The sequence below is a fragment of the Pseudomonas sp. Pseusp97 genome (assembly GCF_047304025.1).
Lineage (GTDB): Bacteria > Pseudomonadota > Gammaproteobacteria > Pseudomonadales > Pseudomonadaceae > Pseudomonas.
The window spans coordinates 1-55380 of sequence record NZ_JBGLYK010000003.1 but is presented as its reverse complement, the minus strand read 5'-3'; the positions used below and the strand labels follow the sequence as shown (position 1 = coordinate 55380).

58 protein-coding genes and 1 other RNA gene (1 of these 59 only partly in view) are annotated in these 55380 nt (G+C 64.6%); 22 read left to right on the top strand and 37 right to left on the bottom strand.

Features of this window, described 5'->3' with window-relative positions; all coding sequences use genetic code 11:
• From ACCC94_RS01425 to rsmI, 6 genes are all read right to left on the bottom strand, one after another.
• Positions 1–1323, bottom strand: the 5' portion of a protein-coding gene (locus tag ACCC94_RS01425) for a peptidoglycan D,D-transpeptidase FtsI family protein (protein WP_413347699.1). The gene continues 429 nt to the left of window position 1, outside the view; only the first 1323 of its 1752 coding nucleotides appear in the window; it begins with the start codon at positions 1321–1323; its stop codon lies off the left edge, out of view.
• A complete protein-coding gene (gene ftsL, locus ACCC94_RS01420; protein WP_259759399.1) occupies positions 1320–1613 on the bottom strand; it encodes a cell division protein FtsL in 294 nt (97 codons plus the stop codon). The genes ACCC94_RS01425 and ftsL overlap by 4 nt, the downstream gene beginning before the upstream one ends.
• Entirely contained in the window at positions 1610–2551 is a 942-nt protein-coding gene (gene rsmH / locus ACCC94_RS01415) for a 16S rRNA (cytosine(1402)-N(4))-methyltransferase RsmH (protein WP_413347698.1), read from the bottom strand. The genes ftsL and rsmH overlap by 4 nt, the downstream gene beginning before the upstream one ends.
• An 8-nt stretch (positions 2552–2559) precedes the next feature.
• A complete protein-coding gene (gene mraZ, locus ACCC94_RS01410) occupies positions 2560–3015 on the bottom strand; it encodes a division/cell wall cluster transcriptional repressor MraZ (RefSeq protein WP_026078936.1) in 456 nt (151 codons plus the stop codon).
• 307 nt (positions 3016–3322) lie between these two features.
• Positions 3323–3679, bottom strand: an RNA gene (rnpB, locus tag ACCC94_RS01405) — RNase P RNA component class A.
• A gap of 40 nt (positions 3680–3719) precedes the next feature.
• The gene (rsmI, locus tag ACCC94_RS01400; protein ID WP_413347697.1) at positions 3720–4568 is read right to left on the bottom strand and encodes a 16S rRNA (cytidine(1402)-2'-O)-methyltransferase; all 849 of its coding nucleotides are present in this window, start codon (positions 4566–4568) and stop codon (positions 3720–3722) included.
• A 126-nt stretch (positions 4569–4694) separates the two neighbouring features.
• On the opposite strand from rsmI, the gene ACCC94_RS01395 reads away from it, so the two are divergent.
• Genes ACCC94_RS01395 through ACCC94_RS01380 form a run of 4 tightly spaced genes read left to right on the top strand, consistent with a single transcriptional unit; the run spans position 4695 to position 8080 of the window.
• Positions 4695–6509 carry a penicillin-binding protein activator gene (locus ACCC94_RS01395; RefSeq protein WP_413347696.1) on the top strand — a complete coding sequence of 605 codons (1815 nt, stop codon included), beginning with the start codon at positions 4695–4697 and terminating at the stop codon, positions 6507–6509.
• Positions 6506–6883 (top strand): YraN family protein, encoded by a 378-nt coding sequence (locus ACCC94_RS01390; protein WP_413347695.1) that lies wholly within the window; start codon positions 6506–6508, stop codon positions 6881–6883. The genes ACCC94_RS01395 and ACCC94_RS01390 overlap by 4 nt, the downstream gene beginning before the upstream one ends.
• A 28-nt stretch (positions 6884–6911) precedes the next feature.
• A complete protein-coding gene (locus ACCC94_RS01385; RefSeq protein WP_017518113.1) occupies positions 6912–7505 on the top strand; it encodes a phosphoheptose isomerase in 594 nt (197 codons plus the stop codon).
• Complete coding sequence (locus tag ACCC94_RS01380; protein WP_024764053.1) at positions 7502–8080, top strand: BON domain-containing protein; 579 nt, start codon at positions 7502–7504, stop codon at positions 8078–8080. The genes ACCC94_RS01385 and ACCC94_RS01380 overlap by 4 nt, the downstream gene beginning before the upstream one ends.
• Positions 8081–8129: 49 nt before the next feature.
• Here the strand turns inward: ACCC94_RS01380 and ACCC94_RS01375 are convergent, their stop codons facing one another.
• From ACCC94_RS01375 to rplM, 7 genes are all read right to left on the bottom strand, one after another.
• The gene (locus ACCC94_RS01375) at positions 8130–8534 is read right to left on the bottom strand and encodes a ClpXP protease specificity-enhancing factor (protein WP_413347694.1); all 405 of its coding nucleotides are present in this window, start codon (positions 8532–8534) and stop codon (positions 8130–8132) included.
• A gap of 11 nt (positions 8535–8545) precedes the next feature.
• A complete protein-coding gene (locus ACCC94_RS01370) occupies positions 8546–9163 on the bottom strand; it encodes a glutathione S-transferase N-terminal domain-containing protein (RefSeq protein ID WP_413347693.1) in 618 nt (205 codons plus the stop codon).
• Positions 9164–9255: 92 nt separating this feature from the next.
• Positions 9256–10038, bottom strand: coding sequence for a cytochrome c1 (locus ACCC94_RS01365; protein ID WP_413347692.1), 783 nt, complete (start codon positions 10036–10038; stop codon positions 9256–9258).
• Positions 10038–11249, bottom strand: coding sequence for a cytochrome b (locus ACCC94_RS01360; RefSeq protein WP_045209611.1), 1212 nt, complete (start codon positions 11247–11249; stop codon positions 10038–10040). Before ACCC94_RS01360 ends, ACCC94_RS01365 begins: the two co-directional genes overlap by 1 nt.
• Positions 11249–11839, bottom strand: a complete 591-nt coding sequence (petA, locus tag ACCC94_RS01355) for a ubiquinol-cytochrome c reductase iron-sulfur subunit (RefSeq protein WP_081517479.1) — start codon at positions 11837–11839, stop codon at positions 11249–11251. The genes ACCC94_RS01360 and petA overlap by 1 nt, the downstream gene beginning before the upstream one ends.
• 249 nt (positions 11840–12088) lie before the next feature.
• Positions 12089–12481: a 30S ribosomal protein S9 gene (rpsI, locus tag ACCC94_RS01350; RefSeq protein ID WP_017518120.1), complete on the bottom strand. Its 393-nt coding sequence runs from the start codon at positions 12479–12481 to the stop codon at positions 12089–12091.
• A gap of 14 nt (positions 12482–12495) precedes the next feature.
• Positions 12496–12924: a 50S ribosomal protein L13 gene (rplM, locus tag ACCC94_RS01345; protein WP_015475857.1), complete on the bottom strand. Its 429-nt coding sequence runs from the start codon at positions 12922–12924 to the stop codon at positions 12496–12498.
• A gap of 245 nt (positions 12925–13169) precedes the next feature.
• Between rplM and ACCC94_RS01340 the strand changes: the two genes are divergently transcribed.
• Entirely contained in the window at positions 13170–14207 is a 1038-nt protein-coding gene (locus ACCC94_RS01340) for an NADP(H)-dependent aldo-keto reductase (protein ID WP_413347691.1), read from the top strand.
• A 102-nt stretch (positions 14208–14309) separates the two neighbouring features.
• Here the strand turns inward: ACCC94_RS01340 and ACCC94_RS01335 are convergent, their stop codons facing one another.
• Positions 14310–15455, bottom strand: a complete 1146-nt coding sequence (locus ACCC94_RS01335) for an acyl-CoA dehydrogenase family protein (RefSeq protein ID WP_413347690.1) — start codon at positions 15453–15455, stop codon at positions 14310–14312.
• Positions 15456–15707: 252 nt separating this feature from the next.
• On the opposite strand from ACCC94_RS01335, the gene ACCC94_RS01330 reads away from it, so the two are divergent.
• The gene (locus tag ACCC94_RS01330) at positions 15708–16607 is read left to right on the top strand and encodes a GlxA family transcriptional regulator (RefSeq protein ID WP_413347729.1); all 900 of its coding nucleotides are present in this window, start codon (positions 15708–15710) and stop codon (positions 16605–16607) included.
• A gap of 103 nt (positions 16608–16710) precedes the next feature.
• Positions 16711–17676, top strand: coding sequence for a hypothetical protein (locus ACCC94_RS01325; protein ID WP_413347689.1), 966 nt, complete (start codon positions 16711–16713; stop codon positions 17674–17676).
• Positions 17677–17837: 161 nt separating this feature from the next.
• Here ACCC94_RS01325 and zapE read toward each other — a convergent pair whose 3' ends face one another.
• From zapE to ACCC94_RS01310, 3 genes are all read right to left on the bottom strand, one after another.
• A complete protein-coding gene (gene zapE, locus ACCC94_RS01320; protein ID WP_413347688.1) occupies positions 17838–18932 on the bottom strand; it encodes a cell division protein ZapE in 1095 nt (364 codons plus the stop codon).
• A 94-nt stretch (positions 18933–19026) separates the two neighbouring features.
• Positions 19027–20367, bottom strand: a complete 1341-nt coding sequence (locus ACCC94_RS01315; protein WP_413347687.1) for a tryptophan--tRNA ligase — start codon at positions 20365–20367, stop codon at positions 19027–19029.
• Positions 20368–20427: 60 nt separating this feature from the next.
• Positions 20428–21054, bottom strand: coding sequence for an alpha/beta hydrolase (locus ACCC94_RS01310; protein WP_413347686.1), 627 nt, complete (start codon positions 21052–21054; stop codon positions 20428–20430).
• A gap of 139 nt (positions 21055–21193) precedes the next feature.
• Here ACCC94_RS01310 and ACCC94_RS01305 point away from each other — a divergent pair, with 139 nt between their 5' ends.
• Together ACCC94_RS01305 and ACCC94_RS01300 are read left to right on the top strand one after the other, a co-directional pair.
• Positions 21194–21634, top strand: coding sequence for a YhcB family protein (locus ACCC94_RS01305; RefSeq protein ID WP_413347685.1), 441 nt, complete (start codon positions 21194–21196; stop codon positions 21632–21634).
• 148 nt (positions 21635–21782) lie between these two features.
• Positions 21783–22259: an REP-associated tyrosine transposase gene (locus tag ACCC94_RS01300; RefSeq protein WP_413347684.1), complete on the top strand. Its 477-nt coding sequence runs from the start codon at positions 21783–21785 to the stop codon at positions 22257–22259.
• Positions 22260–22354: 95 nt separating this feature from the next.
• Here ACCC94_RS01300 and cysN read toward each other — a convergent pair whose 3' ends face one another.
• Positions 22355–24256, bottom strand: a complete 1902-nt coding sequence (gene cysN / locus ACCC94_RS01295; protein WP_413347683.1) for a sulfate adenylyltransferase subunit CysN — start codon at positions 24254–24256, stop codon at positions 22355–22357.
• Between the two features lie 12 nt (positions 24257–24268).
• On the bottom strand, positions 24269–25186 hold the full coding sequence (gene cysD / locus ACCC94_RS01290) for a sulfate adenylyltransferase subunit CysD (RefSeq protein WP_413347682.1): 918 nt from the start codon (positions 25184–25186) through the stop codon (positions 24269–24271).
• Positions 25187–25522: 336 nt separating this feature from the next.
• On the opposite strand from cysD, the gene mltB reads away from it, so the two are divergent.
• Positions 25523–26620: a lytic murein transglycosylase B gene (gene mltB / locus ACCC94_RS01285; RefSeq protein WP_413347681.1), complete on the top strand. Its 1098-nt coding sequence runs from the start codon at positions 25523–25525 to the stop codon at positions 26618–26620.
• Positions 26621–26786: 166 nt separating this feature from the next.
• Here mltB and ACCC94_RS01280 read toward each other — a convergent pair whose 3' ends face one another.
• Positions 26787–27545, bottom strand: a complete 759-nt coding sequence (locus ACCC94_RS01280) for a Nif3-like dinuclear metal center hexameric protein (RefSeq protein WP_413347680.1) — start codon at positions 27543–27545, stop codon at positions 26787–26789.
• A 113-nt stretch (positions 27546–27658) separates the two neighbouring features.
• On the opposite strand from ACCC94_RS01280, the gene algW reads away from it, so the two are divergent.
• Positions 27659–28807, top strand: coding sequence for a Do family serine endopeptidase AlgW (algW, locus tag ACCC94_RS01275; protein WP_017518134.1), 1149 nt, complete (start codon positions 27659–27661; stop codon positions 28805–28807).
• Between the two features lie 69 nt (positions 28808–28876).
• On the opposite strand, the gene hisC is transcribed toward algW, so the two are convergent.
• The 10 genes from hisC to ACCC94_RS01225 all read right to left on the bottom strand — a co-directional run bounded on the left by hisC (position 28877) and on the right by ACCC94_RS01225 (position 36763).
• The gene (hisC, locus tag ACCC94_RS01270; protein WP_413347679.1) at positions 28877–29932 is read right to left on the bottom strand and encodes a histidinol-phosphate transaminase; all 1056 of its coding nucleotides are present in this window, start codon (positions 29930–29932) and stop codon (positions 28877–28879) included.
• Between the two features lie 3 nt (positions 29933–29935).
• Positions 29936–31258, bottom strand: a complete 1323-nt coding sequence (gene hisD / locus ACCC94_RS01265) for a histidinol dehydrogenase (protein ID WP_413347678.1) — start codon at positions 31256–31258, stop codon at positions 29936–29938.
• 174 nt (positions 31259–31432) lie between these two features.
• A complete protein-coding gene (gene hisG / locus ACCC94_RS01260) occupies positions 31433–32068 on the bottom strand; it encodes an ATP phosphoribosyltransferase (protein ID WP_045209594.1) in 636 nt (211 codons plus the stop codon).
• Positions 32069–32082: 14 nt separating this feature from the next.
• Entirely contained in the window at positions 32083–33351 is a 1269-nt protein-coding gene (gene murA / locus ACCC94_RS01255) for a UDP-N-acetylglucosamine 1-carboxyvinyltransferase (protein WP_413347677.1), read from the bottom strand.
• A 19-nt stretch (positions 33352–33370) separates the two neighbouring features.
• On the bottom strand, positions 33371–33610 hold the full coding sequence (locus tag ACCC94_RS01250; protein ID WP_301533175.1) for a BolA family protein: 240 nt from the start codon (positions 33608–33610) through the stop codon (positions 33371–33373).
• A gap of 109 nt (positions 33611–33719) precedes the next feature.
• On the bottom strand, positions 33720–34028 hold the full coding sequence (locus ACCC94_RS01245) for a lipid asymmetry maintenance protein MlaB (protein WP_413347676.1): 309 nt from the start codon (positions 34026–34028) through the stop codon (positions 33720–33722).
• Positions 34025–34672 carry an ABC transporter substrate-binding protein gene (locus ACCC94_RS01240; protein WP_413347675.1) on the bottom strand — a complete coding sequence of 216 codons (648 nt, stop codon included), beginning with the start codon at positions 34670–34672 and terminating at the stop codon, positions 34025–34027. The genes ACCC94_RS01245 and ACCC94_RS01240 overlap by 4 nt, the downstream gene beginning before the upstream one ends.
• A gap of 11 nt (positions 34673–34683) precedes the next feature.
• A complete protein-coding gene (gene mlaD / locus ACCC94_RS01235) occupies positions 34684–35157 on the bottom strand; it encodes an outer membrane lipid asymmetry maintenance protein MlaD (RefSeq protein WP_017518142.1) in 474 nt (157 codons plus the stop codon).
• The gene (mlaE, locus tag ACCC94_RS01230; protein WP_017518143.1) at positions 35157–35954 is read right to left on the bottom strand and encodes a lipid asymmetry maintenance ABC transporter permease subunit MlaE; all 798 of its coding nucleotides are present in this window, start codon (positions 35952–35954) and stop codon (positions 35157–35159) included. Before mlaE ends, mlaD begins: the two co-directional genes overlap by 1 nt.
• The gene (locus ACCC94_RS01225; protein WP_017518144.1) at positions 35954–36763 is read right to left on the bottom strand and encodes an ATP-binding cassette domain-containing protein; all 810 of its coding nucleotides are present in this window, start codon (positions 36761–36763) and stop codon (positions 35954–35956) included. The genes mlaE and ACCC94_RS01225 overlap by 1 nt, the downstream gene beginning before the upstream one ends.
• A 238-nt stretch (positions 36764–37001) precedes the next feature.
• Here ACCC94_RS01225 and ACCC94_RS01220 point away from each other — a divergent pair, with 238 nt between their 5' ends.
• The 10 genes from ACCC94_RS01220 to ACCC94_RS01175 all read left to right on the top strand — a co-directional run bounded on the left by ACCC94_RS01220 (position 37002) and on the right by ACCC94_RS01175 (position 44107).
• Positions 37002–37976: a KpsF/GutQ family sugar-phosphate isomerase gene (locus tag ACCC94_RS01220; protein ID WP_413347674.1), complete on the top strand. Its 975-nt coding sequence runs from the start codon at positions 37002–37004 to the stop codon at positions 37974–37976.
• Positions 37977–38501, top strand: coding sequence for a KdsC family phosphatase (locus ACCC94_RS01215; RefSeq protein WP_413347673.1), 525 nt, complete (start codon positions 37977–37979; stop codon positions 38499–38501). It begins immediately after the preceding gene.
• 8 nt (positions 38502–38509) lie between these two features.
• A complete protein-coding gene (gene lptC, locus ACCC94_RS01210) occupies positions 38510–39082 on the top strand; it encodes an LPS export ABC transporter periplasmic protein LptC (protein ID WP_413347672.1) in 573 nt (190 codons plus the stop codon).
• A complete protein-coding gene (gene lptA, locus ACCC94_RS01205; RefSeq protein WP_017518148.1) occupies positions 39069–39605 on the top strand; it encodes a lipopolysaccharide transport periplasmic protein LptA in 537 nt (178 codons plus the stop codon). Before lptC ends, lptA begins: the two co-directional genes overlap by 14 nt.
• The gene (lptB, locus tag ACCC94_RS01200) at positions 39605–40330 is read left to right on the top strand and encodes an LPS export ABC transporter ATP-binding protein (RefSeq protein ID WP_236174410.1); all 726 of its coding nucleotides are present in this window, start codon (positions 39605–39607) and stop codon (positions 40328–40330) included. Before lptA ends, lptB begins: the two co-directional genes overlap by 1 nt.
• 244 nt (positions 40331–40574) lie before the next feature.
• Entirely contained in the window at positions 40575–42077 is a 1503-nt protein-coding gene (locus ACCC94_RS01195) for an RNA polymerase factor sigma-54 (protein WP_413347671.1), read from the top strand.
• 78 nt (positions 42078–42155) lie between these two features.
• Positions 42156–42464, top strand: coding sequence for a ribosome hibernation-promoting factor, HPF/YfiA family (gene hpf, locus ACCC94_RS01190; RefSeq protein WP_017518151.1), 309 nt, complete (start codon positions 42156–42158; stop codon positions 42462–42464).
• Between the two features lie 9 nt (positions 42465–42473).
• A complete protein-coding gene (ptsN, locus tag ACCC94_RS01185; RefSeq protein WP_413347670.1) occupies positions 42474–42941 on the top strand; it encodes a PTS IIA-like nitrogen regulatory protein PtsN in 468 nt (155 codons plus the stop codon).
• Between the two features lies 1 nt (position 42942).
• Positions 42943–43800, top strand: coding sequence for an RNase adapter RapZ (gene rapZ / locus ACCC94_RS01180; RefSeq protein WP_413347669.1), 858 nt, complete (start codon positions 42943–42945; stop codon positions 43798–43800).
• Positions 43801–43834: 34 nt separating this feature from the next.
• Positions 43835–44107, top strand: a complete 273-nt coding sequence (locus tag ACCC94_RS01175; protein WP_413347668.1) for an HPr family phosphocarrier protein — start codon at positions 43835–43837, stop codon at positions 44105–44107.
• A 207-nt stretch (positions 44108–44314) separates the two neighbouring features.
• Here the strand turns inward: ACCC94_RS01175 and pmbA are convergent, their stop codons facing one another.
• Positions 44315–45664 (bottom strand): metalloprotease PmbA, encoded by a 1350-nt coding sequence (gene pmbA / locus ACCC94_RS01170; RefSeq protein WP_413347667.1) that lies wholly within the window; start codon positions 45662–45664, stop codon positions 44315–44317.
• A gap of 116 nt (positions 45665–45780) precedes the next feature.
• On the opposite strand from pmbA, the gene yjgA reads away from it, so the two are divergent.
• The gene (gene yjgA / locus ACCC94_RS01165; protein WP_024766553.1) at positions 45781–46305 is read left to right on the top strand and encodes a ribosome biogenesis factor YjgA; all 525 of its coding nucleotides are present in this window, start codon (positions 45781–45783) and stop codon (positions 46303–46305) included.
• 40 nt (positions 46306–46345) lie between these two features.
• On the opposite strand, the gene tldD is transcribed toward yjgA, so the two are convergent.
• The 6 genes from tldD to mreD all read right to left on the bottom strand — a co-directional run bounded on the left by tldD (position 46346) and on the right by mreD (position 55309).
• Positions 46346–47788: a metalloprotease TldD gene (gene tldD / locus ACCC94_RS01160; protein WP_413347666.1), complete on the bottom strand. Its 1443-nt coding sequence runs from the start codon at positions 47786–47788 to the stop codon at positions 46346–46348.
• Between the two features lie 2 nt (positions 47789–47790).
• The gene (locus ACCC94_RS01155; protein WP_413347665.1) at positions 47791–48639 is read right to left on the bottom strand and encodes a carbon-nitrogen hydrolase family protein; all 849 of its coding nucleotides are present in this window, start codon (positions 48637–48639) and stop codon (positions 47791–47793) included.
• Positions 48640–48693: 54 nt separating this feature from the next.
• Positions 48694–52512, bottom strand: coding sequence for a YhdP family protein (locus tag ACCC94_RS01150; protein WP_413347664.1), 3819 nt, complete (start codon positions 52510–52512; stop codon positions 48694–48696).
• Positions 52513–52670: 158 nt separating this feature from the next.
• Complete coding sequence (gene rng, locus ACCC94_RS01145; protein ID WP_088421210.1) at positions 52671–54128, bottom strand: ribonuclease G; 1458 nt, start codon at positions 54126–54128, stop codon at positions 52671–52673.
• A gap of 47 nt (positions 54129–54175) precedes the next feature.
• Entirely contained in the window at positions 54176–54760 is a 585-nt protein-coding gene (locus ACCC94_RS01140) for a Maf family protein (RefSeq protein ID WP_413347663.1), read from the bottom strand.
• A gap of 60 nt (positions 54761–54820) precedes the next feature.
• The gene (gene mreD, locus ACCC94_RS01135; protein WP_024766558.1) at positions 54821–55309 is read right to left on the bottom strand and encodes a rod shape-determining protein MreD; all 489 of its coding nucleotides are present in this window, start codon (positions 55307–55309) and stop codon (positions 54821–54823) included.
• Between the last annotated feature and the right edge of the window lie 71 nt (positions 55310–55380).

Here is a 55380-nt window from a genome sequence, read left to right as displayed (position 1 = left end):
ACGAACCATGGTCAGCGGCACGCTGCGGCCATTGTTGGCCAGCGCTGCGTAGGCGTGGGCGAGCTGGATGGCGGTGACCGACAGGCCGTAGCCATAGGACAGGGTAGCCGTCTCGGCCTTGCGCCATTCCCGGTAGTTGGGCAGGTTGCCGACGCGCTCGCCGGGGAAGCCCAAGCCGGTGTCCTGGCCGAGGCCGACCTTCTGCATCAGGCTGTAGATGGCCTCGCCGCCGATATCGAAGGCAACCTTGCTCATGCCCACGTTACTGGAGCGGATCAGGATGCCGGTCAGGTCCAGCACCGGACCTTCGGTGCGGGATACGTCGCGAATGGTGTAGCGGCCGATCTGCAGGGTGCCGGGGTAGACCTCGACCTTGTCGGTGGGCTTCCAGCGGCCGGTTTCCAGCGCCGCGCTCATGGAGAACGGCTTCATGGTCGAGCCCGGCTCGAACACGTCGATCATGGCGCGGTTGCGCATCATCGCCGGCTGCAGGTTGCGGCGGTTGTTCGGGTTGTAGGTCGGCTGGTTGGCCATCGCCAGCACTTCGCCGGTCTTCACGTCGAGGATCACCAGACTGCCGGCCTTGGCGCCGTTCTCCACCAGCGCGTTGCGCAGCTCGCGGTTGGCGAGGTACTGCAGGCGCAGGTCGATGGACAGGGCCAGGGTCTTGCCGGCCTTGGCGTTGCGGGTGACCTGGACGTCGCGGATCAGGTGACCGCGGCGATCCTTGAGCACCTGACGCTTGCCCGGCACGCCGGCCAGCCAACTGTCGAAGGCCAGCTCCACGCCTTCACGGCCGCGGTCGTCGACGTCGGTAAAGCCCACCACCTGCGCGGCGACTTCGCCGGACGGGTAGAAGCGGCGGAATTCCTCGACGGAATAAACGCCGGGGATGCGATGGGTCTTCACCTGGGCCATCACGGCCTCGCCCTGCTCCGGGGTCAGCCCCCGAACCAGGTAGATGAATTCCTTGTCGGCGTTCGCTTCCAGGCGCTCGGACAGCGCCGCCTTGGGCTGACCCAGGGCATCGGCGAGGAAGCCCCACTTCTCGCGTTCGAGCACCAGCTCCTTCGGGTTGGCCCAAAGGGTAGCGACCGGGGTACTGACAGCCAGCGGCTCGCCGTTGCGGTCAGTGATCAGGCCACGGTGCGCGGGAATGGTGATGTGCCGCACGCTGCGGGCATCGCCCTGGCCCTTGAGGAAATCGTGATCGATGACGTGCAGGTCGACGATCCGCCAGGCGATCGCCGCCACCATCGCCAGCAGCAGGGCGATGACGACGCGGAAGCGCCAGGGATAACGAGCGCCGGCCAGGTCTTTCATGGCGCCACCATGATGATTTCGGTCGGATCGGGCACGCGCATCTTCAGCTGGTCGGTCGCCAGGGCCTCGATGCGGCTGTGGGCCGTCCAGGTGCTCTGCTCGAGGATCAGGCGGCCGTATTCGGCCTGCGCCTTGTCACGCACGTTGAGCTCGGTGTACAGCGAGTTGAGCAACTGGCGGTTCCAGTAGGCGCTGTAGGACACCGATATGGCCGACAGCAGCACGCCGATGAACAGCAGCAGCATGAAGAAGCTACCGGTGGGCAGGCGCTTGGAGAAGAGACGGCTCATCTGAGCTTCTCCGCGATGCGCATGACCGCGCTGCGCGAGCGCGGGTTGGCCTTGAGTTCGGCCTCGGAGGCGTAGACCGGCTTGCCGATCAGCTTCAGGCGCGGCTCGAAGGGCTTGACCCGGATCGGCAGGTTGCGCGGCAGGTTGTCCGCCTCGCCCTTCACCTGCTTGCGCATGAATTGCTTGACGATGCGGTCTTCCAGCGAGTGGAAGCTGATCACCACCAGGCGCCCGCCCACGGCGAGCCCCTCAAGGGCAGCTTCGAGGCCGCGCTCCAGGTCGCCCAGCTCGTTGTTGATGAAGATGCGCAGTCCCTGGAAGGCACGGGTAGCCGGGTTCTTGCCCTTCTCCCAGGCCGGATTGGCCTCGGTGATCACGGCGGCCAGGTCGGCGGTACGCTCGAATGGCTTTTCCGCACGGCGCTGCACGATGGCGCGAGCCATGCGCTTGGCGAAACGTTCTTCGCCGTAATCCTTGAACACGCGGGCAATCTCGTCTTCCGCTGCCGTGGCGATCCACTGCGCGGCGCTGACGCCCTGGTCCGGGTTCATGCGCATGTCCAGCGGGCCGTCGTTGAGGAAGCTGAAGCCGCGCTCGGGGTCATCCAGCTGCGGCGAGGACACGCCCAGATCCAGCAGAATGCCGTTCACGCCGCCCTGCAGGCCGCGGGCGGAGAACTCCTCGCCCATCTCGGCGAAGGACCTTTGCACAATGACGAAGCGGCCGTCTTCGGCCGCCAGTGTTTTTCCCGTCGCGATGGCTTGCGGGTCCTTGTCGAACCCGAGCAGTTGACCGCCCGGGCCGAGCTTGCCGAGCAAGGCCCGGCTGTGCCCTCCCCTGCCGAAGGTTCCGTCCACATAGCGGCCGCCCTCCAGGGGGGCCAGCGCTTCGACGGCCTCCTCGAGCAGAACGGTGATGTGTTGGAAGGTACTGGTCACAGGCAGGCTCACAGAATAAGGTCGCGCAATTCATCCGGCAGTCCGCCGGGTTCTTTGATGGCTGCGAGGTCGGCCTCGGCAAGCGCATTCCACTTGTCTTCGTCCCACAACTGGAACTTGTTCAGCTGGCCGACCAGCATCGCTTTCTTGTCCAGGCCGGCGTATTCGCGCAGGCGCGGCGGAACGAGAAAACGCCCGGCGCTATCGAGCTCCAGGTCAACGGCATTGCCAATCAGCAAACGCTGCAGGCGCCGCGTCTCTTCACGCAGCGAGGGCAGCTCGCGCAGCTTGGCTTCGATGAGTTCCCATTCAGGGAGGGGGTAGACAGTGAGGCAGGTGTCGACGGCATCGATGGTGACGATGAGCTGGCCGTTGCAACGCGAAACGAGCTCGTCACGATACCGACTCGGCATCGCGAGGCGCCCTTTGGCGTCGAGACTTACGGCGTTAGCTCCGCGAAACACGTCAGCGCTTCCCCTGTGGTTGGCTATCCATGCCTGTTGATCCCACTTTTACCCACTTCGTACCACTTCCGCACACTATAGAAATCCGCGCTCCCCACCGTCAAGGCGAGCCAGAGAGGAAAAATCCTTACAGGACCGAGATTTAGCGTGCTTTTGCGAGGTACAGGGAGGGAATTTGACGCGCCAGAAAAGAGAAAAGCCCAGTGTTTTCAAAACACTGGGCTTTCATACTTAAAGTGATTTCTTAAGTTTGTAACTTCTTCCGGTCAGCGACAAATGGTCATGTGGGAAGAAGTGGAGGAAAAGTGCTGAGAGTCGATCTGTAAGCCGGGTTCTGTCGAGGACAGCCATTCCTCTGGGACATGCATCACTGCATGCCTCAAGCGATCTACCCGAACCCAACGCGGGCCGCGCCAATGGGTTCCTATTTGATCTTGCTCCGAGTGGGGTTTACCTAGCCACGAACTGTTGCCAGCCGTGCGGTGCGCTCTTACCGCACCTTTTCACCCTTACCGGCGCTTGCGCGCTTAGGCGGTTATTTTCTGTGGCACTTTCCGTAGGCTCGCGCCTCCCAGGCGTTACCTGGCACTCTGCCCTGTGGAGCCCGGACTTTCCTCCATCCCATGGTGGAACACCACGGAACAGCGACTGTCCAATCGACTCTCAGTCCGCAAGATTAGCGGCTGACGGCGCTCAGGACAAGCTCAAGCCTTGCCCTGGCGCTCCAGCGCGAGCTGATAAAGCTGGTTCTTGCGCGCCCCGGTGATCTCCGCGGCGAGCGCGGCGGCGCGCTTGACCGGCAACTCCGCCAGCAGCAGATCGAGCACCCGCAGGGTCTGCGCATCCACCGCCTCATCGCCTTCCGGCGCCGGCTTGCCCGCCACCAGCAGTACACACTCACCCCGCTGCTGGTTGCTGTCGGACGCCACGAATTCGCGCAGCTCGCCCAATGGCAGGCCTTTCAGAGTCTCGAAGGTCTTGGTCAGCTCGCGCGCCAGCAGCGCCGGCCGCTCGTCGCCGAAGATTGCCGCCATGTCCTCGATGCACTCCAGCACCCGGTGCGGCGCCTCGTAGAAGATCAGGGTGCGCGGCTCGTCCAGCAAAGCCTCCAGACGCCCACGGCGGCCGGCGGCCTTGGCCGGCAGGAAACCCTCGAAGACGAAACGGTCCGACGGCAGGCCAGCAGCGGAAAGCGCGGCAATCAGGGCGCAGGCGCCCGGCACCGGCACCACCGGGATCCCCGCAGCGCGCGCCTGGCGCACCAGGTGGTAGCCCGGATCGGAAATCAGCGGCGTGCCCGCGTCGGAAATCAGCGCAACGTCCTCGCCGGCCTGCAGCTTGGTGAGGAAACGCCCGCCCTGCTCCCGCTCGTTATGTTCGTGACAAGCCGCCAGCGGCGTCTGAATACCGAAGTGCTGCAACAGGCGCACGGAGTGGCGGGTGTCTTCCGCCGCGATGAGCGCCACGTCGGCCAGCACCTTCAGCGCCCGCGCGCTGATGTCGTCCAGGTTGCCGATGGGTGTGGCCACCACATAGAGAGTGCCAAGGGTCACGCGCTAACCTCGCCGGAAGCATCTGAAAAAGCCGCATTGTATCCCGATTCCGGCAGCCGCCATCGCGTCGCCCTGCCCGCTTGGGTACAATCGGCAGCTCTTTGAATGCGTCACGAGAAGCCCGATATGATCGCTCGCCTGCGTCCGCTATCCGCTCTGTTCCTGGCCGGCATGCTCGCCGCCTGTGCGTCCTCCCCGTCGTCCAACCTCGGCGAGCTGCCGCGCACCCCGGACGCCAGCATCGAACAGCTGCTGCAGCAGGCCTCCACCGCCAAGCCGGATGAAGCTGCCGTGCTGCGCCTGTCCGCGGCAGACCTCGCCTACAAGCAGAAGGATTTCGGCCGCTCCACGCAGATCCTCGACCAGATCCCGATGGACAGCCTGAAGCCCGCCCAGCAGGTCTTCGCCAGCACGCTGCGCGCCCAGCTGGAACTGGCCCGCAACAAGGCCAAGGCGGCGCTGAAGGCATTCGACAACCCCAGCTTCCAGCGCCTGGGCGAAATGCCGGTGGATCTGCAGGCGCGCGCCGGCATGGTCAAGTCCCTGGCCCTGGCGGCCGACGGGCAGGCCCTGAGCGCCGCCCGCGAGCGCGTGTTCATCGATCCACTGCTCAACGCCGAAGCGAGCAAGGCCAACCATGAGGAAATCTGGAAACTGGTCTCCAGCCTTCCCCTGGAGCAGATGCAGGCCAGCAACAATGAGGGCGACCTGAACGGCTGGCTCGAACTGGCGCGGATCACCAAGTCTTCCTCGACCCTGAAGGAACAGCAGTCGAACATCGACAACTGGGTTGCGCAGAACCCCGATCACCCGGCCGCCAAGCAGCTTCCGGACGCCCTGACCAAGCTGAAGTCCCTGGCCGCCCAGCCGCTGAACAAGATCGGCCTGCTGCTTCCGCAACAGGGCCAGCTCGCCTCCGTTGCCCGCGCCCTGCAGGACGGTTTCCTCGCCGCTCACTACCAGGCCCAGCAGAGCGGCCAGGCCCAGCCGGCGATCAAGCTCTACGACAGTAGCCAGGTGCGCTCGCTGGACGAGTTCTACCGCCAGGCCCAGGCCGACGGCGTGCAACTGGTCGTAGGCCCGCTGGAGAAGAATCTGGTGAAGCAGATGAGCAGCCAACCGCAGCTGCCGATCACCACCCTGGCGCTGAACTATGCCGACGGCGCCCAGGAAGGCCCCGCCCAACTGTTCCAGTTCGGCCTGTCCGCCGAGGACGAAGCCCGCGAAGTGGCCAACCGCGCCTGGAACGACGGCATGCGTCGCGCCGTGGCCCTGGTGCCGCGTGGTGAGTGGGGCGACCGCGTACTGGCGTCCTTCAGCCGCAACTGGCAGGCTGCCGGCGGCACGCTGATCGCCGCCGAGCACGTCGACCAGCCGGTGGAGCTGGCCCGCCAGATCGCCGACCTGCTGCAACTGCGCCAGAGCGAAGGCCGCGCCAAGCGCCTGCAGGGCGTGCTCGACAGCAGCGTCGATACCCAGCCGTCGCGCCGCCAGGACATCGACTTCATCTTCCTCGCCGCCACCCCGCAGCAGGCCCGCCAGATCAAGCCGACCCTGGCCTTCCAGTACGCCGGCGACCTGCCGGTCTATGCCACCTCCAACCTGTACACCGGGGTGAACAATCCGGCGCAGGACCAGGACCTGAACGGCATCCGCTTCTGCGAGACGCCTTGGCTGCTGAACCCGAACAACGCCCTGCGCCAGCAGGTCGCCGCTCAATGGCCGGCCGCCAACGGCAGCCTCGGCCGCCTGTACGCCATGGGCGCCGACGCCTATCAGCTGGCCCCGCGCCTGCCGGAACTCAAGGCCGTGCCGAGCATGCAGGTCGATGGCCTGACCGGCACCCTGAGCGTCAGCGCCGGGCAGCGCGTCGAGCGCCGCCTGCCCTGGGCAGAGTTCAAGAATGGCCAGGTCCAGCCGTTGGAGAACAGCGGTATTTGATCGGCAACAGCCCTACCCAGAAGGCCGGGCGGCAGGCCGAAGCCGCCGCCCTGGCCCATCTGCAACAGCATGGATTGCGCCTCCTGGCGCAGAACTGGAACTGCCGCCGCGGCGAGCTTGATCTGGTCATGCTGGACGGCGATACAGTAGTATTCGTCGAAGTTCGCTCCCGCCGGCATTCCGCCTGGGGAGGAGCGCTGGAGAGCGTGGATTGGCGCAAGCGTGAGCGCCTGGCCATCTCCGCCGAACTCTTCCTGCAACAGAACGCCTGCTGGAGCAGTCACCCCTGCCGGTTCGACATCGTCGCCATCGACGCGCGCGGCCCAGGCTCCGCAGGGCATTTGAACTGGATTCCCAACGCCTTTGACACCTGATCAGACGCCCGACGAAAGGTCACACCTGATGGACATGCAATCCCGTATCCGCCAGCTCTTCCATGCCAGCATCGAGACCAAGCAACAGGCTACCGAGGTGCTCATCCCGCATATCGAGCAGGCCAGCATGGTCATGGTCAATGCCCTGCTGAACGAGGGCAAGATCCTCTCCTGCGGCAATGGCGGCTCCGCCGGCGATGCACAGCATTTCTCCTCCGAACTGCTGAACCGCTTCGAACGCGAGCGCCCGAGCCTGCCGGCGGTGGCCCTGACCACCGATAGCTCGACCATCACCTCGATCGCCAACGACTACAGCTACAACGAGGTCTTCTCCAAGCAGATCCGCGCCCTGGGCCAACCGGGTGACGTGCTGCTGGCGATCTCCACCAGCGGCAACTCGGCGAACGTCATTCAGGCGATCCAGGCCGCACATGATCGCGAAATGGTTGTCGTAGCTCTGACCGGCCGCGACGGTGGCAACATGGCATCGTTGCTGCTGCCCGAAGACGTGGAGATCCGCGTCCCGGCCAAGGTCACCGCACGCATCCAGGAAGTCCACCTGCTGGTCATCCATTGCCTGTGCGACCTCATCGACCGTCAACTGTTCGGGAGTGAAGAATGACCCGTACCCCTCTGATCGCAGCCGCACTGGCCGTGACCATGGCACTGGGTGGCTGCAGCAGCTTCGTCAGCGCCACCCGCGACAAGCCGATCGACGATGACAAGGGCACCCGCACCCTTGGCAGCAAGATCGACGACTCGCTGATCGAAACCAAGGTGGCAGTGAACGTCGCCAAGGCCGATCCGGACCTCGACCGCAACTCCCACGTCGTGGTGATCAGCTACAACGGCGTGGTACTGCTGGCCGGCCAGACCCCGCGTGCCGACCTGAAGAACAAGGCCGAGCAGGCCGCCAAGGAGGTGCAGAAGGTCAAGACCGTGCACAACGAGCTGCAGATCCTGCAGCCCTCCTCCCTGGCCGCCCGCAGCAACGACACCTGGCTGACGACCAAGATCAAGAGCCAGATGCTCGCTGATGCGAATGTCCCGTCAACCCGCATCAAGGTCCTGACCGAGAACGGCATCGTCTACATGCTCGGCCTGGTTACCCGCAAGGAAGGCGACCTGGCTACCCAGGTGGTCCAGGGCGTGGACGGCGTGCAGAAGATCGTCCGCCTGTTCGAGTACATCGACTGAGCACTCGATCGCAGGCATGAAAAAGGCGACCCTCGGGTCGCCTTTTTTATTACTTCACCACCTTGAGACTCGGTCGGCCACTGGGGCGCGGCGGCTCGTCGGAGGGGCCGTCATCCGGTAATTCCTCGTCGTCGGTGGGTACTGGCGGTTCCAGGTCGAAGACCATGCCCTGGCCGTTCTCCCGCGCATAGATGGCCATCACGGCCTGGGACGGGATGTACAGGCTCTGGGCAACGCCACCGAAACGTCCTTCGAAGCTGACCGCCTCGTTATCCATCTGCAGGTGACGCACCGCGGTCGGCGAGACGTTGAGCACGATCTGGCCGTCGCTGGCATAACCCGGCGGCACCCGCACACCCGGGTACTCGGAATTCACCAGGATATGCGGGGTGCAGCCGTTGTCGACGATCCACTCATAGAGGGCTCGCACGAGGTAGGGACGACTGGAGTTCATCAGCAGGCTCCTTAGCGCATATCACGTTCGATAGAGGACAGGCTCGCACGGAAAGTTTCCCGTGCAAACTGTCGCTCCATGTAATCCAGCAGAGGCTTCGCCGGCCGCGGCAGCTCGATACCCAGGATCGGCAGGCGCCAGAGGATCGGCAGCAGGCAGCAATCCACCAGGCTCAGCTCGTCGCTGAGGAAGAACGCCTTGTCAGCGAACAGCGGCGACACGCCGGTCAGGCTCTCACGCAACTCCTTGCGCGCCAAGGCTCGTTCGGCGTCCTTGCGGCGGGTATCGAGGATGCGATCCACCAGGCTGCACCAGTCGCGCTGGATACGGTGCATCAGCAGCCGGCTGTTGGCCCGGGCTACCGGATAGACCGGAAGCAGCGGCGGGTGCGGATAACGCTCGTCGAGGTACTCCATGACCACTGTCGACTCGTAGAGCGCGAGATCGCGATCCACCAGGGTCGGCAGGCTGCCATAGGGATTCACTTCGGCGAGTTTGGCCGGGATGTTGCCGGCGGGTACGTCGATGATGTCGGCAACGACGCTCTTCTCGGCCAGCACCAGGCGCACGCGATGGCTGTAGTGGCAGGCAGGGTCGGAGAAGCAGGTGAGCTTGTTGATTGCGGCCATGCCGCGCGCCTCCTCGCAGGATTTCTTGTGGGAGGTAGAAAAACGCACGCGCGCCCCGTAGGGCGCGCGCTTGTTACTACGACTGGTGGTGCTTAGTGCACGTCCTTCCAGTATTCACGCTTGAGCAGGTAGGCGAATACGAAGAAGAAGGCCAGGAACAGCAGGACGTAGGTGCCGATGCGGTGAGAGTCCAGCTTGTTCGGGTCAGCCGAATAAGCCAGGAAGGTCACCAGGTTCTTCACCTTCTCGTCGAACTGGGCTTCGGTCAGCTGGCCGGATTTCGGCACGATGGTCAGCTGGTCGCAGGCCTCGTGGGTCAGCGGGGTACCGGTCAGAGGATCGTACTGCTTCTTGCCATCCTCGACGACCTGAACCTGCTTGCAACCGATGACCTGGCGACCTTGCAGGCTGACCAGCACGTTCGGCATGCCGACGTTCGGGAAGACCTTGTTGTTCACGCCCCACGGACGTTTGGGATCTTCGTAGAACGAACGCAGGTAAGTGTACAGCCAGTCGGCGCCACGGACACGGGCTACCAGGGTCAGATCCGGCGGCGCGGCGCCGAACCAGACCTTGGCGTCGGCCGGCTTCATGCCGATGTCCATGTGGTCACCGATCTTCGCGCCGGTGAACACCAGATGGCTCATCATCAGCTCTTCCGGAATGCCCAGATCACGACCGACACGCTCATAACGCTGGAACTTGGCGCTGTGGCAGCCCATGCAGTAGTTGGCGAAGGTACGCGCGCCATCCTGCATGGCGGCCTTGTCGGTCAGGTCGATATCGACGCGATCCAGAGCCGGGCCATGGCCTTCGGCGGCGAAGCCGAAGACAGGCAGCAGAGCCAGAACAAATGCAGCGAATTGCTTTTTCATCAGCCAGTCACCCTTTCCGGAACCGGTTTGGTTTTCTCCATCCGGGTGTAGAACGGCATCAGGATGAAGAAGGCGAAATACAGAATGGTGCACAGGCGGGACAGCGTGGTGCCCAGCGGCGACGGCGCTTGCGAGCCGTAGTAGCCGAGGATCACGAAGGAAACCGCGAAGATCACCAGCCAGATCTTGCTCAGCCAGCCCTTGTAGCGGATCGAGCGAACCGGGCTACGGTCCAGCCACGGCAGCACGAACAGCACGGCGATAGCAGCGCCCATTGCGATGACGCCCATCAGCTTGTCCGGAACGGCGCGCAGGATCGCGTAGAACGGGGTGAAGTACCAGACCGGAGCGATGTGCTCGGGAGTCTTGAACTGGTTCGCCATCTCGAAGTTGGGCTTCTCGAGGAAGAACCCGCCCATTTCCGGGAAGAAGAAGATCACGGTGCAGAAGACGAACAGGAAGACCACGACACCGACGATGTCCTTCACGGTGTAGTAGGGGTGGAACGGGATGCCATCCAGCGGGATGCCGTTCTCGTCCTTCTTCTTCTTGATGTCCACGCCATCGGGGTTGTTCGAGCCGACTTCGTGCAGCGCCAGGATGTGCAGCACGACCAGGCCGAGCAGGACGATCGGCAGCGCGATCACGTGCAGGGCGAAGAAGCGGTTCAGGGTGATGCCGGAGATCAGGAAGTCACCGCGGATCCACTGGGCCAGGTCTTCACCGACGACCGGAATGGCGCCGAACAGCGAGATGATCACCTGGGCGCCCCAGTAGGACATCTGGCCCCAGGGCAGCAGGTAGCCCATGAAGGCCTCGGCCATCAGGGCGAGGTAGATCAGCATGCCGAAGATCCACACCAGCTCGCGGGGCTTCTGGTACGAACCGTACAGCAGGCCACGGAACATGTGCAGGTAGACGACCACGAAGAACGCCGATGCACCGGTGGAGTGCATGTAGCGGATAATCCAGCCGTAATCCACATCGCGCATGATGTACTCGACGGAAGCGAAAGCCTCTTCCGCCGACGGGGTGAAGCTCATGGTCAGCCAGATACCGGTGAGGATCTGGTTGACCAGGACGAGCAGCGCGAGGGAGCCGAAGAAGTACCAGAAGTTGAAGTTCTTCGGGGCGTAATACTTGCTCAGATGGTCTTCCCACATCTTGGTCGCGGGGAAGCGGGCATCGACCCAAGCCATGAACTTGTTCATCAGGCTTTCTCCTGGTCCACACCGATGGTCAGCTCGTCACCATCAAGCGAATAGGGCGGAATCGGCAGGTTCAGGGGCGCGGGCTGTCCCTTGTAAACGCGGCCGGCGAGGTCGTAATGGGAGCCGTGGCACGGGCAGAAGTAACCACCTTTCCAATCCGGACCGAGGTCTGCGGGAGCGACTTCCGGGCGGAAGGTCGGCGAGCAGCCCAGGTGGGTGCAGATACCGACGATCACGGCCAGTTCAGGCTTGATCGAGCGCACCTTGGGATCGACGTAGGCAGGCTGGTCCGAAGCCTTCGACTCGGGGTCAGCCAGTTGCCCATCCAGGGTCGGCAGCGCGTCGAGCATCTCCTTGGTGCGATGCACCAGGAATACCGGCTTGCCACGCCATTCGGCGATGACCTGCTGGCCCGGCTCGATCTTCCCTACGTTGACCTTCACCGGCGCGCCAGCGGCCTTCGCCTTGGCACTGGGGAACCATGACCCCACGAACGGGACCGCAGCTCCGACCGCTCCTGCCGCACCGACCACCGAAGTGGCCGCGACAAGGAAGCGACGCCGGCCTGCATTCACGCCGTCATTACTCATTCAGTCGTCTCCCATCAGCTTCAAGCCTGTTCAAATCAGGCTTTTAAGTAAAAATTCGAGCCGCGCAAAAAATTCGCCAAATGGTAAAGAAAAGCCCTTGTGATGACAAGGTAATAGCCTGTTACGCAACCCCCGAAACCCTTGCGCCGCGCGGCTTGCGCGGATGCGACACCTTGCCGCACGAACTTATTGAAGACATAAAAAAACGCCCAGTCCAAAGGATCTGGGCGTTTTTTTCGAAGCGTCGTATTAACGCTTGGAGTACTGCGGACGCTTACGCGCTTTACGCAGACCGACTTTCTTACGTTCAACTTCGCGAGCGTCGCGAGTGACGTAGCCGGCTTTACGCAGCGGGCTGCGCAGGGTCTCGTCGTACTCGATCAGGGCGCGGGTGATACCGTGACGGATCGCACCGGCCTGGCCGCTTACACCACCGCCAACGACGGTGACGTAGATATCGAACTTCTCGGTGTTCTCGGTCAGCTCGAGCGGCTGACGGACAACCATGCGAGCGGTCTCACGACCGAAGAACTGCTCGATGGAGCGGTTGTTGATGGAGATCTTGCCAGTGCCCGGACGCAGGAAGACGCGAGCGGTAGCGGTCTTACGACGGCCAGTGCCGTAATTTTGAGTCGCCGACATAATGAGCTATCCCGTTAAATCTTCAGTTCTTGAGGCTGCTGAGCGGTGTGCGGGTGGTTGGCACCCTTGTACACTTTCAGCTTGCGGTACATGTCGCGGCCCAGCGGGTTCTTCGGCAGCATGCCTTTGACGGCAGTCTCGATAACGCGCTCAGGAGCCTTGGCGATCAGCTTCTCGAAGTTGATCGACTTGATACCGCCCGGGAAGCCCGAGTGATGGTAGTACATCTTGTCGGTAGCTTTGGCGCCAGTGACACGAACCTGCTCGGCGTTGATGACGACGATGTAGTCGCCGGTGTCAACGTGCGGGGTGTATTCCGGCTTGTGCTTGCCGCGCAGGCGGGTAGCAATTTCGGTAGCCAGACGACCCAGGGTCAGGCCAGCAGCGTCGACGACGAACCAGTCGCGCTTAACAGTTTCTGGTTTCGCGGTATAAGTTTTCATTCGTTATAGCCTCAGGGGCCGCCTGAAAATAAGACGGCGAATCTTACTGGACAGTGGTTGCCTTGACAAGTCAAGGACAGCCGAAGACAGACACGAATTGGGGCTCGGGTCGGTGTGCGTCCGTAACGACTAGATGTATCGATCGGCAGGCTTGGCATCCCCCACCGATGAAAGGCTGCGGAATTATGCAGATTCCGGCAGAATTTTCAACTGTATGACGCACTTGTTTTCATGAGGAGACCTGCATGGAGTACCGCCCGCTCGGCCGCACCGAACTGAAAGTCAGCGCCCTGTGCCTGGGGACCATGACCTGGGGCGAGCAGAACACCCAGGACGAGGCTTTCGCCCAGATCGAGCGGGCCAAGGCCGCCGGTCTGAATTTCATCGATACCGCCGAGATGTACCCGGTGCCGCCGCGTGCGGAAACCTACACCCGCACCGAGCAGATCATCGGCAACTGGTTCGCCCGGCGCGGTGATCGTGCCGACTGGGTGCTCGCCAGCAAGATCGCCGGCCCCGGCAACTCCATCAGCCACATCCGCGACGGCCAGCCGAAGCTCGACCGCAGGAACATCGTCGCGGCGCTGGACGGCAGCCTCAAGCGCCTGCAGACCGACTGGATCGACCTCTACCAGCTGCACTGGCCCGAGCGCAGCACCAACTTCTTCGGCCAACTGGGCTACCAGCACAAGGAAGAAAGCTTCACGCCGCTGGAAGACACCCTCGAGGCACTCGACGAGCAGGTTCGCGCCGGCAAGATCCGCCACATCGGCCTGTCCAACGAGACGCCCTGGGGCACCATGCGCTTCCTGCAGATCGCCCAGGAGCGCGGCTGGCCGCGCGCGGTGTCGATCCAGAACCCCTACAACCTGCTCAACCGCAGCTTCGAGGTCGGCCTCGCGGAAATCGCCATTCGCGAGCAGATCGGCCTGCTGGCTTACTCGCCCATGGCCTTCGGTATGCTCTCGGGCAAGTACTTCGGCGGCGCGCGCCCGGCCAATGCGCGGATCACCCTGTTCAGCCGCTTCACCCGCTACACCAACCCGCAGACCGCCAGCGCCTGCGACCGCTACGTGACCCTCGCCCGTGAGCACGGCCTGGACCCGGCGCAGATGGCCCTGGCCTTCGTCACCAGCCGCCCGTTCGTGGTCAGCAACATCATCGGCGCGACCACCCTCGAACAACTGGAAGCCAACCTCGGCAGTTTCGCGCTGAAGCTTTCCGACGAGGTGCTGGCCGGCATCGAGGCGATCCACAAGGACCAGCCGAACCCGGCGCCCTGAGGCGTATGCTCTTGTAGGAGCGAGCTTGCTCGCGAACCACCCGACACAGCAGTTGCCAGCGAAATGTTCGCGAGCAAGCTCGCTCCTACAGGAACCCGCCGATTACAGCGCGCGGGCGATGATTTCCTTCATGATCTCGTTGGTACCCGCGTAGATGCGCTGCACCCGCGCATCGGCCCAGGCGCGGGCGATCGGGTACTCCCACATGAAGCCGTAGCCGCCGTGCAGCTGCACGCACTCATCGAGCACCTTGCACTGCAGGTCGGTGGTCCAGTACTTGGCCATTGCTGCGGTGGGCACGTCCAGCTTGCCTTCCAGGTGCTGCTCCAGGCAGCGGTCGACGAAGACGCGGCCGACCTGGATCTCGGTGGCCATTTCCGCGAGCTTGAAGCGCGTGTTCTGGAAGTCCGCGATGGATTTTCCGAAGGCCTTGCGGTCGCGGGTGTAGTCCAGCGTCCATTTCAGCGCCGCCTCGGCCGAGGCCAGTGCACCGAGCGCCACGGTCAGGCGTTCCTGGGGCAACTCCTGCATCAGGTAGATGAAGCCCTGCCCGTCCTTGCCCAGCAGGTTTTCCTTGGGGATGCGCACATCCTGGAAGAACAGCTCGGAGGTGTCCTGGGCCTTCATGCCGACCTTTTCCAGGCGCTTGCCCTTGGTGAAGCCCGGCGTGCCCGCCTCGACCAGGAACAGGCTGGTGCCCTTGGCGCCGGCCTTGGGGTCGGTCTTGGCAACCACTATCACCAGGTCGGCCAGCCAGCCGTTGGTGATGAAAGTCTTCGAACCGTTGATCACGTACTCATCACCATCCAGCACCGCGGTGGTCTTCACGCCCTGCAGGTCGGAACCGGCGCCCGGCTCGGTCATGGCGATGGCCGAGACCATCTCGCCGGAAACCAGCCTGGGCAGGTAGCGCTGCTTCAGTTCTTCGCTGCCGTAATGAAGGATGTAGGGCGCGACGATGTCCGAGTGCAACGAGAAGCCGATGCCGGTGAGGCCCAGGCGACCGATCTCCTCGATCACCACGGCGCTGTAGAGGAAGTCCGCGGCCATGCCGCCGTAGGCCTCGGGCAGGTGCGAGCAGAGCATCCCGGCCTCCCCGGCCTTATTCCACAGCTGGCGGTCGATGTGACCGTCCTTTTCCCACTGGGCGTGGAAGGGCACTGCCTCCTGTTCGAGGAACTTGCGGACGCTGTCGCGGAACAGCTCGTGGTCGGAACTGAACAGGGTTCTGGGAATCATGCGCTGCACCTGCGGATCGGCTGTAGGAATTATTGGAAGGCCGACTGTAGGCCAGCGCGAACCGCTCTGCACTGGACACTTTCGCCAAAAAATAAGACGATCCAGCCGCATCATGACCGCTTTAGCGTCATGCAAAGACATCCATAAGAAGTACAAGAACCGATGCCCAATCCAGCTCCCCGTGTGCTGCGCCGCGTCAGCATCCTCGCCACCCATGGCGTGTTCGGCTCCACCCTGATGCAGGCCAAGGACTTCTTCCACATGGCCGCCCTGCGCCATGGCCGCCAGCAAGGCCTCGGCCTGCAGCCCAGCTTCGAGACCCGCATCGTCAGCCCCGACGGCCATCCGGTCATGACCTTCAGCGGCGACCTCCTGCCGGTGCACGGCGCCCTGGACGAGCCGGAGCTGGTCATCCTCCCCGCCTTCTGGGGCAACTTCGACGAACTGCTGACCCTCTACCCGCAGGTGATGCCCTGGCTGCGCGAACGCCATGCCGCCGGCTGCGTGCTGTGCGGCGAGGTTTCGGGAGTGTTCTGGCTGGCCGAGGCCGGCCTGCTGGATGGCAAGGAAGCGACCACCTACTGGCGCTTCTTCCGCGAATTCGCCGAGCGCTACCCCAGGGTGCTGCTCAACCAGGACAAGCACATCGCCGACGCCGACAACATCTACAGCGCCAGCGGCCTGACCTCGGTGCGCGACCTGTACATCTACCTGATCGAGCACTTCTGCGGCGCCGCCGTGGCCCAAGGCGTGGCCCGCGACATCCTCTACGAAGTACAGCGCACTTACACGCCGGGCCGACTGGGCTTCGGCGGCCAGAAGCTGCACCACGACCCGGCGATCCTGCAGATCCAGCACTGGCTGGAAGAACACTTCTGCGACAAGTTCCGCTTCGAGGACGTGGCCCGCGAGCACGGCATGAGCATCCGCAACTTCATGCGGCGCTTCCAGGCGGCCACCGGCGACAAGCCGCTGCACTACCTGCAGCGCTTGCGCATCGAGACCGCCCGCAACCTGCTGTCGACCAGCCGCAAGAGCATCAAGACCATCAGCTACGAAGTCGGCTACGACGACGCCAGCTTCTTCGCACGCCTGTTCAGACAGCACACTGGGCTGTCACCGAATCATTACCGGCGCCAATACGAACAGAAGGAAGCCTGAAACAGGCCATCCCTAGGATGGGTTCGCGGGCCCGGAGTGCGCCCTATGATCAGTTGGCTCTCTCAAGAGCAGACCGACAACAAGAACCCAACGGGATATCGCCATGCGCCGCTTTCTGCTTGCCTTGCTGGCCGTCTTCAGCCTGAACGCTGTGGCGGACGACACCTGGAAACCCTTCCCCCACGACCAGAGCGCCTTCGACTACAGCGGCGACAAGCTGCGTGAAGCCTGGCCGCGCCTGACCCGTGGCTTCGGCGCCAACTACCCCTTCCCCGATGCGGACTGGGTGGTGAGCATGGCCACGAAGCATCCCGACGCCCTGGAGAAGACCGTCACCGCCGGCAGCGGTTTCAGCGGCAAGCCGGAGGAAGCACAGGTCTACGCCGAGAAACTGCAGGACGTGTGGCGCAAGGTGTTCCGCGGCGACTTCGCCCAGGCCAGAAAGGACGGCCTGGCGCTGGGCGTCGGCGGACAGGTGCCGGGCATGTTCGCCCAGGTGCTCTACGCCATGTTCCTGGCGCCGAACCAGGACGAGAAGCAGCGCCTGCTGGAGGAAGTGATCAGCTACACCGACGAGGCCGGCCCGCTGCTCAACGCCGACCCCATTGCCCAGTTTGGCCGCGCCTACGCCAAGGCCCGCCTGGCCGAGGACCTGCCGGTGCCGGTGGTGCTCAAGCGCGGCTACACCAGCGATATCCCCAAGGAGCTGGACGCCCTGCTGGCCCAGCAGCCGAACCAGCCGTTCGCCCTGGCGCTCTACGGCGGCTATGAGGCCGGCGTGATCCGCAAGGTCGGCAAGCTGGTAGGCAAGATGACCTACGGGGTCAGCGCGGACAAGATGGAACAGTACTTCGCCCGCTCCTTCCGCGCAGCGGATGACCTGCCCATTGGCCACTATGAATACGCCAACGCGCTGAACTATGTATACGGCGAGGACGAAGAGCAGAAGGCGTTGGAGCAGTTGAAGAAAGCCGTGGCGATCAAGCCGATCAATGCCATGGAGGCGCTGGAAGTCGCCCATGCCCAGCAATTGCTGAAGAAGGCGCAGCAGGAGATGGCGCAGCGCTGATCCTTAAGGGCCCACCGAACCGCCTTCATGTAGGAGCGAGCTTGCTCGCGAACCGCCCAGCCCCTGAGTCGCCGGTGAAATGTTCGCGAGCAAGCTCGCTCCTACGAAGAGCCCAAACGAAAAAGGCTGCCCAAGGGCAGCCTTTTTCATTCACCAGACCATCAGGGACGGTGCGGGCGGCTCAGGTACTCGTGGGACTGCATTTCCAGCAGGCGGCTCAGGGTGCGCTGGAATTCGAACTCCAGGCGGCCACCGGTATAAAGGTCCTTGAGTTCGACCTCGGCGGAGAGGATCAGCTTGACGTTGCGGTCGTAGAACTCGTCCACCAGGTTGATGAAGCGGCGGGCCATGTCGTCCTTGGCCACGTTCATCTGCTCGACGTTGGAGATCAGGATGGCGTGGAAGATCTTCGCCAGTTCGATGTAGTCGTTCTGGCTGCGCGGGCCGTCGCACAGCTCGCGGAATTCGAACCAGGCCACGTCGTCGCAGGTGATGCGGGCACGGATCTCGCGATTCTCGATCATCAGCGCGTCGTCGCGGGTAGCCGCGGCGCACTCCGGGGTCAGCGCCTTGAAGTCCCGGGTCATGGCCTGTTCGGCCTGCTCGGACAGTGGCCAGTGGTAAAGCTCGGCCTGTTCCAGGGCGCGCAGGCGGTAGTCCACGCCGCTGTCGACGTTGACCACCTCGGTGTACTGCTTGACCAGGGCGATCGCCGGCAGGAAGCGCGCGCGCTGCAGGCCGTCCTTGTACAGGCCGTCCGGCACGATGTTGGAGGTCGCCACCAGGCTGACGCCGTTCTTGAACAGCTCTTCCAGCAGGGTCGCGAGGATCATCGCGTCGGTGATGTCGGAGACGAAGAATTCGTCGAAGCAGATCACCCGGGCCTCGTCGGCGAAACGCTTGCCGATGATGGTCAGCGGGTTCTTCTCGCCCTTGAGGGTCTTCATTTCCTCGTGGACGCGCTTCATGAAGCGGTGGAAGTGCGTGCGCATCTTCTGCTTGAAGGGCAGCGCTTCGAAGAAGGTATCCACCAGGTAGGTCTTGCCGCGGCCGACGCCGCCCCAGAAGTATAGGCCCTTCACCGGCTCCTGGGACTTCTTGCCCAGCAGCTTGCCGAACAGGCCGGTCTTGCCCTTGTCGGCAGCGACCAGGTCGTCGTAGAGGCGTTGCAGGTGCTTCACGGCGTTCGCTTGGGCGGCGTCGTGGAAGAAATCGGGGCGTTTGAGGTCTTCCTGGTAGCGCTGAAGAGGCGTCATGATCGGTAGCAAGGCAACGAAAACGGGGGCGCACACTTTAGCCGCGCCCCCGTTGCTTGGCAATTGGCCGGTAGTCGGACCGGCCTGCCAACCCTCACTCCTGCGGAGCGAGGGCCTCGCGCAGACGCTGCATGGCAGCGTCACGCTCCGCGTCGGTGGAGAATTCCGGGCTGTACGCCACGGCCTCGCCATCCACGCGCACGCTGAAGGCGTTCAGCTCGGCGCGCAGGTCCAGCTCCTCGGATTGCAGACGCTTGGTCACCTGGCCGGCGGCCTTGCCGTCAGCGAAGGCGATGGACAGCAGCAGTTGCTCGCCAGCGGCATCCAGCAGGCGGAAGCGGAAGCCGTCGTCCTCGCGGAAACTGACGAAACGCGCGGCCTTGGCGGCCTTCTTCTTGCCCTCGCTGGCCACTTGCACCTGCTCGCGGAACGAGCGCAGGCCGACGGCCTCGCGCAGCTCGCCGAGGAACGGAGTAGCAATGCGACGGGCCTTGGCGGCGCCGGCGAGGAGGATGTCCTCCAGATCGGCCGGGCGGGTGATCAGTGCGTGGTAGCGCTCGCGCGCCTCGCCCAGCTCGTTGTCGAGCAGTTCGAACAGGCGCTGCTTGGCTTCGCCCCAGGCCAGGCCGCCGAGCAGCTCGGCGCGGAAGGCGGCCTCCTGCTCGCGGGTGGAGAACGCCTGGTACAGGGTGAACAGGTGCGAGTTGTCCGGGTCCTTCGGCTCGCCCGGCGCGCGGGAGTCGGTGACGATGCGCGCGACGGCGTCCTTGAGCTGCTTGGCGCTGCCGAACAGCGGGATGGTGTTGTCGTAGCTCTTGGACATCTTGCGACCGTCCAGGCCCGGCAGGGTCGCCACGTCTTCCTCGATCACCACCTCGGGCAGGGTGAACAGCTCCTTGCCGTTGCCGAACAGGTGGTTGAAGCGCTGGCCGATGTCGCGGGCCATCTCCACGTGCTGGATCTGGTCGCGGCCCACCGGCACCTTGTGCGCGTTGAACATCAGGATGTCCGCGGCCATCAGCACCGGGTAGCTGTACAGGCCCATGGTAACGCCAGCGTCCGGGTCTTCGCCGGCCTCGACGTTCTTGTCCACCGAGGCCTTGTAGGCGTGTGCGCGATTGAGCAGACCCTTGGCGCTGACGCAGGTGAGCAGCCAGGTCAGTTCGGGGATTTCCGGAATATCGGACTGGCGATAGAAGGTCGCCTTGTCAGCATCCAGGCCGCAGGCCAGCCAGGTGGCGGCGATTTCCAGGCGCGAACGCTGGATGCGCGCCGGGTCGTCGCACTTGATCAGCGCGTGGTAGTCGGCCAGGAAATAGAAGGAATCTGCCTGCGGATCGCGGCTGGCAACGATGGCCGGGCGAATGGCGCCGGCGTAGTTGCCCAGGTGCGGAGTACCGGTGGTGGTGATGCCGGTCAGGATACGGGTCGTCATGGGAATCCAGGAATCAACACAAATGAAATGGCGGGCCGGATGGTAACGCGGCTCGGCGGCCTAGGCGAGCCGGGCCTGTATCAGGTCCTTGAGCTCGATCAGCTTGCCGTGGAAGAAATGGCTGCACTCGGGAATGCGGATCAGTTCGTGGGGTTTGCTCAGCTCGGCGCTCCAGGCGTACACGCGCTCGGGAATGACCACTTCGTCGGCTTCCGGCTGGATCACGGTCAGCGGGCAGCGCTGGGGCAGGTCGACGTCGAAGCGCTCCACCGGCGGCGCCAGCATGAACAGTTGCGCCAGCTCGGCGCCCTCCTCTTCCATACGCTCGGCGGCATTGCCGGCCACGCAGGAGCCAAAGGAAAAGCCCATCAGCGTCAGCGGCAACCCCGGATACTGCTCGGCGAGCCAGCGCGCAGCGGCCAGCGCGTCGTCGATCTCACCGCGACCTTCGGCATAACTGCCGGCGCTCTGACCCACGCCACGAAAATTGAAACGCAGGGTGGCGTATCCTGCATCCCGTGCGGCGCGTTGCAGAGTGGCGACCACCTTGTTCTGCATGGTGCCGGCGAACAGCGGGTGCGGATGGCAGATCAGCGCGACGCCCTTGGCGTCGGGTGTGGCGAGATGCAGGGCTTCCAGCTGGCCTTCGGGGCCGTCGAGGAACAGGGGGATTTCGCGGGTGGTCAAACAACAGCTCCGTGACCCCGTGGCGGGTCGTCTCGTCTAGCTCAATACCTGCGCAGGCGGCGAAGCGTTCGCCACGGTATACAAGCACAGGTGCAAGCCGCTAACGTAAAGCAAAGCCGTCTATAGAGGAAGGATTCGCGTGGAACAGTCCCTCACCACCTGGTTGCTGCCGCTTCTCGCCCTGATCGTCGGGGCCGGCATCGGCTTTCTGATCGCCCGCCTTCTGCCCAACGCCGCGCCGAACAAGCTGCAGCGTCAGGTGGACGACATGCAGGATCGTTTCGATAGCTACCAGCGCGAAGTGGTGACCCACTTCAGCACCTCCGCCAGCCTGATGAAGAAGCTCACCCAGAGCTATCAGGATGTGCAGGAACACCTGTCCGAAGGCGCCGAGCGCCTGGCCCTGGACGAACAGACCAAGCAGCGCCTGCTGGCCGCCCTGCACGCCGACGAATACCCCGAACGCCGCGAGCGCCTGACCCCGCCGGCGAACAACGAAGTACCGAAGGACTACGCGCCCAAGCCCAGCGAAGGGCCGGGCACGCTGGATGAGACGTACGGGCTGAAGAGCAAGTACTGAGGTCTCCGCACCATGAAAAAGCCCCGCCTCGGCGGGGCTTTTTCATGCGCAGCGATTACGAACCTGCCCACGCACGCACCGGACGCAGGGCTCTTCGTAGGAGCGGACTCCGTCCGCGATAGTCATCACTCCGCAGGAGTGATGACACATGAAACGAGAGAGAACTACCTGGCAGGCAGGCCACAAGGCCCTACGCAAAGGCAGGAATTCGATTGCAGGCGAAATCTACTTGCTGACTGCCACAACGCAGAACAGGACCACCTTGTTTTCGAACTTCCATTTGGCGTGCGCTATCGCTCGATGTTTTGAAATGAATCTGACCCTTGGAAATAACTGTCTGCTGGCCTGGGTGCTGATGCCGGACCATGCGCATTGGCTACTGCAACTGGGTAGCGGCGAAAGGCTGGAAACCAGCGTTGGACGCTTGAAGGCGGTCAGCTCGCGCCACCTCAATAGGTTGTACGGCAGAAGCGGGGCAATCTGGGCATCAGCATTCCACGATCACGCCTTGCGCAGCGAAGACGAATTGCTACCAACAGCACGGTACATAATTGCCAATCCAATACGAGCCGGACTAGTGACGCGCGTAGGTGATTATCCCTTCTGGAATTCTGTGTGGCTGTGATTAATCGCGGACGGAGTCCGCTCCTACGAGAGCTTGAACCTCCGCAGCAAGAAAAAGCCCCGCAAGTGCGGGGCTTTTTCGTCAGCGCTGGGCGATCAGATCGCGCCGCGCTGGCGGAGCAGGTCGAGGACGGCCTTGACGCCCTCTTCCACCGACTGGCTCTGGGTGTCGATCACCAGGTCGGCATCCAGCGGCACGTCGAAGGGGAAGGACTCGCCCGGGATGTTGTCCTGGCCGGCGGCGTACAGGCCCTGTGGGTCACGCTCGCGGCAGACCTGCGGGGAAGCCTGGACGTAGACGGTGATCAGGCGTTCGGCGCCGATCAGCGACTTGGCGCGCTCGCGGCCTTCGGCGCTCGGGGCGACGAAGGCGCACAGGCTGATCAGGCCGGCTTCATTGAACTGCTTGGCGACATGCGCGGTGCGCAGCCAGTTCTCGGTGCGGCCGGCGCGATCCTGCGGCAGGCCCTTGTTCAGGTCATGACGCAGGTTCTGGCCGTCCAGCACATAGACCGCGCGGCCCATGTCGAACAGCTTGCGCTCCACCGCGTAGGCCAGGGTGCTCTTGCCAGCGCCGGAGAGGCCACTGAACAGCACGGTAGCCGGCTGCTGACCGAAGCGGGCAGCACGCTCCTCGCGAGCTACGTGGGCATTCGCACCGTGATGGGTGCTGGTGCCATGGCTCGATTGCGGGGCGGCGATGATCATGCCGGCACCGACAGTGCCATTGGTCAGGCGGTCGATAACGATGAAGGCGCCAGTGGTGCGGTTCTGGTCGTAGCCATCCAGCGCGATCGGCGCATCCAGGCTGACCTTCACGCGGGCGATTTCATTGAGCTTGAGTTCGCTGGCGGGCGCCTCTTCCAGGGTGTTCACGTCCACCTTGTGGGTGATGCTCGGAATCGAGCCCGGCACGTAGCTGGTGGCGCGCTTGATGTCGTACTTCTTGCCCGGCAGCATCGGCTCTTCGGCCATCCACACCAGCATGGCGTCGAAGCCATCGGTTACCTGCGGACGATTGTCGGCGTGCACCAGCATGTCGCCGCGGGAGACGTCGATCTCGTCTTCCAGGGTCAGGGTAATGGCCTGGCCCGGGCCGGCCTGCTCCAGTTCGCCTTCGTAGGTGACGATGGACTTGACCTTGCTGCCCTTGCCCGACGGCAGGGCCACGACTTCGTCGCCCTTGCGCACGACGCCGCTGGCCAGGGTGCCGGCGAAACCACGGAAGTTCAGGTTCGGGCGGTTGACGTACTGCACCGGGAAGCGCATGTCGTCGAGGTTGCGGTCGCCCGCGACCTCGACGGTCTCGAGGATTTCCATCAGCGACTGGCCGGTGTACCACGGCGAGCGCTCGGACTTGTTGACCACGTTGTCGCCCTTCAGGGCCGACATGGGCACGAAGTGCAGGGAGTTGGTCTTGAGGTGGATCTTGTCGGCGAACTGCAGGTAGTCGGCCTTGATCTGCTCGAAGACGCCCTCGTCGAAACCCTTGAGGTCCATCTTGTTGATGGCGACGACGATGTGCTTGATGCCCAGCAGCGAGGCGATGAAGCTGTGCCGGCGGGTCTGGGTCTGCACGCCGTAGCGGGCGTCGATCAGGATGATGGCCAGGTCGCAGGTGGACGCGCCGGTGGCCATGTTGCGGGTGTACTGCTCATGGCCGGGGGTGTCGGCGATGATGAACTTGCGCTTGGCGGTGCTGAAGTAGCGGTAAGCCACGTCGATGGTGATGCCCTGCTCGCGCTCGGCCTGCAGGCCGTCGACCAGCAGCGCCAGGTCGACGTCTTCGCCGGTGGTGCCGACTTTCTTCGAGTCGCGGGTGATGGCCTCGAGGTGGTCCTCGTAGATCATCTTGGAGTCGTGCAGCAGGCGCCCGATCAGGGTGCTCTTGCCGTCGTCGACGTTGCCGCAGGTGAGGAAGCGCAGCAGTTCCTTGCGCTCGTGCTGGGCCAGGTAGGCGAGGATGTCCTCGCTGATCAGATCGGATTGATGCGACATGGTGCGAGAACCTTAGAAGTAGCCCTGACGTTTCTTTTCTTCCATCGAGCCGGCGGCGTCGTGGTCGATGACCCGGCCCTGGCGTTCGGAAGTCCGCGTCAGCAGCATTTCCTGGATGATTTCCGGCAGCGAGGTAGCGGTGGACTCCACCGCGCCGGTCAGCGGGTAGCAGCCCAGGGTACGGAAACGCACCATCTTCTTCTGGATGCTGGCCTTCTGCTCGGGCGTGAGGTGCTCGAGGATGCGCTCGTCGTCGATCATGATCAGCGAGCCGTTCATCTCGATGACTTCGCGCTCGGCGGCGAAGTACAGCGGCACGATCGGGATCTGCTCCAGGTAGATGTATTGCCAGATGTCCAGCTCGGTCCAGTTCGACAGCGGGAAGACGCGGATCGACTCGCCCTTCTTCACCTTGCCGTTGTAGACGTTCCACAGCTCCGGACGCTGATTCTTCGGGTCCCAGCGGTGCTTGCTGTCACGGAAGGAGTAGACGCGCTCCTTGGCGCGGGACTTCTCTTCGTCGCGGCGGGCGCCACCGAAGGCGGCGTCGAAGCCGTGCTTGTCGAGGGCCTGTTTCAGGCCTTCGGTCTTCATGATGTCGGTGTGCTTGGCGCTACCGTGAGTGAAGGGGTTGATGTCCTGCGCCACGCCATCAGGGTTGATGTGGGTGATCAGGTCCAGGCCCAGTTCCTCGACCATCTTGGTGCGGAACTTGTACATCTCCTGGAATTTCCAGCGGGTGTCGACATGCATCACCGGGAACGGCAGCTTGCCGGGGAAGAAAGCCTTGCGCGCGAGGTGGAGCATCACCGCGCTGTCCTTGCCGATCGAGTACAGCATCACCGGGTTGTCGAACTCGGCGGCGACCTCGCGGATGATGTGGATGCTCTCGGCCTCCAGCTGTTTCAGATGCGTCAGTTTGTCGACCATGGCTACTCACGGAATTGCTTATGGACGGCCGGCGGGCCGTAGACGAGCGCGCACTCTATCACAGCGCAAGGCTCTAACCGGGAGGCGGGTTATACCGAAAAAATATACCGATATAGCCATACGCGCTCAGTGCGAAAAGCGCTTCGTGACCGCCTTTGAAGGGACTTGATCGAGGCACTGCAACGAGACGTAGCAAAGCTTCAAATGCTATCTCGGAATCACCCTCGGGACTTTTCCTGCAACAGAGTCAGCGGCTTCTACGATACGCTCCCGGCTTGTGCCCGGCCGGCACTGCGCTAGCATAGCGGCACGTTTTCCTGTCCCCAGAAGATTCCCATGCGCCGCATCGCTTTCGCCCTGCCTCTGCTTGTCCTCCTCTCCGCGTGCAGCAGCAAACCCACCCCCGCTCCGCAACCGGCCCAGAAACCGAAGACACCGACGCTCATCACGCCCAGCGCCCACCCGGCGTTCGGCTCCGTGCAGCCGATCACCCCGCTGCGCGGCGACTTTGCCGGCAACGCCAGCGCCCAGCGCTTCATCGACCGCATGGTGAGCCAGCACAACTTCAACCGCCAGGACCTGCAGGACCTGTTCGCCCAGACCCGCGAGCTGGACTGGGTGATCCGCCTGATGGACCGCCAGGCGCCGACCTACACCCCGCCCAGCGGCCCGAACGGTGCCTGGCTGCGTTACCGGAAGAAATTCCTCACGCCGGACAACGTGGCGAAGGGCGTGCAGTTCTGGGACCAGTACGAAGCCGATCTGCAACGCGCCTCGCGCACCTATGGTGTGCCGCCGGAAATCATCGTCGGCATCATCGGCGTGGAAACCCGCTGGGGCCGCGTGATGGGCAAGACGCGGATCATCGACGCGCTCGCCACCCTCTCCTTCTCCTACCCGCGCCGCGCCGAGTTCTTCAGCGGCGAGCTTGAGCAATTCCTCCTGCAGGCGCGCAAGGAAGGCGACAATCCGCTGGAGATGCGCGGCTCCTACGCCGGCGCCATGGGCTACGGGCAGTTCATGCCCTCCTCCTTCACAAAATACGCGGTGGACTTCGACGGCGACGGTCACCGCGACCTGTGGAACCCGCGCGATGCCATCGGCAGCGTGGCCAACTACTTCAAGCAGCACGGCTGGGTCACCGGCGATGCGGTGGCCATCCCGGCCATGGGCCAGGCCCGCTCGCTGGAAGACGGCTTCAAGACCCAGTACCCGATCAGCGTGCTGGCCAACGCCGGGTTGCGTCCGCAGGGTTCGCTGGGCAATCACCAGAGCGCCAGCCTGCTGCGCCTGGACATGGGCAATACCTACCAGTACTGGTACGGCCTGCCCAACTTCTACGTGATCACCCGCTACAACCACAGCACCCACTACGCCATGGCCGTCTGGGAACTGGGCAAGGCGGTCGACCGCCAGCGCCACGGCTACCGCTGAGGTGCGAACGAAAAAGCCGGCTCAGTGAGCCGGCTTTTTCATTGCCGTAAGAGTCGGCCCCAGGATCGATCTTCACCTGTAGGAGCGAGCTTACTCGCGAACAGCCTCAGGCACAGGGCCAGGGTTCGCGAGCAAGCTCGCTCCTACAAAGAAACCAGCCGAAGTATCAGGCCGGATTCGGGCAATCGATGAACAGGTGCTCGATGGCGAAGCGCTTGGCCAGGTAATCCCCCAGTGCCTGCACGCCGTAGCGCTCGGTGGCGTGGTGGCCGGCGGCGATGAAGCTGATGCCGTTCTCCCGCGCGCTGTGCACGGTCTGCTCGGAAACCTCGCCTGTCAGGTATGCATCGACGCCCGCGGCAATGGCCTGATCGATGTAACCCTGCGCGCCGCCGGTGCACCAGGCGATACGGCGGATCGGCTGCCCGCCATCCACCAGCAACGGCTCGCGGCCCAGCACGTCGCGCACGTGGATAGCCAGGTCGCTCGGCAGCAGGGGTTCGGCCAGTGAGCCGAGCAGCACGATGGAGCGCGGGTTGCCCGGCTCCAGCGGCCCCTCGATCTCGAAACCGAGCTGGCGGCCCAACTGCACGTTGTTGCCCACCTCGCCGTGCAGATCCAGCGGCAGGTGATAGGCCAGCAGGCTGATGTCGTGGTTCAGCAGGGTCTTCAGGCGACGCTGCTTCATGCCCACCACGCGGGCGTCCTCGCCCTTCCAGAAATAACCGTGGTGCACCAGGACCACATCGGCGTCCGCCTCCACCGCGGCATCGAGCAGCGCCTGGCTGGCCGTGACGCCGGAAACGATGCGGCGTACCTGCGGGCGGCCCTCGACCTGCAGGCCGTTGGGGCAGTAATCCTGGATCTTCGCCGCGTCGAGGAAACGGTCCGCTTCCTCTACCAGCGTGCTCAGTGCGATAGCCATCGAAATTCCTCCAAACACGGCCACGAGCGTCTATTTTCTTGGCTCGCCGCCCGTATAATGGCCGCCACCCTATCGGCCATCCCCCGGCCAAGCAACCCCAAGGATTTTCTTCGATGCTGAAGGCCCTGCGATTCCTCGGCTGGCCCGTGCTGGTTGGCGTCCTGTTGGCGCTACTGATCATCCAGCATAACCCGCAATGGGTCGGTCTTCCGCAGCAGGAAGTGCACCTGCAACAGGCTCCGCTGCTCAGCCGCATCCAGCAGGGCCCGGTCAGCTACGCCGACGCCGTGACCCGCTCCTCGCCGGCCGTGGCCAACCTGTACACCACCAAGATGGTCAGCAAGCCGAATAACTCGATGCTCGACGACCCGCTGTTCCGGCGCTTCTTCGGCGATAACCTGCCACAGCAGAAGCGCATGGAGTCGAGCCTGGGTTCGGCGGTGATCATGAGCCCCGAAGGCTACCTGCTGACCAACAACCACGTGACCTCCGGTGCCGACCAGATAGTCGTGGCCCTGCGCGACGGCCGCGAGACCATCGCCCGCCTGGTGGGCAGCGACCCCGAGACCGACCTCGCGGTGCTGAAGATCGACCTCAAGGACCTGCCCTCGATCATGCTCGGCCGCTCCGACGGCATCCGCACCGGCGACGTCTGCCTGGCGATCGGCAACCCCTTCGGTGTCGGCCAGACCGTGACCATGGGCATCATCAGCGCCACCGGGCGCAACCAGCTGGGCCTGAACACCTACGAAGACTTCATCCAGACCGACGCGGCGATCAACCCGGGCAACTCGGGCGGCGCGCTGGTGGACGCCAACGGCAACCTGATCGGCATCAACACGGCGATCTTCTCCAAGTCCGGCGGCTCCCAGGGCATCGGCTTCGCCATCCCGACCAAGCTGGCGCTGGAGGTCATGCAGTCGATCATCGAGCACGGCCAGGTGATCCGCGGCTGGCTCGGCGTCGAGGTACAACCGCTGACGCCGGAGCTGGCCGAATCCTTCGACCTCAAGGACAAGGCCGGCATCGTCGTCGCCGGTGTCTACCGCGACGGCCCCGCCGCCAAGGGCGGCCTGCTGCCGGGCGACATCATCCTGAACATCGATGGCGAGGCCGCCAGCGATGGCCGCCGCTCGATGAACCAGGTGGCGCGCACCAAGCCGGGCGAGAAGATCACCATCGAAGTGCTGCGCAACGGCAAGCCGGTGACGCTCAACGCCGAGGTCGGCCTGCGCCCGCCGCCCGCGCCCAACGGCAATTGATGCCTCGCTCTTTTCCAACACAATGAAAAACGGCGCCCGAGGGCGCCGTTTTCCTTTGCTACGATAGCCTTACAGCTTCAGCCGCAGGGCATCGATCAGGGCCTGGTTCTGCTCCTCGGTGCCAATGCTGATGCGCAGGAACTGGTTGATCCGCTGCTGCTTGAAGTGACGCACGATCACGCCCTCCTCACGCAGCGCCGCCGCCAGTTCGGCGCCGTCACGCTGCGGGTGGCGGGCGAAGATGAAGTTCGCCGCCGACGGCAGTACGTCGAAGCCCAGGGTCTTGAGCTCGGCCACCAGCTTCTCGCGGCTGTGGATAACCGCGTTGCAGGTCTGCTCGAAGTAGGCCTGGTCCTCGAAGGACGCCACCGCTCCGGCCAGGGCCAGGCGATCCAGCGGATAGGAGTTGAAGCTGTTCTTCACCCGCTCCAGCGCTTCGATCAGGTCTTCATGACCAACCGCAAAGCCGACCCGCAGGCCCGCCAGCGAACGGGACTTGGACAGGGTCTGCGCCACCAGCAGGTTCGGGTAGCGGTTGACCAGGGAAATCGCCGTCTCGCCACCGAAATCGACGTAGGCCTCATCCACCAGCACCACGCTGTCCGGGCTCGACTGCAGCAGGCGCTCGATGGCCTCGAGCGGCAGCAGGCAACCGGTCGGCGCATTGGGGTTGGGGAAGATGATGCCGCCGTTCGGGCGCGCGTAGTCCTCCACCCGAATCTGGAACTGCTCGTCCAGCGGCAGCGCCTCGAAGTCGATGCCGTACAGGCCGCAATAAACCGGGTAGAAGCTGTAGGTCACGTCGGGGAACAGCAGCGGCTTGCCGTGCTGGAACAGCGCGTGGAAGGCATGGGCCAGGACTTCGTCCGAGCCGTTGCCGACGAAGACCTGGGAGGTCTTCACGCCATGGTACTCGGCGATAGTCTGCTTCAGGCGGTCGGCGTTCGGGTCCGGGTACAGGCGCAGCGTGTCGTTCAGCTCGGCCTGAATCGCGGCGACCACCTTCGGCGACGGGCCGTAGGGATTCTCGTTGGTGTTCAGCTTGACCAGCCTGGCCAGCTTCGGCTGCTCACCCGGAACGTAGGGCACCAGGTCCTTGACAAAGGGACTCCAGAATTTGCTCATCGGTTATTCACTCTTGTCGTCAAGGATGCGGAACTCGGCACTGCGCGCGTGGGCGGTCAGCGACTCGCCACGGGCCAGGATCGAGGCGGTCTTGCCCAGCTCGGAAGCGCCCGGCGCGGAGCAGAAGATGATCGAGGAACGCTTCTGGAAGTCATACACGCCCAGCGGCGAGGAGAAGCGCGCGGTGCCGGAGGTCGGCAGCACGTGGTTCGGGCCGGCGCAGTAGTCGCCCAGCGCCTCGGCGGTGTAACGGCCCATGAAGATGGCGCCGGCGTGGCGGATCTTCGGCAGCCAGCTTTCCGGGTCGGCGACGGACAACTCCAGGTGTTCCGGGGCGATGCGGTTGGCGACCTCGCAGGCGCGCTCCTGGTCGGCGACCTGAATCAGCGCGCCACGATTCGCCAGCGAGGTGCGGATGATCTCCGCGCGCTCCATGGTCGGCAACAGCTTCTCGATGCTCGCGGCGACCTTGTCCAGGAATTCGGCGTCCGGGCTGACCAGGATGGCCTGGGCATCTTCGTCGTGCTCGGCCTGGGAGAACAGGTCCATGGCGATCCAGTCCGGATCGGTGCCGCCGTCGCAGACCACGAGGATTTCGGACGGACCGGCGATCATGTCGATGCCGACCTGGCCGAATACGTGGCGCTTGGCGGTGGCGACGTAGATGTTGCCCGGGCCGACGATCTTGTCCACCTGCGGCACGCTCTCGGTACCGTAGGCCAGCGCCGCCACGGCCTGGGCGCCGCCGATGGTGAAGACGCGGTCAACGCCGGCGATGCACGCGGCGGCCAGGACGATCTCGTTGATTTCGCCACGCGGGGTCGGAACGACCATCACCACTTCGGCAACACCGGCGACCTTGGCCGGAATGGCGTTCATCAGCACCGAAGACGGGTAGGACGCCTTGCCGCCGGGCACGTACAGGCCGGCGCGGTCCAGCGGGGTCACCTGCTGGCCGAGGACTGTGCCGTCGGCTTCGGTGTAGCGCCAGGAGTCCTGCTTCTGCTTCTCGTGGTAGCTGCGCACGCGCTCGGCGGCCGTTTCCAGCGCCTCGCGCTGAGCCGGGGTGATGCGGGTCAGGGCCAGCTCCAGGCGCTCGCGCGGCAGGATCAGGTCGGCCATGGACCTGGCATCGACACCGTCGAAGCGCTGGGTGAATTCCACCACGGCGGCATCGCCGCGCTTGCGCACGTCGGCAATGATGTCCAGGACGCGCTGGTTCACCGACTCGTCGGACACGCTTTCCCAGGAGAGCAGATGGTCCAGATGACGCGCGAAGTCCGGATCGGCGGCGTTGAGTCGACGGAGTGCGAAGGGTGCGGTCATAGCTGGCCTCTTTAATTGGCATGATCTCGGGCGCCGCAAGACTATCAAGCCTTCCGTGCGGGCACCCGAGAAAATTTGGCTATGACACGGATAGGGCCGAAAAGCTGCTCCATGCGTTTTCGGCATTCCCGCCATCCATGGCGGTCACGGCTGCGGCCGGGGCCGCAGTGAGTATCAGTGGCGGTGTCGAGCTTCGACGGCTTCGCGCAAGGTGTCGATCAGGGCCTGGATGCGCGCGTGCTGCATCTTCATCGAGGCCTTGTTCACCACCAGGCGCGAGCTGATGTGCGCGATCAGTTCCTGGGGTTCCAGGCCGTTCGCACGCAGGGTATTGCCGGTATCGACCACGTCGATGATCTTGTCGGCCAGGCCGACCAGCGGTGCCAGCTCCATGGAGCCGTACAGCTTGATCACGTCGACCTGACGGCCCTGTTCGGCGTAGTAGCGCTTGGCGACATTGACGAACTTGGTGGCCACGCGCAGGCGCCCCTTGGGCTCCGGCGCGCCGACCGCGCCGGCGGTCATCAGCTTGCAGTTGGCGATCTTCAGGTCCAGCGGCTCGTAGAGGCCCTGGCCACCATACTCCATGAGCACGTCCTTGCCCGCGACGCCGAGGTCGGCGGCGCCGTGTTCGACATAGGTCGGCACGTCGGTGGCGCGCACGATCAGCAGGCGCACGTCATCGAGGGTGGTGGGGATGATCAGCTTGCGGCTCTTGTCCGGATTCTCGGTCGGCACGATGCCCGCCGCTGCGAGCAGCGGCAGGGTGTCGTCAAGGATGCGGCCCTTGGACAGGGCAATCGTCAGCATTGTCTGGCTCAGCCCTAGCCCGGCACGCGGCGAATCTTCGCCCCGAGCAGTTGCAGTTTCTCTTCGATGCACTCGTAGCCACGGTCGATGTGGTAGATGCGGTCGATCAGGGTGTCGCCTTCGGCCACCAGGGCGGCGATCACCAGGCTGGCGGAAGCGCGCAGGTCGGTCGCCATGACCGGAGCGCCCTTGAGCTGCGGAACGCCGGTGACGATGGCGGTGTTGCCTTCGACGAGGATCTGCGCGCCCATGCGGTTCATCTCATAGACGTGCATGAAGCGGTTCTCGAACACGGTCTCGATGACCGCGCCGGTACCTTCGGCGATGGCGTTCAGGGAGATGAACTGCGCCTGCATGTCGGTCGGGAATGCCGGGTACGGCGCGGTGCGGATGTTTACCGCCTTCGGCCGGTTGCCCTTCATGTCCAGCTCGATCCAGTTGCTGCCGGTGGTGATGTGCGCGCCGGCTTCGACCAGCTTGGCCAGTACGGCCTCGAGGATGGTCGGATCGGTATCCTTGAGCTTGACGCGGCCACCGGTGGCCGCAGCAGCGGCCAGGTAGGTGCCGGTCTCGATGCGGTCGGGCATGACGCTGTACTTGGCGCCGCCACCCAGATTCTTCACGCCGTTGATCACGATGGTGTCGGTGCCGGCGCCCTGCACATCACCGCCCATGGCGTTGATGAAGTTGGCCAGGTCGACGACCTCGGGCTCGCGCGCGGCGTTTTCCAGCACGGAGCGGCCATTGGCCAGCGCGGCGGCCATCATGATGTTCTCGGTACCGGTCACGCTGACGGTATCGAAGAAGAAGTGCGCGCCCTGCAGGCCGCCGGCCGGGGCCTTGGCCTTGATGTAGCCGCCTTCGACGCTGATCTGCGCGCCCATGGCTTCGAGGCCGCGGATGTGCAGGTCCACCGGACGCGAGCCGATGGCGCAGCCGCCGGGCAGAGCGACTTCGGCTTCACCGAAGCGGGCGACCATCGGGCCGAGCACCAGGATCGACGCACGCATGGTCTTCACCAGCTCGTACGGCGCCACCAGCGTCTTGATGGTGCTGGCGTCGACTTCGACATTGAGCTTCTCGTCGATGATCGGCTGCACGCCCATGCGGCCGAACAGCTCGATCATGGTGGTGATGTCGTGCAGGTGCGGCAGGTTGCAGACGGTCACCGGGGTGTCCGCCAGCAGGGTCGCGGCGAGGATCGGCAGCGCCGAGTTCTTCGCGCCGGAGATGCGGATCTCGCCATCGAGACGAGTGCCGCCGGTAATGATCAGTTTATCCATTGCTATTTTCCCCGTGGGCTCAGGAACGCTCGGCCCAGGCGGCGCGGCTGAAGAATTTCATGGTGACGGCATGGATGGCCCCGGAGGCGATCCAATCGTTCAGGTGGGCATAGATCTGTTGCTGGCGCTTGACCGGGCTCAGGCCGGCGAGCTCGTCGCTGATCAGGTTCAGCTGGAAATTGCAGCCTTCGCCTTCCACTTCGATCTGGGTACCTGGGAGTTTCGATTCCAGGAAGTTTTTGACTTCTACGGCCTGCATGCTCAACCTCGTTCGGCGCCCTACGCGCGCGGGTCGGCCATGATACAAAAAAGCCCCCCGCCTGCGAACCCCGGCGGGGAAGTCGCGGACGGAGGGCCTTTTCACTGTTTCAATGCTGTAACGGCAGAATCTCCAGGAGCTCGCCCACCTTGGCGATTTCCTGCATGTCCTTGGGCATGCCGGAGATCTGCAGCGTCTTGCCGGCCTTGCGCGCATCACGGGTGTAGGACAGCAGCAGCGACAATCCGACGCTGCTGGAATGCACCACCGCCGAGCAGTCCAGACGCAGCGCGCTGGCCTTGCTGGCGGCGATCAGCCGGGCGCCCTGCTCGCGCAAGGCCGGGCCGGTGCTGTAGTCCAGCACGCCGGCGAGGGCCAGTTCGCCCTCGGCGCGCTCCGTGATACTGCCCTGGGTCATTCTGCGCCGCCTTCCGGCTGGCCCTTGGCAGCATCCTTGGCCTTGGCGACCACCTGGCCCCAACCGGCAATGGTGGCTTCCAGGTCATTGCGGTTCTTCTGCATGGAGTCGGCGAACTGGTCGCGGAACAGCTTGCCGATGTTGATACCGTTGATGATCACGTTACGCAGGCGCCAGCTGCCGCCCTGGTTGACCATGGTGTACTGCACCGGATAGACGGCGCCGTTGCTGCCCACCACTTCCATGTTCACCGAAGCGCGATCCTGCTCCTGCTTGCCGGTGTTCAGCACGCGGATGTCCTGGTTGTCGTACTCCAGCAGCGCATTGCCGTAGAACTGGAACAGGCTGTTCTTGAAGGTTTCCTCGAAGCGCTTGATCTGCTCCGGCGAAGCCTGGCGCGAATACTTGACGGTCATCACGCCCTTGGCGATGCCCTCGGAGTCCACCACCGGGCCCAGGATGCGGTTCAGGGTGTCGTAGAACGCCTGGGGATTGGCCTTGTAGCTGGCCTTGTTGGTTTTCAGGTCCGTCAGCAGGCTGTCGACGGTCTGCTGCACGACCTGCTGTGCGGTCTGCTCGGCCTGGGCAAACAGCGGCAGGATCGCAAGCAGGACCAGGAAGCCACGGCGCAAGGTTTTCAACATGGAGTGAGTCCTCATTTCTTCGAGTCGTCTTTGTTGACCGAATTCAGCAGGAACTTGCCGATCAGGTCTTCCAGCACGAGTGCCGACTGGGTGTCCTTGATGGTATCGCCATCCTTGAGCAGCTCTTCATCGCCACCGACGCTGATGCCGATGTACTTCTCGCCCAGCAGGCCGGCGGTCAGGATGGAGGCGGTGGAGTCGTCCGGCAGGTTGTTGACCCCGCGGTTGATCTCCATGGTCACACGACCACGATAGCTGTCGTGGTCCAGGTCCACCGCGGTGACCTTGCCGATGGTGACGCCCGCCATGGTGACCTTGCCACGCACGGTGACGCCGGCGATGTTGTCGAAATAGGCGTACAGCTTGTAGGTATCGCCCGAATTGCCGATGGTCAGTCCGCTGACACGCAGGGCCAGCAGCAGCAGGGCCAGCAGGCCGGCCAGAATGAACAGGCCTACACCGATTTCCAGGGTGCGGGTTTGCATCAGAAGTCTCCAAACATCAAGGCGGTCAGGATGAAGTCCAGCCCCAGCACGGCCAGGGAGGCATACACAACGGTACGGGTGGTGGCGCGGCTGATGCCTTCGGAGGTGGGCTCGCAGTCATACCCCTGGAACACGGCGATCCAGGTTACGACGAAGGCGAACACCACGCTCTTGATCACGCCATTGAGAATGTCCTTGGTGAACTGCACGCTGTTCTGCATGTTCGACCAGTACGAACCGTCATACACGCCCAACCAGTCCACGGCGACCAGGGCTCCGCCCCAGATACCGACGACACTGAAGATAGCCGCCAGCAGCGGCATCGAGATGAAGCCGGCCCACAGGCGCGGGGCGATGATGTACTTGAGCGGGTCGACGCCGATCATCTCCAGGCTGGACAGCTGCTCGGTGGATTTCATGTTGCCGATCTCGGCCGTCAGCGCGGAACCCGCGCGCCCGGCGAACAGCAGACCGGTCACCACCGGCCCCAGTTCACGCAACAACGTCAGCGCGACCATCTGGCCCACTGCCTGTTCTGACCCGTAGCTTGCCAGGATGTTGTAGCCCTGCAGGGCCAGCACCATGCCAATGAACAGACCGGAAACCACAATGATCGCCAGGGACAGCACGCCCACCGAATACAATTGCTTGACCAGCAGCTGGAAGGCGCCGCTGTGAACCCGACGGCCGAAGATCGCATGGACCAGGAACAGCGTCGAACGGCCCAGCGACTCGAGGACATCGAGGCCGGCGCGCCCGAGCAGGCGAACGCGCTCGAGCGGTGAAGTCTTGCGCATCAACGTTCTCCCAGCAGGTCGGCGCGGTAATCGCGGGCAGGATAGTGGAACGGCACCGGACCATCGGGGATGCCCTTCATGAACTGGCGGACCCGCGGATCGTCGAGACCCTGCAGGTCGGCCGGCGTCCCGTGGCCAAGCACGCGACCGTCGCCGACGATATAGATGTAGTCGGCGATGCTCGCGGTCTCCGCCAGGTCGTGGGACACCACGATGCTGGTGATGCCAAGGGCATCGTTGAGCAGGCGGATCAGCCGCACCAATACGCCCATGGCGATCGGGTCCTGGCCCACGAAGGGCTCGTCGTACATCAGGATCTGCGGGTCCAGTGCGATGGCGCGGGCCAGCGCCACGCGGCGCTTCATGCCGCCGGACAACTCGTCCGGCATCAGCTCCACCGCCCCGCGCAGGCCCACGGCCTGCAGTTTCATCAGGACGATGTCGCGAATCATCTCCTCGGGCAGCTCGGTGTGCACCCGCAGCGGGAAGGCCACGTTCTCGAAGACATCGAGGTCGGTGAACAGCGCGCCGCTCTGGAACAGCACGCCGAACTGCTTGCGCATGTCGAACAGGTCGCTGCGGCCCAGCGACGGAAGATTCTGGCCGTTGACCCACACTTCTCCGCTCGCCGGACGCAGCTGGGCGGCGATCAGCCGCAACAGGGTGGTCTTGCCACACCCCGACGGTCCCATGATCCCGGTGACCTTGCCGCGTGGAATGCGGATGTCCACGTTATCGAAAATCTTACGCGTGCCACGCTTGAAGCTCAGGCCCTTCAGCTCGACCGCGTATTGGTCATTGGTGCTCATAGAACTCCTTTCATCACGGCGCTGTCCGTTGCCCCGTCTGTCACACGGCAGAAACACGGCGCGGCAGGCCGAACGGCCGCGAACTATAACACCGCGCGAAGCCGCGCCCCAAGGGCTGCTAAGCCGCCGTTAAGGGACAGTTCAGCAAAATGCACCCAACATTGAAATGCCAGTGATGAAGCCTTTGTCGCTTTCCCGTTATAATCTCGCACTTCATTTTGCCCCGCGCCTTTCGAACATGAGCCAGAAACACGATTTCATCCAGTCGGCACAACGCACCATCCGCCTCGAACGTGACTCGGTCGACGCGCTGCTGCCGCGCATTGGCGCCGATTTCTCCCTGGCCTGCGAGCTGCTGCTGAACTGCGCCGGCCGCGTCGTCGTGGTCGGCATGGGCAAATCCGGGCACATCGCCCGCAAGATAGCCGCCACCCTGGCCAGCACCGGCACGCCGTCCTTCTTCGTGCACCCGGCCGAAGCGAGCCATGGCGACATGGGCATGATCACCCGGGACGACGTCGTCCTGGCGCTGTCCAACTCCGGCTCCACCGCCGAGATCATCACCCTGCTGCCGCTGATTAAGCGCCTGGGCATCACCCTGATCAGCATGACCGGCAACCCCGAATCGCCGCTGGCCAAGGCCGCCGCGGTCAACCTGGACGCCAGCGTCGAGCACGAGGCCTGTTCACTGAACCTGGCGCCGACCTCGTCCACCACGGTTTCCCTGGTGATCGGCGACGCGCTCGCCATCGCCCTGCTCGAAGCCCGCGGCTTCACGGCCGAAGACTTCGCGTTCTCGCACCCGGGCGGCGCGCTGGGCCGTCGATTGTTGCTGAAAGTGGAAAACATCATGCACGTGGGTGAAGCATTGCCGCAGGTTTCCCCCGGCACTTCGCTCAGCGGCGCCCTGCTGGAAATGACCCGCAAGGGCCTGGGCATGACCATCGTGCTCGGCGAAGACGGCCGCCTGGCCGGGGTCTTCACCGACGGCGACCTGCGCCGGACCCTGGACAAGGGCCTGGACGTGCGCCAGGTGACCATCGACCAGGTGATGACCGTGCACGGCAAGACCGCGCGCCCGGACATGCTCGCCGCCGAAGCCCTGAAGATCATGGACGACCACAAGATCAACGTCCTGGTGGTGGTCGACGACAAGGACCACCCGGTCGGCGTGCTGCACGTCCACGACCTGACCCGCGCGGGAGTCATCTGAATGACGGCCGACCTGCTGCAACGCGCAAGAGCGGTCCGCCTGGCGGTCTTCGACGTCGACGGCGTGCTGACCGACGGCAAGCTCTACTTCCTGCCCGACGGCGGCGAGTTCAAGACCTTCAACACGCTGGACGGCCACGGCATCAAGATGCTGATGAATTCCGGCGTGCGCACCGCGATCATCACCGGCCGCACGAGCCCGGTGGTCGAGCGCCGGGCGAAGAACCTGGGCATCAACCACCTGTTCCAGGGCCGCGAAGACAAGCTGGTCGCCCTCGACGAGTTGCTCGCCGAACTGGGTCTAGGCTATGAAGAAGTCGCGTACCTGGGTGACGACCTGCCCGACCTGCCGGCCATCCGCCGCGCCGGCCTCGGCATGGCGGTGGCCAGCGGTGATGCCTTCGTGCGCCAGCATGCCGACGGTGTGACCCAGGCCCGTGGCGGCGAAGGCGCCGCCCGCGAGTTCTGCGAACTGATCCTGCGCGCCCAGGGCAACCTCGAAGCTGCCCAGAACGCGTACCTCTAGAGCCGATGATGCCCAAGACATTCCAACAAAAGCTGTTGTTCGCCCTGATCGCCATCGGGCTGATCGCGCTGGGCTATTACTGGAACGTGCGCCTGGACTTCAACGAGCGACAGCTCAAGTCGCAGACCAGCGACGCCATCGATTTCTACGTGGTGAACGCCAAGAGCGTTCAGTACCGCGTCGACGGATCCCTCGCCTACGAGATGACCGCCGACAAACTCGAACACCTGAAAGCAACCGACGTGACCCTGGTCACCACGCCCGATCTCTTCTTCCACCGGGAGAACGAGCCGCAGCCGTGGCATGTCCAGAGCGCTCACGCCGAAGTGGCCCCCGAAGGCAAGCAGGTCGAGCTGATCGACGACGTGCGCGTTGCGCGCACCGACGCGCAGCAGCGCACGCTCCTGCTCAACACCTCGCGCATGACGGTGTTCCCAGACAAGGACTATGCGCAGACTGACCAGCCCGTGAAGATCACCGAACCCAACGGTGTGACCACGGCAGTTGGCATGAAAGCGTATCTGAAAGACAGCCGGATGCTCCTGCTGTCCAACGTAAGAGGTCAGCATGAGGCTCGTTAACACCCTCCCCCTTCTTTTCAGCCTCGCCGCCGCCATCGGCAGCTCTGCCGCCTGGGCACTTCCCACCGACCGGGAACAGCCGATCCGCGTCCAGGCCGACAGCGCCGAACTGGATGACAAGCAGGGCGTGGCCGTGTATCGCGGCGATGTGGTGGTGACCCAGGGCAGCATGAAGCTGACTGGCAACACCGTCACGCTCAAGCAGAACAAGGACGGCGAGATCGAGGTGGTCACCTCGGTCGGCAAACCCGCCTACTTCGAGCAGAAGCCGGCGCCGGACAAGCAGATCACCCAGGCCTACGGCCTGACGATCCAGTACTTCGTCTCGCAGAACCGCGTCGTGTTGATCGACCAGGCCAAGGTGATCCAGGAAGGCAACACCTTCGAAGGCGAGAAGATCGTCTACGACACCCAGCGCCAGATCGTCAACGCAGGCCGCGCCACCGGTTCCCAGGTGACCACGCCGCGCCCGCGTATCGACATGGTCATCCAGCCCAAGAAAAAGCAGGATCAAGCGCAGTAATGGCTACGCTAACCGCCCAGCACCTCGCCAAGAGCTACAAGAGCCGGCAAGTCGTCCGCGATGTCAGCATGAGCATCGAGAGCGGGCAGATCGTCGGCCTGCTCGGCCCCAACGGAGCGGGCAAGACCACCTGCTTCTACATGATCGTCGGCCTGGTCCGTGCCGATCAGGGCGTCGTGCGCATCGACGAGCAGGACGTCACCCACCTGCCCATGCACGGCCGCGCCCGCGCCGGCATCGGCTACCTGCCGCAGGAAGCCTCGATCTTCCGCAAGCTGTCGGTGGCGGACAACATCGGGGCGATCCTGGAAACCCGCGCCGATCTCGATCGCGCCGGCCGCCAGGAAGCCCTGGAAGGCCTGCTCGAGGAATTCCATATCCACCACATCCGGGACAACCTCGGCATGAGCCTGTCCGGCGGTGAGCGCCGCCGCGTGGAAATCGCCCGCGCCCTGGCCAGTTCGCCGAAGTTCATCCTGCTGGACGAACCCTTCGCCGGCGTGGACCCGATCTCGGTGGGCGACATCAAGCAGATCATCCACCACCTCAAGGCCAAGGGCATCGGCGTGCTGATCACCGACCACAATGTCCGCGAGACCCTGGACATCTGCGAAACGGCGTACATCGTCAACGACGGCCAACTGATCGCCGAAGGCAGCGCCGAAAGCATCCTCGCCAACGACCTGGTGAAGGAAGTCTACTTGGGCCACGAGTTCCGCCTGTAAGGCCCCACGCCGCGCCCTGCCTGGGCGCGGCCGCTCCATCTCTCCCCCCAATCGCGGGCCGCGCCGCGAAGCATCCGGCTGCCTGTTCCACCCTGGCGCAACCGGGTTGTAACGAAAGGTCGACAGCCCCTAGGCAAAGCGTCCAAACTCAGGCATATAATTTGCTTCCTCGCGGCGCCCCGGCGTCCGTAGTCGTGGATATGGCGCGTCTTTGCGCCAGCGAACAAGGTGCCTAGTTCCAGCCATGAAACCATCGCTAGTCCTCAAGATGGGCCAGCAGCTGACGATGACTCCGCAGCTGCAACAGGCCATCCGACTGCTCCAGCTCTCCACGCTGGACCTCCAACAGGAAATCCAGGAAGCCCTGGAGTCCAACCCGATGCTGGAGCGCCAGGAAGAAGGCGAGGACTTCGACAACAGCGACCCCATGGCGGACGGCGCCGAGTCCGGCGCCAACGGCACTACCAGCAGTTCCCAGGACAACTTCCAGGAAAGCACCACGCCCAATGCCGACAGCCTCGACGAGGACCAGTGGGCCGAGCGCATCCCCAACGAACTGCCGGTCGACACCGCCTGGGAAGATATCTACCAGACCAGCGCCAGCAGCCTGCCCAGCAACGATGACGACGAGTGGGATTTCACCGCTCGCACCTCCGCCGGCGAAAGCCTGCAGAGCCACCTGCTGTGGCAGCTCAACCTGGCGCCGATGTCCGATACCGACCGCCTGATCGCCCTGAGCATCATCGACGGCATCAACGACGACGGCTACCTCGAGGAATCCCTGGACGACATCCTCGCCTCCGTCGACCCGGAACTGGGCGTGGAGATGGATGAGGTGGAAGTCGTGCTGCGCCGCGTGCAGCAGCTCGAACCCGCCGGTGTCGGCGCGCGCAACCTGCGTGAATGCCTGCTGCTGCAGCTGCGCCAGATGCCCACCAAGACCTACCTGCTCGCCGAAGCCATCCGCCTGGTCAGCGACCACCTGGACCTGCTCGGCAGCCGCGACTACAGCCAACTGATGCGGCGCATGAAGCTCAAGGAAGACGAGCTGCGCGAGACCATCGAACTGATCCAGTCGCTGCACCCGCGCCCGGGCTCGCAGATCGAATCCGGCGAAGCCGAATATGTGGTCCCGGATGTCATCGTCCGGAAACACAACGACCGCTGGCTGGTGGAGCTGAATCAGGAAGCGGTGCCCCGCCTGCGCGTGAACTCGCAGTACGCGGGCCTGGTGCGCCGCGCCGACTCCAGCGCCGACAACACCTTCATGCGCAACCAGCTGCAGGAAGCACGCTGGTTCATCAAGAGCCTGCAGAGCCGCAACGAGACGCTGATGAAGGTGGCGACCCAGATCGTCGAACACCAGCGCGGCTTCCTCGAATACGGCGAAGAGGCGATGAAGCCGCTGGTGCTGCACGACATCGCCGAGGCGGTGGGCATGCACGAATCGACCATCTCGCGCGTCACCACGCAGAAATTCATGCACACCCCGCGTGGCATCTTCGAGCTGAAGTACTTCTTCTCCAGCCACGTCAGCACCTCCGAGGGCGGCGAGTGCTCCTCCACTGCCATCCGCGCCATCATCAAGAAACTGGTCGCGGCGGAAAGTCCGAAAAAGCCATTGAGTGACAGCAAGATCGCTGGTTTACTGGAGGCACAGGGCATTCAAGTGGCACGTCGCACCGTCGCCAAGTACCGGGAGTCCCTGGGAATCTCTCCCTCGAGCGAGCGCAAGCGACTGGTTTGACGTTGATCCACGCCAAGGTGTTCCGGCGGCAGGCCCCATAACCTGCCACTTACACACGGGCAACAAGGAGAAAGCGGTATGCAAGTCAACATCAGTGGACATCAACTGGATGTGACCGACGCCCTGCGCGACTATGTCGGCGAGAAGCTTGGCCGACTGGAGCGCCACTTCGACAAGATCACCAATGTTCAGGTCATCATGGAGGTCGAGAAGCTGAAGCAGAAAATTGAAGCCACCCTCCACATCGCCGGGGGCGAAGTGGTGGCCTGCGCGGAACATGAAGACATGTACGCGGCCATCGACCTGCTCACCGACAAGCTCGACCGCCAACTGATCAAGCACAAGGAAAAATACCTCGAACGCCAGCAAGGTGTTGGTGTTCGTTAACCCCTCTCTATGATCCGACTTGAGCAAATCCTGACCCCCGGCCGTTCCCTCGTGAACGTGCCGGGCGGCAGCAAGAAACGTGTCCTCGAACAAATCGCCAGCCTGGTGGCGCGCGAGCTGCCGGGTTTCGATTCCCAAGACATCTTCGACAGCCTGGTAGCCCGGGAACGCCTGGGCTCCACCGGCTTCGGCAATGGCATCGCCATTCCGCACTGCCGCCTCACCGGTTGCCAGTCGCCGATCAGCGCCATCCTGCACCTTGACCACCCGGTAGACTTCGACGCCCTCGACGGCGCGCCGGTCGACCTGGTATTCGTGCTGCTGGTGCCGGAAGCGGCCACCGAGGAACACCTGGAACTGCTGCGGCAGATCGCCTCCATGCTCGACCGCTCCGACGTCCGCGACCGCCTGCGTCACGCCGCCAACGGCGAGGACCTGTACCGGATCGTCGTGGATTTCCAGAACAACGGGCACTGACATGCGCCTGATCATCATCAGTGGGAGATCCGGCTCGGGCAAGAGCACCGCGCTCAATGTGCTCGAGGACAACGGCTTCTACTGCATCGACAACCTGCCGGCCAGCCTCCTCCCGGACTTGGCCCAGCGCGCGCTGTTGCACACCGAATTGTTGCATCCGCAGGTCGCCGTCTCGATCGACGCGCGCAACCTGCCCAGCCAGCTGCAACGCTTCCCCGAATTGTTGCAGGAAGCCCGCGACCGGCACATCCAGTGCGACGTGCTGTACCTCGATGCCGATGACGAAACGCTGCTCAAGCGCTTTTCCGAGACGCGTCGGCGCCACCCGCTGACTACCGACACCCGCTCCCTGGCCGAGGCCATCAGCGACGAGTCGAACCTGCTGGCGCCGATTGCCGACCTCGCCGATCTCAAGCTCAACACGACCAACCTGAACCTCTACCAGCTGCGCGACGTGCTCAAGCTGCGCCTGCTGAACAAGCCCGAACTGGGCACCGCCTTCCTGGTCGAATCCTTCGGCTTCAAGCGCGGCATGCCGGTGGACGCCGACCTGGTGTTCGACGTGCGCTGCCTGCCCAACCCCTACTGGAAGCCCGAGCTGCGCGAGCACACGGGGCTGGAAGTGGAAGTCCAGGAATACCTGGCCGCGCAACCGGATGTCGAAGAGATGTACCAGGACATCCTCGCCTACCTGAACAAATGGCTGCCGCGCTTCGCCGCGAGCAACCGGGCCTACGTGACCATCGCCATCGGCTGCACCGGTGGCCAGCATCGTTCGACCTACATTGCCGAGCGCATCGGTCAGGCCCTCAAGGAAACCCTCACCAACGTACAGATTCGCCACCGCGACCTGAGCTAAGCAGCGACAGACAACAAAAGGACAGCCCCTCGCGATGCCCGCCCTCGAAGTCACCATCATCAACAAGCTTGGCCTGCACGCCCGTGCCGCGGCCAAATTCGTCGGCGTCGCAGGGCGTTTCCCCTGCCAGGTTCGCGTGGGTCGCAATCCGGAAAGCACCGTGGACGGCAAGAGCATCATGGCCGTGATGATGCTGGCGGCAGGCAAAGGCACCAATCTGCACCTCTGCGCCGAAGGCGAGCAGGAAGACGAAGCGCTCCAGGCGCTGGTCGACCTGATCAACAACTACTTCGACGAAGGCGAGTGACGCGCCGGGTCTTCAGCCCGGCGACGCATCCACCCCCCTCAGATAGCAATCATCGATCAGCCCGTGCGCGGCGGCGTCGCTGCGAGTCGCAAACGATCCCGCGCACCTCCCGATGGAGCATGGTGCTTGCCGCAACGCCCCGCAACGCCCCGCAGCGCACCGCGAGGATCACTGGACGCCGCGGCGTGCGAGGCCGCGGCAGGTAGATCAGTTGCCAGCGACCATCATCTTCTCGATCAGCACGGAACCTGTGTGCAGGTTGCCGCGGTATTCCACGTCGTTGCCGATGGCGACGATGTTGCGGAACAGGTCGCGCAGGTTGGCGGCAATGGTGACTTCCTGCACGGGGAACTGGACTTCGCCGTTCTCCACCCAATAGCCGCCAGCGCCACGGGAATAGTCACCGGTTACCAGGTTGACGCCCTGGCCCATCAGCTCGGTGACCAGCAGGCCACGGCCCATGCGGCGGATCAGGGCTGCCTGGTCTTCATCGCCATGGCTGACGAACAGGTTGTGCACGCCGCCTGAGTTGGCCGTGCTGGGCATGCCCAGCTTGCGCCCGGAGTAGGTGCCGAGCACATAGGAAACCAGCTCGCCACCCTCGACGAAGGGCTTGGCGTAGGTCGCCAGGCCATCGTTGTCGAACGACGCACTGCCCAGCGCGCCGCGCAGCAGCGGGCGCTCGTCCAGGGTCAGCCATTCCGGGAACAGTTGCTGGCCCAGCGCGCCTTCGAGGAAGGACGACTTGCGGTACAGGCTGCCGCCGGAGATCGCACCGAGGAAGTGGCCGAACAGGCCGACCGCGACTTCCGGCGCGAACAGCACCGGTACCTCGGCTGTAGGCACCGGGCGTGCCCCCAGGCGGCTGGCGGCACGCTCGGCAGCGCGGCGGCCGATGGATTCGGGAGTAGCCAGCAGTTCACCGCGACGGTTCACGTCGTACCAGTAGTCGCGCTGCATCTGCCCTTCGAGCTCGGCGATCATCACGCAGCTCAGGCTGTGGCGGGTGCTGGCGTAACCGCCGACGAAGCCGTGGCTGTTGCCATAGACGCGACAACCCTGGTGGGTATTCAACGTGGTGCCGTCGGCCTTGGTGACCCGCTTGTCGGTAGCGAACGCAGCGGCCTCGCAGGCCAGCGCGCGTTCGATGGCCTGGTCGGGAGTGATCGACCAGCCGTGATACAGGTCCAGGTCCGGCAGGTCGCGGGCCATCAGCGCCGGGTCCGCCAGGCCGGCGCAATCGTCTTCGGAAGCGTGCTTGGCAATCGCCAACGCCGCCGCAACGGTCTCGCGGATGGCGTCCGCGCCGGTCGCCGAGGTGCTCGCCGAGCCCTTGCGCTGGCCGACGTAGAGGGTGATGCCGAAGCCCTGGTCGCGGTTGAACTCGACGGTCTCGACTTCGCCCTGGCGCACCGAGGTCGACAGCCCCTGCTCCACCGACACCGCCACCTCGCAGGCGCTGGCGCCCTGCCGGGTAGCCTCGGCGATGATCCGCTCGACCTGCTCGCGCAGTTCGGGAAGGACCTCCGGGCTCACTGCCGGGTTGTGTTCGCTCATTGCATGCCTCTCCTGTTCATGGTCCGGCCCCGCCATCAGGCGGCGGCGACCGGCGCGGGCCGGACAAGCGGCCCCTGACTCGTTATCATGGCGGCGTTTTCAACGAGACCCCCGCCATGGCTGAAATTCACGATGACGACTCGTCCTTCGATGAGAAGAGCAAGTCGCAAGTAAAACGCGAAATGCACGCGCTGCAGGAACTCGGCGAGCGCCTGACCACGCTCAAGGCCGACATGCTCGACCGCATGCCGCTCACCGATCCGCTGCGCCGCGCGCTGGAAGAAGCACCCAAGCACAAGGCCAACGCCGCCAAGAAACGCCATCGGCAGTTCATCGGCAAGCTGATGCGCGACCAGGACGTCGAGGCCATCCTCGCCCTGCTGGAGCAGGTAGACACCTCCACCCGCCAGTACAACGAACGCTTCCACGCCCTGGAGCGCTGGCGCGACCACCTGATCACCGGCGGTGACGCGGCGCTGTCGGCGTTCTTCGGCGAATACCCGGAAAGCGATCGCCAGCACCTGCTCCAGCTGATCCGTCACGCCCAGCACGAGGCCGCTCACAACAAGCCTCCGGCCGCGGCGCGGAAGATCTTCAAGTACATCCGCGAGCTGGACGAGCTGAAACGCGGCCTGCGCTGAGCGGCCGCGTTCTGCCCTTCCAGCCTCACCGGCAACGCCCTCAGGCGCCCGTGCCGCCGACGGTGATGGCGTCGATCTTCAGGGTCGGCTGACCGACACCGACCGGCACGGACTGGCCGTCCTTGCCGCAGGTACCCACGCCGCTGTCCAGCGCCAGGTCGTTGCCGACCATGGATACCCGGCTCATCACTTCCGGACCGTTGCCGATCAGGGTCGCGCCCTTCACCGGCCGGGTGATCCTGCCGTTCTCGATCAGGTAGGCCTCGCTGGTGGCGAAGACGAACTTGCCGCTGGTGATATCCACCTGGCCGCCGCCAAGATTCGCGCAGTAGATACCGCGCTCGACGCTGGCGATGATTTCCTGTGGATCGCTCTGCCCGGCCAGCATGTAGGTGTTGGTCATGCGCGGCATCGGCAAGTGCGCGTAGGACTCGCGACGGCCATTGCCGGTGCGCGCCACGCCCATCAGGCGGGCGTTGAGCTTGTCCTGCATGTAGCCCTTGAGGATGCCGTTTTCGATCAGCACGTTGCAGTTCGTCGGCGTGCCTTCATCGTCCACCGACAGCGAACCGCGGCGGCCGGCGATGGTGCCGTCGTCGACTATGGTGCACAGGCTGGAAGCGACCTTCTCGCCGATGCGACCGCTGTAGTTCGAGCTGCCCTTGCGGTTGAAGTCGCCCTCCAGGCCATGACCCACGGCTTCATGCAGCAGCACGCCGGACCAGCCGGCACCCATCACCACCGGCAGGCTGCCGGCCGGCGCGGGCACCGCTTCGAGGTTGACCAGGGCCTGGCGCAGCGCCTCGCGGGCGTAGCTCATGGCGCGGTCTTCCTGCAGGAAGTACTTGTAATCGGTACGACCGCCACCGCCGTGACCGCCACGCTCGCGGCGGCCGTTCTGCTCGACGATGACGCTGACGTTGAAGCGCACCAGCGGGCGGATGTCCGCAGCCAGCGAGCCGTCCGCCGCGGCGATCAGCACCTGGTCCCAGACGCCGGCGAGGCTGACGGTCACCTGCTGGATACGCGGATCGAGGGCGCGAGTGGCGGCGTCGATCTTCTGCAGCAGCTCCACCTTCTCGGCACGGCTCATCACGTCCAGCGGATTTTCGCCGGCGTACAGGCGGGTCGGCACCACAGCCTGGAAGGCTTGCACCTTGCCGTTCTGCCCGGCGCGGGAAATCGAACGAGCGGCGCGGGCGGCCTGGACCAGTGCCTCATGGTTGATCGCGTTGCTGTAGGCGAAGCCGGTCTTCTCGCCGGACTGCGCGCGCACGCCGACGCCCTGGTCCATGTGGAAGCTGCCTTCCTTGACGATGCCGTCCTCCAGCATCCAGGACTCGGAGACCTGGCTCTGGAAGTACAGGTCGGCGGCGTCGATGCCGGGGCCGCTCAGCTCGTGCAGGATCGGCGACAGCTGGTCGATATCCAGACCACCGGGGGCCAGCAGGTGCTGACTGACGGATGACAACAGTTCGCTCATATTCACTCCGTACGCGCCGGTCGTGGTTCGACCGGCGGGAAAAATCTTCGGTGCCGGGCAATCGGCATGCGCTGCCGGACCGCCGCCTGTTCCTCGCTGTCGCGCTCGGCCAGCAGCACGGCTTCGCCCTTGGCCTGTTCGGCGAGGATACGCCCCCAGGGGTCGACGATGGCCGACTGGCCCCAGGTTTCCCGTCCCTTGGGGTGGGTACCGCCCTGTCCGGCCGCCAGCAGGTAGCACTGGGTCTCGATGGCGCGGGCGCGGACGAGGATTTCCCAGTGCGCCGCGCCGGTGACTGCGGTGAAGGCCGCAGGGGCACTGATCAGTTCCGCGCCCGCTTCGCGCAGCGCGGTGAAAAGCTCGGGGAAGCGCAGGTCGTAGCAGACCGTCAGCCCCAGCCGCCCGACCGGCGTGTCCGCCACCACCACACGCTGGCCGAAGGCGTAGTCGTCCGACTCGCGATAACGGCCACGGGCGTCGGCGACGTCCACGTCGAACAGGTGCAGCTTGTCGTAGCGCGCCGCCACTTCGCCGCGCTCGTCCACCAGCAGGGAGCAGGCGTTGGCCTTGGCTTGCGGCTGGCCTTCGGGCGGCAGCGGCAGGGTGCCGGCAACTATCCACAACCTGAGGTCGCGGGCAGTGCTTTTCAACCAGGGCAGGATCGGGCCTTCCCCCAGGGCTTCGGCGCGGCCGATCTCCGCGAGGTCGCGGCGGCCCATGGCGGCGAAGTTCTCCGGCAGCACGGCGAGGCGCGCACCACCCTCGACGGCCTGTTCGAGCAGGCGACGGGCGGCGGCGAGATTGGCCAGGACATCGTCCTGGCTGACCATCTGGATGACGGCAATGGACATGGCTAGCTCCGCTAATGCCTGGGTTTCATGCTAACCGATGCCCGGCCAGTCTGCTCAACGGGGTTTTTCGAAGGGTTTCTCGAAAGCGATGGTGGGGCTCTGCCACGGGCCCTTGACGCTGTACTGCACGCTGGCGAAGCGCGCCACCCTGTCGCCCAGCAGCTTGTCCACCACGAACAGCGCGCCGCCAATGGCCGGCGCGCCGACGATCAGCGCCGCCAGCGGCAGGTTGTTGGTTACCGGCAGGGTCACCAGCAGCTTGGCGTCGATCTGGTCGTGGGCCAGGTCCAGGGTGCCGTTGAGCTCCAGGTTGCTCGAAGGGCCGTCCAGGCGCAGCGGCTCGCGGGTGAAATAGACCCCGTCGGTGGCGGTGAGCACGCCTTTCACGCGATCGTAGCTCAGGCCCTTGCCGAGCAGGTCGGAGAAGTCCAGGCGCAGGCGGCGGTTGATGGCGTTGAAGTTGAGCAGGCCGAACACACGCAGGGCGTTGGCGCCGCCCTCCACTTCGACGAACTGGCCCTTGCGCAGGCTGGCGTCGAGGGTGCCGCCGAAGCGCCGCAGGTTCAGCGCCGCCGGGGAGCCGGGCCAGTTGCCGTTGATGTCCACCCTGAAACGCTCGCTGGTCACGCTGGGCGCGAAATCCCAGGCCTTGAGCACGTCGCCCAGGTTCCTGCCTTCGAGCTGGCCCTGGAAGGTACTGCGCGCACTGGCTTGCATGCCGTCCCAGCGCAGGTTGCCTTTCACCGAGAGGCCGCGCAGATCCAGGTTCACGTCATTGAAGCCGACACCCGTGGGCGTCGGGCGCAGGTTGAAGCTCCAGGCACCGACCGGCTTGCCGGCCTTGAGCACCTGGCGAATGGAAACGTCCATCGGTGGCAGTGTGCGCGGGTCGATCTTCGCCAGCGGGTCCGGCTGCTCAACCGCCTTCTCGGAATCGATGGCCTCGCCCTTGGGCAGGTCGATGCGGTCCAGGGCGATCTGGATCGGCTTCACCTTGCTGTCAGGCAGAGTGACCTTGCCGGAGACCAGCGAGCTGACCACGCCGACCTGCCAGCTGCTGTCGATGCGCGCCAGGTCCAGGGTAAGGTTCTCCAGGGTCTGGCCGAAGCCCTTGAAGCGTCCGATCTGCAGGTCGGCCCCGCGCAGCAGGCCGGCCGCGCCTTCAACCCCGGTATTGGAATACTTCTTCGCGACTGCCATCCAGGCGTCGGCGTCGACTTCGTCGATCCTGCCGCGCACCTGCACGCCATTCCAGTTAGGCAGCACCGCCGGATCGCCGCCGAGACGCAGCACTCCGCGGCCAGCAAGTGGCTGATCCGCCGGCGCGGCGTAGGCCAGGCTGGCGCGGTCGCCATAGGTCGCCCAGTAACGTCGTTCGGCGCCGTCCAGGGTCATGCGCCACTCGCTTTCGCGGGTTTCCTGCGCCGCCTTGCCCAGCGGCGCCGGCAGGTCGATGGTGACGCCCTGCAGGTTGGAAGCCACCTGCAACTGACTGTCCTTGCCGTCGAGCAGCAGGTTGAGCTGGAACGGCACGCGGCCGTCCACCGGCAGTTGCTTCTGCACCTTGGCCCAGTCGAGCAGGGACTTGATCGGTACCTGGCCGCCGACCAGCACCCGCGTACGAGGTACGCCGTTGCGGCCTTCGGCGCGAATGCTGCCGGTCACACGCGTGCCGAGCACCTGAGCGGCGACGTTCTGCCCGCTCAGGCCGCTGTCGGTGTCGTAGCGGAACTTGCCTTTGACCTGTTCGAGGTTCAGCTCGGGCTTGGCGATCTTCAGCTGTGCCTTGTCGGTGTCGAAGTCGACTATCACCCGCGCCTTGCTCGCCTCGCCCTTGGCCAGGGGAATGTCGAGGTTGAGATGGCCGTTCAGGTCGCCCGAGCCTTCCCAACCGGCGAAGGTGTGGGTCGCGCCGATGGGCGAGTCCTGGAGGATCTTCAGGCCATCGACGAGGTTGCTGTCGATATCGCCATTGACGTGCAGGTGGGCGACTTCGCCCGGATTGGAGTGGGGAATCTCCACCGACACGTCGCGCACCTGGCTGTTGAGTATCTGCCCGCTGGTGGCATTGATGCTGACCCCGGTGTCCTCGACGCGCACCTCGCCCTCGGCCTTGCTCAGGCCCGGCCAGCCGGGCTGGTAGTCGAGCACGCCGTCGTGGACCTTGAAGTACAGGGTCATGGCGTGGGCCTCGGGCGCCGCGTGCTTCTGCAGCGAGCCCTGCCAGAGGAAGTAGCCCTGCTCGATACGGCCGCTCTTGATCGAGCCCTTGAGCCAGGCAGCCAGGTCCTTGCTCATCTGCGGGATGACGGTGGGCAGGTACTTTCCGGTGAAGCGCGCATCGCCATTGCTCATGCCGACGCGCAGATCCATGTAGTCCTCGAGCTCCGGGTCGCGCATCAGGCGGATGAGCATGTCGCCGGCAAGGGTGCCCTCCTCCCCCTCCACCTTCATCAGGTGGCTGCCGAGGGTGAAGGCTTCGTCGTTGAGCTGGAAGAACAGCCGGGCATGGGCACTGCGGTAGCGCCAGGGCTCGGGGAACAGGGTCGCGAGATGCAGCATGAAGTCCTGGGCGTTCGCGTCGAGCGTGCCGCCGCCGAGGTTGCCGCTGAAGGTGCCGTCGACGTTGGCCACCGCGGGCACGTCGTGGAACGCGCTGACGCCGACCTTTTCCAGGTTGGCGGCGTACGCCACGCGCTCGGCGCCTTCGCGCTGCGGCCAGTAGTCGAAGTTGACGTTATGCAGCACGCCATGGGGCTTCAAACCGTCGAGCCATTCGATGGCCTTGTCCGGCAGCGGCGCCAGGGCGGTGATGGTCGGCCCCAGTGGCGTCAGGTCGAGGCGGTCGGCGCGCAACTGCCAGTGCTCCTCGTCCTTCAGGCGGCGGGACAGCTGCATTTCCACTTCACCCCAGCGGGTTTCGCCGAGGTTCGCCGCCAGATCGGCGACACGCAGGTCGAGGTCATCACCCTTCTTCTGGAAGAACAGCGTGACGCCCAAGTCGCTCAGGCTGACCGGCTTGCGGTCACCCAGCGCGGCTTCGATCTTCGGTGCGTTCAGGCGCGCCACGGCAGCTACCGGCACGCCCTGGTCGAGGGTTGCCCAGAGTTCGCCGCCAGCCTTGGCCTGCGACAGCTTCCAGGCCCCGGTGAGGCGTTCGGGCAGCCATTTGGCCCAGTCCGCCTGGGGCAGGCTGAGGTAGAGCTGGGCCGAGCTCTTCGCCCAGTCGTCGCGGTTCAGGCGAGTTTCCAGACGCGCCGCCACCGGCTCGCCGCCGGGCAGGCTGAGGCGAGCCTCCAGGCGCTGGCGGCTGCCGCTGCGCAGGGTCATGCCCACGTAGGACAGCGACAGCGGATTGGCCTGCTGCGGCAGCACGGTCAGCTGGCTATCCATCAGCGACAGCCGGCGCGGGGTCAGCAGCAGGTCGATGAGCTTGCGCGGATCGGTGTCGCCGCCGCGGCTGGGCAGGCCGTCGGCGTGCCACTTGCCGTCCTCGTCCTCGCGCAGAGTCAGGTGCAGCCCTTCCAGCTCCAGGCTGTCGATGCGCGGCTGGCGTGCCATCACGCTGCCGAGGATGTCCGGGGTGAGGCGAACGCGCTCCAGGCGCAGCGAGTCGTTGCCTTCGCCCAGCTGGATGTCACGCACCACGATGATCGGGCTGAAAGCATGCCAGTGCCCCTCCAGCGCGCCGATGGCCACCGGCAGACCCAGCTGCTCGCTGGCCTTCTGCGCCAGCTCGTCGCGGTACTCCGCCACCAGCGGCACCAGTTGCCGGCCGAGGCTGACATACAGCGCGAGCAGCACCAGGCCCAGCGCCAGAAGGCCCAGGACGATGCGCAAGGAAGTGGCGAACAGGCGGCCGGCGCTTCCCATGTCAGTCGGCTACCTGTGCAGCGAAGCGAAGGATCATCGAGCGGCCTCCCGGCCATGCAAGGTCGAACCAAGTCTGACAGTGTGCGTCAGGCAAAGCTCCGAAAAACCCCATTGCACAGCGGCCTCCTGCCGGAATTCCACGTTGTGCGACCCGCGACTCAAAGCAGGACCACGTCGTACTGCTCCTGGGAATACATGGCCTCGACCTGGAACTTGATGGGGCGGCCGATGAACAGCTCCAGGTCGGCGACGTTGCCCGATTCCTCGTCGAGCAGGCGATCCACGACCTTCTGGTTGGCCAGCACCAGGTAGGAATCGGCCTGGTAGGCGCGCGCCTCGCGGAGGATCTCGCGGAATATCTCGTAGCAGATGGTCTCGGGCGTCTTCAGCATGCCGCGCCCCTGGCAGCTCGGGCAGGGCTCGCAGAGCACCTGCACCAGGCTTTCGCGGGTGCGCTTGCGGGTCATCTGCACCAGGCCAAGCTCGGTGATGCCGATGATGTTGGTCTTGGCATGGTCACGTTCGAGCTGCTTCTCCAGGGTGCGCAGGACCTGGCGGCGGTGCTCCTCGTCTTCCATGTCGATGAAGTCGATGATGATGATCCCGCCCAGGTTGCGCAGGCGCAGCTGGCGGGCGATGGCGGTGGCCGCCTCGAGGTTGGTCTTGAAGATGGTCTCTTCGAGGTTGCGGTGACCGACGAAGGCCCCGGTGTTCACGTCGATGGTGGTCATCGCCTCGGTCGGGTCGATGATCAGGTAGCCGCCGGACTTGAGCAGCACCTTGCGCTCCAGCGCCTTCTGCACCTCGTCCTCGACGCCGTAGAGGTCGAAGATCGGCCGCTCGCCCGGGTAGTGCTCCAGCCGGTCGGCGATTTCCGGCATCAGTTCTTCGACGAACTGCGTGATCTTCTGGAAGTTCTCCCGGGAGTCGACGCGGATCTTCTCGATGCGCGGGTTCACCAGGTCGCGCAGGGTGCGCAGGGCCAGGGAAAGGTCCTCGTAGATCATCGTCGGCGCGCCGACGGTCTGGATCTGTGCGTCGATCTGATCCCACAAGCGGCGCAGGTAGCGGATATCGGCGAGGATCTCGTCCTCGCCGGCACCCTCGGCGGCGGTACGCAGGATGAATCCTCCGCGCTCGACGATGCCTTCTGCCTCGACGCATTTGGCGACCACCTGCTTGAGGCGCTCGCGCTCGTGTTCGTCCTCGATCTTCAGGGAAATGCCGACATGGCTGGTGCGCGGCATGTAGACCAGGTAGCGCGAGGGAATCGACAGGTGCGTGGTGAGGCGCGCGCCCTTGGTGCCGATGGGGTCCTTGGTGACCTGCACCACCAGGCTCTGCCCTTCGTGGACCAGCGCACCGATGCTCTCCACGGCGCTGCCCTCGCGGGTGGAAATCTCCGCGGCGTGGATGAACGCTGCACGCTCAAGGCCGACATCGACGAAGGCCGCCTGCATGCCGGGAAGCACGCGAACGACCTTGCCCTTGTAGATATTGCCGACTATCCCGCGGCGCAGCGTGCGCTCGACGTGGACCTCCTGCAGGACGCCGTTCTCCACCACCGCCACGCGCGATTCCATCGGCGTGATATTGATCAGGATCTCTTCGCTCATGCGCCCTTCCTTATCGCGCCCGGAGTCTTGCCAGCGCTACTTTCCGATCAAGACTGCCAGCTGGGGATGGAGAAGTCAGCCAGCAATGCCGAGGTTTCGCAAAGAGGCAGGCCGACCACGGCGCTGTAGCTGCCCTCGACGCGGCTGACAAAGACCGCCGCGAGCCCCTGGATAGCATAGCCACCGGCCTTGTCCTGCGGTTCGCCGGTTTCCCAGTAGCGCTCGGCTTCCTCGACGGATACCTCGCGGAAGGTCACGCGACTGCTGACCACGCGCGCCTCGCAACGCTCCCGGTCGGCCACCGCCACGGCGGTCAGCACCTCGTGCTCGCGGCCCGACAGCGCCTGCAGCATCGCCAGGGCGTCGTCGCGATCCACTGGTTTGCCGAGGATGCGCCCATCCAGCACCACGGCGGTATCGGCACCGAGCACGCAGACATCGGCGCGCTGGGCGAGGAAGTTCAGCCCGGCCTGCGCCTTGCTGCGCGCCAGCCGCTCGACGTAGGCGTACGCCGACTCGCCCGTTTCCGGGGTTTCATCGATGGACGCGGGCACTATGTGGAAAGGCAGGCCGATCTGGGTGAGCAGTTCGCGGCGGCGCGGCGAGCTGGAGGCGAGGTACAGCTGGGCCATCAGAGACTCCGAAGCGTGCCCGCGCCAGGCGCGCGAGGCGTTTCCCCAACAAGGGGGCAATCAGTTGATGTTCAGGCGCAGCCGCAGGGCCCGCAGCAGTGTATAGACCCAGGGCCAGAGCAGCGCGCTGACCAGGGCAGGCAGGAGGAACACCAGGGTCGGCGGGCGGTTGCCGGTCAGGGCGCTGATCCACAGCTGGACCAGTTGGGCGAGACCGAAGACCACCAGCAACACCAGGCATTGCTGCCAGATGGGGAACATGCGCAGGCGCTGGTGCAGCGATAGCACCAGGCAGATGATCAGGCTGAGGATCAGGGCGTTCTGCCCCAGCAGGCTGCCGTAGAGCACATCTTCGGCGACGCCCAGCACCCAGGCGGTCAGCATGCCGACCTTGTGCGGCAGATAGAGCACCCAATAGGTGAGGAACATCGCCAGCCACAGCGGCCGGCCGATCTCCATGAAGCTGGGCATGGGCGCCACCGACAGCAGCAGCGCCAGGAGCAGGGTGAGCCAGATGGCCCAGCCGTTGTTCGAGCCCTGGCCCGCCATCAGTGACGGGCCCTGGCATCGGGATGCGATGCCGGCGCACCCGCGGGCGCGGCAGGGGCCGCGCCATTGGT

Coding starts and splice junctions, on each gene's coding strand:
- ftsL (WP_259759399.1), bottom strand. CDS start 1,613: ATGAGCCGTCTCTTCTCCAAGCGCCTGCCCACCGGTAGCTTCTTCATG.
- ACCC94_RS01395 (WP_413347696.1), top strand. CDS start 4,695: ATGATCGCTCGCCTGCGTCCGCTATCCGCTCTGTTCCTGGCCGGCATG.
- ACCC94_RS01385 (WP_017518113.1), top strand. CDS start 6,912: ATGGACATGCAATCCCGTATCCGCCAGCTCTTCCATGCCAGCATCGAG.
- ACCC94_RS01380 (WP_024764053.1), top strand. CDS start 7,502: ATGACCCGTACCCCTCTGATCGCAGCCGCACTGGCCGTGACCATGGCA.
- ACCC94_RS01375 (WP_413347694.1), bottom strand. CDS start 8,534: ATGAACTCCAGTCGTCCCTACCTCGTGCGAGCCCTCTATGAGTGGATC.
- ACCC94_RS01370 (WP_413347693.1), bottom strand. CDS start 9,163: ATGGCCGCAATCAACAAGCTCACCTGCTTCTCCGACCCTGCCTGCCAC.
- ACCC94_RS01365 (WP_413347692.1), bottom strand. CDS start 10,038: ATGAAAAAGCAATTCGCTGCATTTGTTCTGGCTCTGCTGCCTGTCTTC.
- ACCC94_RS01360 (WP_045209611.1), bottom strand. CDS start 11,249: ATGAACAAGTTCATGGCTTGGGTCGATGCCCGCTTCCCCGCGACCAAG.
- petA (WP_081517479.1), bottom strand. CDS start 11,839: ATGAGTAATGACGGCGTGAATGCAGGCCGGCGTCGCTTCCTTGTCGCG.
- rpsI (WP_017518120.1), bottom strand. CDS start 12,481: ATGTCGGCGACTCAAAATTACGGCACTGGCCGTCGTAAGACCGCTACC.
- rplM (WP_015475857.1), bottom strand. CDS start 12,924: ATGAAAACTTATACCGCGAAACCAGAAACTGTTAAGCGCGACTGGTTC.
- ACCC94_RS01340 (WP_413347691.1), top strand. CDS start 13,170: ATGGAGTACCGCCCGCTCGGCCGCACCGAACTGAAAGTCAGCGCCCTG.
- ACCC94_RS01330 (WP_413347729.1), top strand. CDS start 15,708: ATGGCCGCCCTGCGCCATGGCCGCCAGCAAGGCCTCGGCCTGCAGCCC.
- ACCC94_RS01325 (WP_413347689.1), top strand. CDS start 16,711: ATGCGCCGCTTTCTGCTTGCCTTGCTGGCCGTCTTCAGCCTGAACGCT.
- zapE (WP_413347688.1), bottom strand. CDS start 18,932: ATGACGCCTCTTCAGCGCTACCAGGAAGACCTCAAACGCCCCGATTTC.
- ACCC94_RS01315 (WP_413347687.1), bottom strand. CDS start 20,367: ATGACGACCCGTATCCTGACCGGCATCACCACCACCGGTACTCCGCAC.
- ACCC94_RS01300 (WP_413347684.1), top strand. CDS start 21,783: ATGAAACGAGAGAGAACTACCTGGCAGGCAGGCCACAAGGCCCTACGC.
- cysN (WP_413347683.1), bottom strand. CDS start 24,256: ATGTCGCATCAATCCGATCTGATCAGCGAGGACATCCTCGCCTACCTG.
- cysD (WP_413347682.1), bottom strand. CDS start 25,186: ATGGTCGACAAACTGACGCATCTGAAACAGCTGGAGGCCGAGAGCATC.
- mltB (WP_413347681.1), top strand. CDS start 25,523: ATGCGCCGCATCGCTTTCGCCCTGCCTCTGCTTGTCCTCCTCTCCGCG.
- ACCC94_RS01280 (WP_413347680.1), bottom strand. CDS start 27,545: ATGGCTATCGCACTGAGCACGCTGGTAGAGGAAGCGGACCGTTTCCTC.
- algW (WP_017518134.1), top strand. CDS start 27,659: ATGCTGAAGGCCCTGCGATTCCTCGGCTGGCCCGTGCTGGTTGGCGTC.
- hisC (WP_413347679.1), bottom strand. CDS start 29,932: ATGAGCAAATTCTGGAGTCCCTTTGTCAAGGACCTGGTGCCCTACGTT.
- hisD (WP_413347678.1), bottom strand. CDS start 31,258: ATGACCGCACCCTTCGCACTCCGTCGACTCAACGCCGCCGATCCGGAC.
- hisG (WP_045209594.1), bottom strand. CDS start 32,068: ATGCTGACGATTGCCCTGTCCAAGGGCCGCATCCTTGACGACACCCTG.
- murA (WP_413347677.1), bottom strand. CDS start 33,351: ATGGATAAACTGATCATTACCGGCGGCACTCGTCTCGATGGCGAGATC.
- ACCC94_RS01250 (WP_301533175.1), bottom strand. CDS start 33,610: ATGCAGGCCGTAGAAGTCAAAAACTTCCTGGAATCGAAACTCCCAGGT.
- ACCC94_RS01245 (WP_413347676.1), bottom strand. CDS start 34,028: ATGACCCAGGGCAGTATCACGGAGCGCGCCGAGGGCGAACTGGCCCTC.
- ACCC94_RS01240 (WP_413347675.1), bottom strand. CDS start 34,672: ATGTTGAAAACCTTGCGCCGTGGCTTCCTGGTCCTGCTTGCGATCCTG.
- mlaD (WP_017518142.1), bottom strand. CDS start 35,157: ATGCAAACCCGCACCCTGGAAATCGGTGTAGGCCTGTTCATTCTGGCC.
- mlaE (WP_017518143.1), bottom strand. CDS start 35,954: ATGCGCAAGACTTCACCGCTCGAGCGCGTTCGCCTGCTCGGGCGCGCC.
- ACCC94_RS01225 (WP_017518144.1), bottom strand. CDS start 36,763: ATGAGCACCAATGACCAATACGCGGTCGAGCTGAAGGGCCTGAGCTTC.
- ACCC94_RS01220 (WP_413347674.1), top strand. CDS start 37,002: ATGAGCCAGAAACACGATTTCATCCAGTCGGCACAACGCACCATCCGC.
- ACCC94_RS01215 (WP_413347673.1), top strand. CDS start 37,977: ATGACGGCCGACCTGCTGCAACGCGCAAGAGCGGTCCGCCTGGCGGTC.
- lptC (WP_413347672.1), top strand. CDS start 38,510: ATGCCCAAGACATTCCAACAAAAGCTGTTGTTCGCCCTGATCGCCATC.
- lptA (WP_017518148.1), top strand. CDS start 39,069: ATGAGGCTCGTTAACACCCTCCCCCTTCTTTTCAGCCTCGCCGCCGCC.
- lptB (WP_236174410.1), top strand. CDS start 39,605: ATGGCTACGCTAACCGCCCAGCACCTCGCCAAGAGCTACAAGAGCCGG.
- ACCC94_RS01195 (WP_413347671.1), top strand. CDS start 40,575: ATGAAACCATCGCTAGTCCTCAAGATGGGCCAGCAGCTGACGATGACT.
- hpf (WP_017518151.1), top strand. CDS start 42,156: ATGCAAGTCAACATCAGTGGACATCAACTGGATGTGACCGACGCCCTG.
- ptsN (WP_413347670.1), top strand. CDS start 42,474: ATGATCCGACTTGAGCAAATCCTGACCCCCGGCCGTTCCCTCGTGAAC.
- rapZ (WP_413347669.1), top strand. CDS start 42,943: ATGCGCCTGATCATCATCAGTGGGAGATCCGGCTCGGGCAAGAGCACC.
- ACCC94_RS01175 (WP_413347668.1), top strand. CDS start 43,835: ATGCCCGCCCTCGAAGTCACCATCATCAACAAGCTTGGCCTGCACGCC.
- pmbA (WP_413347667.1), bottom strand. CDS start 45,664: ATGAGCGAACACAACCCGGCAGTGAGCCCGGAGGTCCTTCCCGAACTG.
- yjgA (WP_024766553.1), top strand. CDS start 45,781: ATGGCTGAAATTCACGATGACGACTCGTCCTTCGATGAGAAGAGCAAG.
- tldD (WP_413347666.1), bottom strand. CDS start 47,788: ATGAGCGAACTGTTGTCATCCGTCAGTCAGCACCTGCTGGCCCCCGGT.
- ACCC94_RS01155 (WP_413347665.1), bottom strand. CDS start 48,639: ATGTCCATTGCCGTCATCCAGATGGTCAGCCAGGACGATGTCCTGGCC.
- ACCC94_RS01150 (WP_413347664.1), bottom strand. CDS start 52,512: ATGGGAAGCGCCGGCCGCCTGTTCGCCACTTCCTTGCGCATCGTCCTG.
- rng (WP_088421210.1), bottom strand. CDS start 54,128: ATGAGCGAAGAGATCCTGATCAATATCACGCCGATGGAATCGCGCGTG.
- ACCC94_RS01140 (WP_413347663.1), bottom strand. CDS start 54,760: ATGGCCCAGCTGTACCTCGCCTCCAGCTCGCCGCGCCGCCGCGAACTG.
- mreD (WP_024766558.1), bottom strand. CDS start 55,309: ATGGCGGGCCAGGGCTCGAACAACGGCTGGGCCATCTGGCTCACCCTG.